This window comes from Nocardioides phosphati (assembly GCF_014646375.1).
Lineage (GTDB): Bacteria > Actinomycetota > Actinomycetes > Propionibacteriales > Nocardioidaceae > Nocardioides > Nocardioides phosphati.
The window spans coordinates 504,930-558,383 of record NZ_BMNI01000001.1; the positions used below are offsets into that span (position 1 = coordinate 504,930).

64 protein-coding genes and 1 pseudogene (2 of these 65 running past the window's edge) are annotated in these 53,454 nt (G+C 69.6%); 22 read left to right on the forward strand and 43 right to left on the reverse strand.

Annotation, left to right across the window (positions count from 1 at the left end; all coding sequences use genetic code 11):
• Positions 1-4,445 carry the 5' portion of a MobF family relaxase gene (mobF, locus tag IEX47_RS02515; protein WP_188782394.1) on the reverse strand. The gene continues 1,447 nt to the left of window position 1, outside the view, so 4,445 of the gene's 5,892 nt are visible here — the first part of the coding sequence; the start codon lies at positions 4,443-4,445; its stop codon lies off the left edge, out of view.
• Positions 4,446-4,757: 312 nt separating this feature from the next.
• On the opposite strand from mobF, the gene IEX47_RS02520 reads away from it, so the two are divergent.
• On the forward strand, positions 4,758-5,141 hold the full coding sequence (locus IEX47_RS02520) for a hypothetical protein (RefSeq protein ID WP_056886530.1): 384 nt from the start codon (positions 4,758-4,760) through the stop codon (positions 5,139-5,141).
• Positions 5,119-5,646 (forward strand): hypothetical protein, encoded by a 528-nt coding sequence (locus IEX47_RS02525; protein WP_056890623.1) that lies wholly within the window; start codon positions 5,119-5,121, stop codon positions 5,644-5,646. The genes IEX47_RS02520 and IEX47_RS02525 overlap by 23 nt, the downstream gene beginning before the upstream one ends.
• Before the next feature lie 61 nt (positions 5,647-5,707).
• Here IEX47_RS02525 and IEX47_RS02530 read toward each other — a convergent pair whose 3' ends face one another.
• From IEX47_RS02530 to IEX47_RS17880, 8 genes are all read right to left on the reverse strand, one after another.
• Complete coding sequence (locus IEX47_RS02530) at positions 5,708-6,061, reverse strand: hypothetical protein (protein WP_188782395.1); 354 nt, start codon at positions 6,059-6,061, stop codon at positions 5,708-5,710.
• The gene (locus IEX47_RS02535; protein WP_188782396.1) at positions 6,058-6,309 is read right to left on the reverse strand and encodes a hypothetical protein; all 252 of its coding nucleotides are present in this window, start codon (positions 6,307-6,309) and stop codon (positions 6,058-6,060) included. Before IEX47_RS02535 ends, IEX47_RS02530 begins: the two co-directional genes overlap by 4 nt.
• Positions 6,306-6,608 carry a hypothetical protein gene (locus IEX47_RS02540; protein WP_188782397.1) on the reverse strand — a complete coding sequence of 101 codons (303 nt, stop codon included), beginning with the start codon at positions 6,606-6,608 and terminating at the stop codon, positions 6,306-6,308. The genes IEX47_RS02535 and IEX47_RS02540 overlap by 4 nt, the downstream gene beginning before the upstream one ends.
• Positions 6,605-6,847 (reverse strand): hypothetical protein, encoded by a 243-nt coding sequence (locus IEX47_RS02545; RefSeq protein WP_188782398.1) that lies wholly within the window; start codon positions 6,845-6,847, stop codon positions 6,605-6,607. The genes IEX47_RS02540 and IEX47_RS02545 overlap by 4 nt, the downstream gene beginning before the upstream one ends.
• The gene (locus IEX47_RS02550; RefSeq protein ID WP_188782399.1) at positions 6,844-7,140 is read right to left on the reverse strand and encodes a hypothetical protein; all 297 of its coding nucleotides are present in this window, start codon (positions 7,138-7,140) and stop codon (positions 6,844-6,846) included. The genes IEX47_RS02545 and IEX47_RS02550 overlap by 4 nt, the downstream gene beginning before the upstream one ends.
• 74 nt (positions 7,141-7,214) lie before the next feature.
• Complete coding sequence (locus IEX47_RS02555; protein ID WP_188782400.1) at positions 7,215-8,219, reverse strand: DUF932 domain-containing protein; 1,005 nt, start codon at positions 8,217-8,219, stop codon at positions 7,215-7,217.
• A gap of 115 nt (positions 8,220-8,334) precedes the next feature.
• A complete protein-coding gene (locus tag IEX47_RS17875) occupies positions 8,335-9,117 on the reverse strand; it encodes a hypothetical protein (RefSeq protein ID WP_229662556.1) in 783 nt (260 codons plus the stop codon).
• Between the two features lie 24 nt (positions 9,118-9,141).
• Positions 9,142-9,954, reverse strand: coding sequence for a ParB/RepB/Spo0J family partition protein (locus IEX47_RS17880; protein ID WP_229662557.1), 813 nt, complete (start codon positions 9,952-9,954; stop codon positions 9,142-9,144).
• A gap of 311 nt (positions 9,955-10,265) precedes the next feature.
• Here IEX47_RS17880 and IEX47_RS02565 point away from each other — a divergent pair, with 311 nt between their 5' ends.
• From IEX47_RS02565 to IEX47_RS02590, 6 genes are all read left to right on the forward strand, one after another.
• Positions 10,266-10,721 (forward strand): hypothetical protein, encoded by a 456-nt coding sequence (locus tag IEX47_RS02565; protein WP_188782401.1) that lies wholly within the window; start codon positions 10,266-10,268, stop codon positions 10,719-10,721.
• Positions 10,722-11,108: 387 nt separating this feature from the next.
• Complete coding sequence (locus IEX47_RS02570; RefSeq protein WP_188782402.1) at positions 11,109-11,375, forward strand: hypothetical protein; 267 nt, start codon at positions 11,109-11,111, stop codon at positions 11,373-11,375.
• 76 nt (positions 11,376-11,451) lie between these two features.
• A complete protein-coding gene (locus IEX47_RS02575) occupies positions 11,452-11,841 on the forward strand; it encodes a single-stranded DNA-binding protein (protein WP_188782403.1) in 390 nt (129 codons plus the stop codon).
• 16 nt (positions 11,842-11,857) lie between these two features.
• Positions 11,858-12,886 (forward strand): DUF4192 domain-containing protein, encoded by a 1,029-nt coding sequence (locus IEX47_RS02580; RefSeq protein ID WP_188782404.1) that lies wholly within the window; start codon positions 11,858-11,860, stop codon positions 12,884-12,886.
• An 11-nt stretch (positions 12,887-12,897) separates the two neighbouring features.
• Positions 12,898-13,056, forward strand: a complete 159-nt coding sequence (locus IEX47_RS02585; RefSeq protein ID WP_188782405.1) for a hypothetical protein — start codon at positions 12,898-12,900, stop codon at positions 13,054-13,056.
• Positions 13,057-13,218: 162 nt separating this feature from the next.
• Complete coding sequence (locus IEX47_RS02590) at positions 13,219-13,920, forward strand: hypothetical protein (RefSeq protein ID WP_188782406.1); 702 nt, start codon at positions 13,219-13,221, stop codon at positions 13,918-13,920.
• Here IEX47_RS02590 and IEX47_RS17885 read toward each other — a convergent pair.
• Complete coding sequence (locus tag IEX47_RS17885) at positions 13,902-14,081, reverse strand: hypothetical protein (protein ID WP_229662558.1); 180 nt, start codon at positions 14,079-14,081, stop codon at positions 13,902-13,904. The two genes, IEX47_RS02590 and IEX47_RS17885, sit on opposite strands and share 19 nt — an antisense overlap.
• Positions 14,082-14,226: 145 nt before the next feature.
• Here IEX47_RS17885 and dprA point away from each other — a divergent pair, with 145 nt between their 5' ends.
• Both dprA and IEX47_RS18060 read left to right on the forward strand, forming a co-directional pair.
• Positions 14,227-14,955: a DNA-processing protein DprA gene (gene dprA / locus IEX47_RS02595; protein ID WP_229662559.1), complete on the forward strand. Its 729-nt coding sequence runs from the start codon at positions 14,227-14,229 to the stop codon at positions 14,953-14,955.
• Between the two features lie 98 nt (positions 14,956-15,053).
• Positions 15,054-15,179 carry a hypothetical protein gene (locus IEX47_RS18060; RefSeq protein ID WP_268238931.1) on the forward strand — a complete coding sequence of 42 codons (126 nt, stop codon included), beginning with the start codon at positions 15,054-15,056 and terminating at the stop codon, positions 15,177-15,179.
• 166 nt (positions 15,180-15,345) lie between these two features.
• Here the strand turns inward: IEX47_RS18060 and IEX47_RS02600 are convergent, their stop codons facing one another.
• On the reverse strand, positions 15,346-15,603 hold the full coding sequence (locus IEX47_RS02600) for a hypothetical protein (RefSeq protein ID WP_188782407.1): 258 nt from the start codon (positions 15,601-15,603) through the stop codon (positions 15,346-15,348).
• Between the two features lie 8 nt (positions 15,604-15,611).
• Complete coding sequence (locus IEX47_RS02605; protein ID WP_229662560.1) at positions 15,612-15,860, reverse strand: hypothetical protein; 249 nt, start codon at positions 15,858-15,860, stop codon at positions 15,612-15,614.
• Positions 15,861-16,012: 152 nt separating this feature from the next.
• Here IEX47_RS02605 and IEX47_RS02610 point away from each other — a divergent pair, with 152 nt between their 5' ends.
• Both IEX47_RS02610 and IEX47_RS02615 read left to right on the forward strand, forming a co-directional pair.
• Positions 16,013-16,795 (forward strand): hypothetical protein, encoded by a 783-nt coding sequence (locus IEX47_RS02610; RefSeq protein WP_188782409.1) that lies wholly within the window; start codon positions 16,013-16,015, stop codon positions 16,793-16,795.
• The gene (locus IEX47_RS02615) at positions 16,792-17,601 is read left to right on the forward strand and encodes a GIY-YIG nuclease family protein (protein WP_188782410.1); all 810 of its coding nucleotides are present in this window, start codon (positions 16,792-16,794) and stop codon (positions 17,599-17,601) included. Before IEX47_RS02610 ends, IEX47_RS02615 begins: the two co-directional genes overlap by 4 nt.
• A 1,251-nt stretch (positions 17,602-18,852) precedes the next feature.
• Here IEX47_RS02615 and IEX47_RS02620 read toward each other — a convergent pair.
• From IEX47_RS02620 to IEX47_RS02665, 10 genes are all read right to left on the reverse strand, one after another.
• Positions 18,853-19,536, reverse strand: coding sequence for a hypothetical protein (locus IEX47_RS02620; RefSeq protein WP_188782411.1), 684 nt, complete (start codon positions 19,534-19,536; stop codon positions 18,853-18,855).
• Positions 19,537-19,586: 50 nt separating this feature from the next.
• The gene (locus IEX47_RS02625) at positions 19,587-20,378 is read right to left on the reverse strand and encodes a protein NO VEIN domain-containing protein (protein ID WP_188782412.1); all 792 of its coding nucleotides are present in this window, start codon (positions 20,376-20,378) and stop codon (positions 19,587-19,589) included.
• Positions 20,375-20,692, reverse strand: coding sequence for a hypothetical protein (locus tag IEX47_RS02630; protein ID WP_188782413.1), 318 nt, complete (start codon positions 20,690-20,692; stop codon positions 20,375-20,377). Before IEX47_RS02630 ends, IEX47_RS02625 begins: the two co-directional genes overlap by 4 nt.
• Positions 20,692-20,946 carry a hypothetical protein gene (locus IEX47_RS02635; protein WP_188782414.1) on the reverse strand — a complete coding sequence of 85 codons (255 nt, stop codon included), beginning with the start codon at positions 20,944-20,946 and terminating at the stop codon, positions 20,692-20,694. Before IEX47_RS02635 ends, IEX47_RS02630 begins: the two co-directional genes overlap by 1 nt.
• An 87-nt stretch (positions 20,947-21,033) precedes the next feature.
• The gene (locus IEX47_RS02640; protein WP_188782415.1) at positions 21,034-21,978 is read right to left on the reverse strand and encodes a DUF6615 family protein; all 945 of its coding nucleotides are present in this window, start codon (positions 21,976-21,978) and stop codon (positions 21,034-21,036) included.
• A gap of 67 nt (positions 21,979-22,045) precedes the next feature.
• Positions 22,046-22,756: an RES domain-containing protein gene (locus tag IEX47_RS02645; RefSeq protein ID WP_188782416.1), complete on the reverse strand. Its 711-nt coding sequence runs from the start codon at positions 22,754-22,756 to the stop codon at positions 22,046-22,048.
• 8 nt (positions 22,757-22,764) lie between these two features.
• Positions 22,765-23,166 carry a hypothetical protein gene (locus tag IEX47_RS02650; protein ID WP_056890645.1) on the reverse strand — a complete coding sequence of 134 codons (402 nt, stop codon included), beginning with the start codon at positions 23,164-23,166 and terminating at the stop codon, positions 22,765-22,767.
• Between the two features lie 177 nt (positions 23,167-23,343).
• Positions 23,344-23,523 (reverse strand): helix-turn-helix domain-containing protein, encoded by a 180-nt coding sequence (locus tag IEX47_RS18170; protein WP_036491718.1) that lies wholly within the window; start codon positions 23,521-23,523, stop codon positions 23,344-23,346.
• A 361-nt stretch (positions 23,524-23,884) separates the two neighbouring features.
• A complete protein-coding gene (locus tag IEX47_RS02660) occupies positions 23,885-24,358 on the reverse strand; it encodes a DinB family protein (RefSeq protein ID WP_188782417.1) in 474 nt (157 codons plus the stop codon).
• Between the two features lie 173 nt (positions 24,359-24,531).
• Entirely contained in the window at positions 24,532-25,131 is a 600-nt protein-coding gene (locus IEX47_RS02665; protein WP_188782418.1) for a hypothetical protein, read from the reverse strand.
• 60 nt (positions 25,132-25,191) lie between these two features.
• Between IEX47_RS02665 and IEX47_RS02670 the strand changes: the two genes are divergently transcribed.
• The 3 genes and pseudogenes from IEX47_RS02670 to IEX47_RS18175 all read left to right on the forward strand — a co-directional run.
• Entirely contained in the window at positions 25,192-25,794 is a 603-nt protein-coding gene (locus tag IEX47_RS02670; protein WP_188782419.1) for a TetR/AcrR family transcriptional regulator, read from the forward strand.
• 361 nt (positions 25,795-26,155) lie between these two features.
• Positions 26,156-26,626 carry a GNAT family N-acetyltransferase gene (locus IEX47_RS02675; RefSeq protein WP_188782420.1) on the forward strand — a complete coding sequence of 157 codons (471 nt, stop codon included), beginning with the start codon at positions 26,156-26,158 and terminating at the stop codon, positions 26,624-26,626.
• A 286-nt stretch (positions 26,627-26,912) separates the two neighbouring features.
• A pseudogene (locus IEX47_RS18175) lies at positions 26,913-27,116 on the forward strand (TetR-type transcription factor C-terminal domain-containing protein); the annotation flags it as partial.
• 133 nt (positions 27,117-27,249) lie between these two features.
• Here the strand turns inward: IEX47_RS18175 and IEX47_RS02685 are convergent.
• Positions 27,250-27,939, reverse strand: a complete 690-nt coding sequence (locus IEX47_RS02685; protein WP_188782421.1) for a DUF4396 domain-containing protein — start codon at positions 27,937-27,939, stop codon at positions 27,250-27,252.
• A 119-nt stretch (positions 27,940-28,058) separates the two neighbouring features.
• Positions 28,059-28,304, reverse strand: coding sequence for an SHOCT domain-containing protein (locus IEX47_RS02690; RefSeq protein ID WP_229662561.1), 246 nt, complete (start codon positions 28,302-28,304; stop codon positions 28,059-28,061).
• A gap of 399 nt (positions 28,305-28,703) precedes the next feature.
• Between IEX47_RS02690 and IEX47_RS02695 the strand changes: the two genes are divergently transcribed.
• The 4 genes from IEX47_RS02695 (at position 28,704) to IEX47_RS02710 (ending at position 32,008) form a co-directional block, all read left to right on the forward strand.
• Positions 28,704-29,441 carry a F510_1955 family glycosylhydrolase gene (locus IEX47_RS02695; RefSeq protein WP_373289200.1) on the forward strand — a complete coding sequence of 246 codons (738 nt, stop codon included), beginning with the start codon at positions 28,704-28,706 and terminating at the stop codon, positions 29,439-29,441.
• A gap of 35 nt (positions 29,442-29,476) precedes the next feature.
• Entirely contained in the window at positions 29,477-31,456 is a 1,980-nt protein-coding gene (locus IEX47_RS02700) for a copper resistance CopC/CopD family protein (protein ID WP_188782423.1), read from the forward strand.
• Positions 31,457-31,547: 91 nt separating this feature from the next.
• Positions 31,548-31,748, forward strand: a complete 201-nt coding sequence (locus IEX47_RS02705) for a hypothetical protein (RefSeq protein ID WP_188782424.1) — start codon at positions 31,548-31,550, stop codon at positions 31,746-31,748.
• The gene (locus tag IEX47_RS02710; RefSeq protein ID WP_188782425.1) at positions 31,745-32,008 is read left to right on the forward strand and encodes a hypothetical protein; all 264 of its coding nucleotides are present in this window, start codon (positions 31,745-31,747) and stop codon (positions 32,006-32,008) included. The genes IEX47_RS02705 and IEX47_RS02710 overlap by 4 nt, the downstream gene beginning before the upstream one ends.
• Here the strand turns inward: IEX47_RS02710 and IEX47_RS02715 are convergent.
• From IEX47_RS02715 to IEX47_RS02755, 9 genes are all read right to left on the reverse strand, one after another.
• Entirely contained in the window at positions 31,992-32,948 is a 957-nt protein-coding gene (locus tag IEX47_RS02715; protein ID WP_188782426.1) for a M56 family metallopeptidase, read from the reverse strand. The two genes, IEX47_RS02710 and IEX47_RS02715, sit on opposite strands and share 17 nt — an antisense overlap.
• Positions 32,945-33,316 carry a BlaI/MecI/CopY family transcriptional regulator gene (locus IEX47_RS02720; protein WP_188782427.1) on the reverse strand — a complete coding sequence of 124 codons (372 nt, stop codon included), beginning with the start codon at positions 33,314-33,316 and terminating at the stop codon, positions 32,945-32,947. Before IEX47_RS02720 ends, IEX47_RS02715 begins: the two co-directional genes overlap by 4 nt.
• A 192-nt stretch (positions 33,317-33,508) precedes the next feature.
• Positions 33,509-34,684, reverse strand: a complete 1,176-nt coding sequence (locus IEX47_RS02725) for an MFS transporter (RefSeq protein WP_373289201.1) — start codon at positions 34,682-34,684, stop codon at positions 33,509-33,511.
• 357 nt (positions 34,685-35,041) lie between these two features.
• Positions 35,042-35,941, reverse strand: coding sequence for a cytochrome c biogenesis CcdA family protein (locus tag IEX47_RS02730; RefSeq protein ID WP_188782429.1), 900 nt, complete (start codon positions 35,939-35,941; stop codon positions 35,042-35,044).
• The gene (locus IEX47_RS02735) at positions 35,938-36,534 is read right to left on the reverse strand and encodes a TlpA family protein disulfide reductase (RefSeq protein WP_188782430.1); all 597 of its coding nucleotides are present in this window, start codon (positions 36,532-36,534) and stop codon (positions 35,938-35,940) included. The genes IEX47_RS02730 and IEX47_RS02735 overlap by 4 nt, the downstream gene beginning before the upstream one ends.
• Positions 36,535-36,586: 52 nt before the next feature.
• Entirely contained in the window at positions 36,587-36,922 is a 336-nt protein-coding gene (merT, locus tag IEX47_RS02740) for a mercuric ion transporter MerT (protein ID WP_188782431.1), read from the reverse strand.
• A 196-nt stretch (positions 36,923-37,118) separates the two neighbouring features.
• Positions 37,119-37,793 (reverse strand): alkylmercury lyase family protein, encoded by a 675-nt coding sequence (merB, locus tag IEX47_RS02745; protein WP_188782432.1) that lies wholly within the window; start codon positions 37,791-37,793, stop codon positions 37,119-37,121.
• An 83-nt stretch (positions 37,794-37,876) separates the two neighbouring features.
• Positions 37,877-39,229 carry a dihydrolipoyl dehydrogenase family protein gene (locus IEX47_RS02750; RefSeq protein ID WP_188782433.1) on the reverse strand — a complete coding sequence of 451 codons (1,353 nt, stop codon included), beginning with the start codon at positions 39,227-39,229 and terminating at the stop codon, positions 37,877-37,879.
• The gene (locus IEX47_RS02755; protein WP_188782434.1) at positions 39,226-39,540 is read right to left on the reverse strand and encodes a DF family (seleno)protein; all 315 of its coding nucleotides are present in this window, start codon (positions 39,538-39,540) and stop codon (positions 39,226-39,228) included. Before IEX47_RS02755 ends, IEX47_RS02750 begins: the two co-directional genes overlap by 4 nt.
• 55 nt (positions 39,541-39,595) lie before the next feature.
• Here IEX47_RS02755 and IEX47_RS02760 point away from each other — a divergent pair, with 55 nt between their 5' ends.
• Positions 39,596-40,006: a heavy metal-responsive transcriptional regulator gene (locus IEX47_RS02760; protein WP_188782435.1), complete on the forward strand. Its 411-nt coding sequence runs from the start codon at positions 39,596-39,598 to the stop codon at positions 40,004-40,006.
• 823 nt (positions 40,007-40,829) lie between these two features.
• Here IEX47_RS02760 and IEX47_RS02765 read toward each other — a convergent pair.
• Together IEX47_RS02765 and IEX47_RS02770 are read right to left on the reverse strand one after the other, a co-directional pair.
• Positions 40,830-41,807 carry an aldo/keto reductase gene (locus IEX47_RS02765; RefSeq protein ID WP_188782436.1) on the reverse strand — a complete coding sequence of 326 codons (978 nt, stop codon included), beginning with the start codon at positions 41,805-41,807 and terminating at the stop codon, positions 40,830-40,832.
• A gap of 21 nt (positions 41,808-41,828) precedes the next feature.
• Positions 41,829-42,611 carry an alpha/beta fold hydrolase gene (locus IEX47_RS02770; RefSeq protein WP_188782437.1) on the reverse strand — a complete coding sequence of 261 codons (783 nt, stop codon included), beginning with the start codon at positions 42,609-42,611 and terminating at the stop codon, positions 41,829-41,831.
• A gap of 466 nt (positions 42,612-43,077) precedes the next feature.
• On the opposite strand from IEX47_RS02770, the gene IEX47_RS02775 reads away from it, so the two are divergent.
• Positions 43,078-43,515 (forward strand): hypothetical protein, encoded by a 438-nt coding sequence (locus IEX47_RS02775; RefSeq protein ID WP_188782438.1) that lies wholly within the window; start codon positions 43,078-43,080, stop codon positions 43,513-43,515.
• 174 nt (positions 43,516-43,689) lie between these two features.
• On the opposite strand, the gene IEX47_RS02780 is transcribed toward IEX47_RS02775, so the two are convergent.
• The 3 genes from IEX47_RS02780 to IEX47_RS02790 form a co-directional block, all read right to left on the reverse strand.
• Positions 43,690-44,925, reverse strand: a complete 1,236-nt coding sequence (locus IEX47_RS02780) for an IS256 family transposase (RefSeq protein WP_188782439.1) — start codon at positions 44,923-44,925, stop codon at positions 43,690-43,692.
• Between the two features lie 345 nt (positions 44,926-45,270).
• Positions 45,271-46,368 carry a tyrosine-type recombinase/integrase gene (locus tag IEX47_RS02785; RefSeq protein ID WP_229662563.1) on the reverse strand — a complete coding sequence of 366 codons (1,098 nt, stop codon included), beginning with the start codon at positions 46,366-46,368 and terminating at the stop codon, positions 45,271-45,273.
• A gap of 284 nt (positions 46,369-46,652) precedes the next feature.
• A complete protein-coding gene (locus IEX47_RS02790) occupies positions 46,653-47,765 on the reverse strand; it encodes a HoxN/HupN/NixA family nickel/cobalt transporter (RefSeq protein ID WP_188782441.1) in 1,113 nt (370 codons plus the stop codon).
• A gap of 178 nt (positions 47,766-47,943) precedes the next feature.
• Between IEX47_RS02790 and IEX47_RS02795 the strand changes: the two genes are divergently transcribed.
• Positions 47,944-48,543 carry a GPR1/FUN34/YaaH family transporter gene (locus IEX47_RS02795; protein WP_188782442.1) on the forward strand — a complete coding sequence of 200 codons (600 nt, stop codon included), beginning with the start codon at positions 47,944-47,946 and terminating at the stop codon, positions 48,541-48,543.
• On the opposite strand, the gene mftF is transcribed toward IEX47_RS02795, so the two are convergent.
• The 5 genes in view from mftF to mftC are tightly spaced (at most 13 nt apart) and all read right to left on the reverse strand, a layout consistent with a single transcriptional unit that may run on beyond the window.
• Positions 48,455-49,954, reverse strand: coding sequence for a mycofactocin biosynthesis glycosyltransferase MftF (mftF, locus tag IEX47_RS02800; RefSeq protein WP_188782443.1), 1,500 nt, complete (start codon positions 49,952-49,954; stop codon positions 48,455-48,457). The genes IEX47_RS02795 and mftF overlap by 89 nt on opposite strands.
• On the reverse strand, positions 49,951-50,688 hold the full coding sequence (locus IEX47_RS02805; RefSeq protein WP_188782444.1) for a mycofactocin-coupled SDR family oxidoreductase: 738 nt from the start codon (positions 50,686-50,688) through the stop codon (positions 49,951-49,953). Before IEX47_RS02805 ends, mftF begins: the two co-directional genes overlap by 4 nt.
• Complete coding sequence (mftE, locus tag IEX47_RS02810) at positions 50,685-51,404, reverse strand: mycofactocin biosynthesis peptidyl-dipeptidase MftE (protein WP_188782445.1); 720 nt, start codon at positions 51,402-51,404, stop codon at positions 50,685-50,687. The genes IEX47_RS02805 and mftE overlap by 4 nt, the downstream gene beginning before the upstream one ends.
• A gap of 1 nt (position 51,405) precedes the next feature.
• Positions 51,406-52,581: a pre-mycofactocin synthase MftD gene (mftD, locus tag IEX47_RS02815; RefSeq protein ID WP_188782446.1), complete on the reverse strand. Its 1,176-nt coding sequence runs from the start codon at positions 52,579-52,581 to the stop codon at positions 51,406-51,408.
• A gap of 13 nt (positions 52,582-52,594) precedes the next feature.
• Positions 52,595-53,454 carry the 3' portion of a mycofactocin radical SAM maturase gene (mftC, locus tag IEX47_RS02820; protein WP_188782447.1) on the reverse strand. Its footprint extends 322 nt past the window's final position, so the window shows 860 of its 1,182 coding nt (coding positions 323-1,182); its start codon lies beyond the right edge, outside the window — the gene reads right to left on this strand; it ends in the stop codon at positions 52,595-52,597.

Sequence of the window (53,454 nt, forward strand, 5' to 3'; positions counted from 1 at the left end):
CGGCTGCCGCCGAGGTCGCGGATGTAGGCGGCCAGCGTCAGGTCGGGCTCGACGAACTGGTCCTCGTCGACGACGACCGGGTCGCCGGCAACGGCGTCGACCAGGTGCTCGTCGTACGGGCCGGGGTCCTCGGCGAGCGGCCAGTCGGCCCAGTCGGGGTCGGTGGCGTGGTCGACGAGTGTCGCCGGGTCCGGCTCGATCCCGTCCCAGAGGTCTGCGGGCGGCTCGTCGAAGTCGTAGGAGTGCGCGTGCTCGTCGGGAGCGGTCTCCAGCGCGATCGAGGTCCGCCAGACCAGCGCCTGGCACTCGTCGACGCCCTCCCAGCCGTCGCTCGGCATCGCCCGCCCGGCACCCAGCAGAGCCTCGACCTGCCAGCCGCGCTGCACGCCGTGGTCCACATTCGCGACGAGCGCGGGCCACCAGGTGCTGGCCCGGATGCTCGCGGCGCGCTCGGGACCGAACAGGTCCGCGAGCCGCGGAGTCCACTCGGTGGTGACGCTCTCACCGTGGGAACCATCGCCGATCTGGGCGGCAACGGCCGGTGTGAGCTGACGGGCCATGCGCCACCACACGGCCGCCGCGGCGTGCTCGTCGGGCAGCGGCCCGGCCGGGTGGTCGGCCGCGGTAGCGGTGCGCAGCAGCTCGTGGGCGGTGACGCCGGCGCGGGACATCGCGGCCAGCCGCTCGGCGAGCAGCGGGGTGAACTCGTCGTCGCGGACCTGCGGAGCGAGCGAGTAGAGCAGCTGGCGCCATTCCTTGAGCGCCGGCGTGTGGTCGCCGGTGACGGCGCGGTTGAGCCGTCGCTGCCAGGTCGCGGAGGCCTTCTGCAGCTGCGGTGCACCGGTCGGGCGCCGGTCATCGACTGGGACCTGCATGGCGGCCCGCCAGACCTCGACGTCGGCGACCGTGGCGGCCTCGGGCCGCAGGCCGTTCTGTGCCCACACCGGCAGTGCGGCCTGGTCGCTCGCCCGCGTGCGGACCTGATCGGCGAGCTGCTCAACCAGGTGTGCACGCTGGGAGAGGTAGGCGCCCCAGTGCGGGTCGTCGGCCAGCCGGGCGGGGACCGCGGGCATCCACGGCAGCGGCCCGGCGCCGGCGTTGCGCAGGCCGGAGGCGTCCAGCCGCCAGTCGAGGACCGCGGCGCGGTCGTGCGCGCTCTCCAGCTCCCGGTCGCCGGCAGCGGCCCGGAGCGCGACGACGGGGTTCTCGCCGGCCGCGCCGAGAAGCAGCAGATGGGCGCGCAAGGTCGGCCACGCGGCCTCGTCGGCGAGCCCGGGGAGGATCGTCTCGACCGCGTTGTCCAGGGCGTCGACCACGTTGACCGGGTCGCCGTTGGCGTCCTGGCCTACGTGGTCATGGCGCAGCAGGTCCTCCGCGGCGACGTAGAGGCTGTCGAGGTAGCGCTGGGAGGCCTCGCCGAGCCGGGTGGCCGGATCGGCCTGCTCGCGCAGCAGGCTGGTTGCGGACCGCTGCGTGTCGTCGCGCGCCAGCATCGACTCGAGGATGTCGGTCGGCGTGAGCGGCCGGACCAGCGTCGGATGGATCACCGAGTGCGGGTCGCCGTCGCCGACGACCTCGAGGTAGACGTGGTTCGCGTGCGCGCCGCGGGTCATCATCGTGTAGAGCTGCTGGCGCGACTCGCTGCCGGTGGCCAGGCCGTGCATCGTGTCGGCGGTGACGCCCTGGGCGGTGTGCACGGTGCACGCGTAGCCGAGCTCTGTGGACCGGGCGACGTAGTCAGCGGGCAGCCGCACGGTGCGGCCGTGCTGGGTGTGCTGGACCGTGAGCTCGCCGCCGTCGTGGATCTCCAGCACGTTCCAGCGGTCACCGTTCTTCACCCAGTCGGTGGCCGAGGTACGCAGGCGACGGTCGTTCTCGCGGGTGATGATCAGTTCGCCGATCGAGGCCTCGTTGCCGTCGGCGAGCCGGCGGACCGGGCCGCTGGCGGCAACGTCGGCCGGGTCGATTCCCTCGAGACGGTGGGCGCGGGCCTGCTGGTTCAGCTCGCTGACCAGGTCGCGGGTGGGGGCGAGCATGATCGAGTCCAGCCCGGCGCCGCGGTCCGTCTGCCAGGCCGCGAACACGTCCTCGGTCATGGTGGCCAGGTCGCCGACGTGGACGCGGTCGCGGTCGAGGTAGAAGCCGAGCGACTCGGGCTTGCCCTCGCGCAGCGCGAGCGATGCGGCGCCCTCGGCGGGGTCCTTGAACCGGACGAGCTCGGTCAGCTGCAGTGCCCCGTGGGTGGCGCGGATGTCGCGCAGCACGCCGCCGGCGCCGATCGCGGAGAGCTGCTGGTCGTCGCCGATCAGCCGGACGCTGCCCCCGCGCTCGAGGATGTAGGAGACCGCCGTATCCAGGGACAGGGTGTCGGCCATCCCGGCCTCGTCGATGACCACGAGGGTGGAGGAGTCGATGCCGGCGACCCAGGCGGGCATCGCAGCGCCGGACTCGCGGGCCTGCTCGAGCGAGTGGGTCAGCTTGGCCAGGGTGTCGGTCTGGGTGTCGATCTGCGAGCGCAGGGCGTCCGCGGCCGCCGCTGAGGGAGCCAGGCCGATGATGGTGCCGCCGCCATCAGCCCAGGCGCTGGCCAGGGCGCGCATCGCGGAGGTCTTGCCAGATCCGGCGGGCGCGATCGCCAGCTGCAGCCGAGCGCCGGAGGTGGCCATCTCGCGGACCAGCGTGGCCTGTCCGGCGTTGAGGGTGATGCCGTTGGCGGTCGACTCCAGCAGCGCCAGGTCGACCGAGGACGCTTCGACCGCGTACCCGTCGTGGCGGCCGACGGCCTCGACCAGGCGCTCCTCGGCGGCCAGCACCTTGCCCGAGGTGAACAGCTCGGCGCCGCTCTGGGTGTAGACCGAGGCCCCGTCCGCGCGCCGCAGCTCGACCGGTTCGCTGATGGTGTCCCAGGGACGGGCCATGCTCACCGAGCGGCCGTCGAGGACCTCGCTGACGAGCAGGTCGACAGCCTGGGAGACCTGGTTGGCGGGCACGTTGGCACCCCGGACCTGCCGCTGGGCCTCGGCGTAGACGTGCCAGTACTGCCAGGTGCTGCGACCGCTCTCCATCGTCGCCACGATTCGGTCGGTGGTCTTGGCGAACCAAGCCGAGTCGGCCAGCGACCGTGCTGCACCCTTCGGGTTCAGCGCCCCGTGGACCATCTGCTTGACCCGCTGAGGGGTGCCCAGTACCTCGATGGCCTCACGGCTCCAGGTCTCGCGCTGCTCAGCCAGCGAACGCGGCTCGTGCTTGGCCTCGCGCGTCTCCAGCGTCGCCTGCTGGGACAGCTGGATGGTCTCCACCGGCGTGGGCGGGCGGCCGTGGGTGGCCTGGAACGCGGCCGCGAGAACCTTGCGGCGGTCCTCGACGTTGGCGCGGCGCTTGGAGAAGCGTCGGTTCAGCTCGGGATCGACGCCGACGATCTCGCGCACCGGCCGCTTGCGTGCGTCCTCGTTCGGCCGCTCCTCAAACCGCACGCCCAGGGCGTCGACCAGGCGCCGCTCGAGCGCGGTGTTGTAGGTCTCCGAGGCCGAGACGACCGCCTTGTGCAGCGGCCGGCCGTCGATGGCCAGCCACTTGCCGTCGAGCGTCTGGACCTTGTTCGCCACGGCGACGTGGGTGTGCAGGTCGGGGTCTCCCGCGCGGGAGTCGCGGTGGGTGAACGCCGTGGCCACCAGGCCGCGGACGTCGACCTGGCGGACTCCGTTGGTGCCCCGGCGGGTGAACAGTGCCTTGGACTCGATGAAGCCCAGCGCGTCCTTGATCGCCGCCTGGTGGGCCCGCTCGATCACCGCGGCGGTCTTCGGGTCGGAGATCGCCCACAGCACCGAGACGCTCTTGACCGGGGAGAAGGTCAGGTCGTAGCCGGCGACCGCGTTGGTCTTCGGCCGGGAGTGCTTGGCGATCGCGGCGGCCAGCTCACGTGCGTCGGCGGGGTCGCGGCCGTGCTCGGCACGGAAGAACTCGGTGCCGACCTCGGTGCGGACCTTGGCCCGGTCGGCCGCGGGGACCGGCCAGTCACCCGGCAGGCCGGCGGCCTCGTTGATGGCCGCGATGCGCTTGGCGACCTCGATCCGGAACGGGCTGATGTCGTTCTCGTAGACCTTGTACGGCGTGCCGAGCTGGCGGGCCGTCTTGTAGTCCACCTCGGTCGGCCGGTCCACGCCGTCGCGGCCGATGCGCAGGTCCAGGTCCTTGGTCCGCTGGGTGGCCAGCGGGTGGTGACCGGAGCCGAACAGGCTCTGCATGTGGTCGGCGGTGACGATGTCGCCGGCGTCGAGCCCGTCGAGTCCCTCCATGCCGGAGCCGACCCACACGCCGGGGGTCTCACCCTTCTCGGTGTAGTAGCTCGCCAGCCCGGTGTGGCCCTTGTCGGTGGCGTCCATCGCTGCGACCTGGCGGGTCAGGTAGTCGTACCCCGATCCCGCGGTCAGCTTGTGGAGGCTCATCGTCACAGTCACCTACGTGCGCGCGGGTGCGCTGTGCGATCACTTCCGGCCGGATTCTTGATGTGTTCTTTCTATTCGGCAGACCGAGAATGCAAGAGGTGTGTGGCACTTGGGAGTTCGCGGAAATCTGGGGGGACGCTGAGGGGCGTCGGTGACGGCTGGGGCGTCGGGTTCGGATCGGCTGGGTTGGACGGGTTGGGCTGGGTCGCTGGGGGAGCGGTTTTGAAGGTTTCTGGGGTTCGGTGATCGCTCGGGGACCGGGAAATGTCGTAGGTGACTGTCAGAGTCCATGTCGACACGAGTGAGGACCGGATGAGTCAGCAGACGATCAAGCAGCAGGCGCGGCGTACGGCGCGGGAGATGGCCGAGAAGCGGCGCAAGGAGCGCGAGGAGCGCGAGCGCCGGGTGATCGACCTGGCCGAACAGGTCATGGTCGCGATCGGTGAGCGCGACGCGGCGGTGGCCGAGACCGAGAAGCGCGCCGGTGAGGCGCTGCGGGAGTTGACCGAGGCTGAGGGCCTGTCGCTGGGCGAGGCCGTCGAGTGGTGCGGCGAGACCGTGACCGTGCGCGAGGCGACGCGGCTACGGCGGCTCGCCAGTGAGCCCCAGGCCGACGACGGCGACCAGGGCGGCGACGGCGCGGCGCTGGCGACCGCTGGGAGTGGGGGAGCGGGTGCCGGTTCGTCGGCTGGATGACGCCGGCCTCGCGGCGGTCGCGGCCGCGATCAGCGATCCGGCGGTGCTCGCGCGGTATCGGGCGAAGGTCGCCACGGTGCCGGACAGTGAGTGCCTGTGGTGGACCGGAGCGGTCTCGGGCCGGTCCGAGCGTGAGCGCACCGACGGCGGTGGCCATGGCCGGTTCTGGTACGCGCCGGGGCGGGTGATCATCGCGCACCGGTTCGCGTTCGCGGTCATGCACGGCGTGGACGCGCTCGCAGAGGCGCGGCTGCTCGGGCACCGCTGTCACAACCCGCTGTGCCAGCGGATCGCACCGGAACACGTCGTGGTCTCGACGGCACGCAAGAACCGGCAGGAGTGGGCCGTCCAACGGCGACTGCCCTACAGCCCGCTGGCCGACCCGCGCGGGCCGCGTCGCCGGGCGCGGGAACTGCGCGACCTGGCGCGTGAGGACCCGCAGCTGGTGGCCGACGACCTCGCGCGGCTCCAGGAACTGCTGGGCGAGCAACTGACCCTGTGGTGACCAGCCCGACGCAGAAGGCCGCCCGCACCGTCGATGGTGCGGGCGGCCTTGCGGTTGTTGGTCAGGCTGGCTCGCCGTCGAGGAGCCGACCGAGCGTCTCCCACAGGTCGAGGTAGCCGTCCGCGTCCTCGGGAGACTGCTCGCCCCACTTGGCGTGAAGAACGCGGATGCGGTCGAGCCGGTCGAGCCGGTCGGGCAGCGCGGTGCGCGAGGCGGCCATGAACTCCACGTCGGCGGCGTGGCCGGTGGTCTTGAGGCCCAGCCGGTGATCGTGGCCGGTGTAGTAGGCCACGAGGATGTTGTCGGGAATCAGGGCGTCGGCGGCGGTGGCGTGGATCTTGTCACCTGCCGGAGTCCACGGGCCGGGGGTGGCGCGCTCCTCCAGGGCGCGGAGCGTGGCGTCGTCGTCGCTCATGCTGGCTGGTCCTCCCGCGCGGTCGCGGCGGCGAGGTCGAGCCGCCCGGATGCGGCGGTCGCCACGGCGGTGATCCGGGCGGCCAGCGCCCGCAACTCGGCGGGCGTGCCCTGGATCGCGACCACGTCGTCACCGGCCAGCGTCAGGACCGGCTGGCGGTGCTCATCGGCACCCACCCAGTCCTCGCCGGGGGTGAACACCTGGACGCTGGTCTCTCGGGCTGCCAGCCACTCGATGTGCGCGCTCACGGGGTCACCTCGGCGGGTGCGGTGCCGATGACGCGGCGGAACGCCTCCACGTCGGCCTCGCGGGAGAACAGGCGGCGCCGGTGCTTGTCGCTCTCGGTGGCGACCTCGCCCAGGACTTCCGCGAGGCCCTCCAGGAAGGCCACGACGGCGTCGGCGTCGACGGCGGCACCCATGGCGACCCACGGCTTGGGCACCCGCTCGGTGGCGGCGTAGGGCATCGCGGACATGGCGGCTCGGATGCGGCGCTGGTCGCGCTCGCTGATCACCGTCGTGGTCGAAGCTGCGTCGTGGTTGGTCATGACTGCTCCTGTTCGGTGGTGGTGCGGTGGGTGTGCTCGGCGTGCAGGGCGTCCAGCGCCGTGGCGACGCTGGACAGGGCCGCGTCCAGGTGGGCGCGGGCGGCATCGGGGGTCCAGCGGCGTACGTCGCGCAGCCGGTGCTCGATGACGATCAGGTCGCAGGCCGTCTCGCTGAGGGTGTGCCGGTCCTTGGCGGCGCTGGCCTCGACGTCGGCGGCGGTGGCGGGCGGCTGGCTCATCGCAGGATGTCCTCGACGGCGCGGCGCTTGGCCTCGTCGAGCGTGGCGGTGCGCATTCCCCAGCGCTGCCCGTAGCCGCCGTCGATGTCGGCGTAGAACCCCGGCGCGAGGTAGGTCGCACAGTCGCCGGGGGTGATCCGGATCAGGTAGATGCGCCCGTGCGCGTGGACGCTGGCGGTGTGCGCGGTCCAGCGACCGGGCCAGCGGTCGTCGGCGTCCACGGCGTGCCACTCCACGGGCGTGGGGTCGGGCGTCGTCGGTGCTGCGCTGGCGTGGGTGGTGGTGTCGGTCATGGCTCCTCCTTCGGTTGGGCCGGTGGCGGGCCGGACTCTGGGTCTCAGCCCGCCACCGGAGGAACTGGCGACGGTCAGGCCGGGGCGAGCGCGGTCCAGGCGCGGCGCTTGATCCGGTCGGGGTCGTCGCTGGTGAGCACCCGCGTGGCGCGGGCGGCGTGCTCGTCGCCCTTGGTGCGGACCGGGGCGTAGTGGTCGACGTACTCGGCCACGGACTGGTAGCCGGCCCACGCGGTGTCGCGGATGCCGGCCTGCGTCTCGGCGTCGGCGAACAGCCAGTGCAGCCGGGAGCGACGGCGGCGCTCGGTCTCGCGCACTCGCTTGGTCGCGTTGGCCTCGGTCTTGCCGAACGTAGCGTCGATCAGGGCGTCGAACGCGGCGTCGGTCATGGTCTGCTGGATCAGCCGCTCGGCCTCGACCTGGAACGCGTCGACGTAGGTGAAGGTCAGCCCGAGCGCGTCGCGGGCGGCCTGCACGGCGGCCTTGGCGTTGCGGGTGTGCCGGATCGAGAACGACGACTCGTGGTTGCGCAGCGCCGCGCTCTGGGTGTTCGCGCACACGACGCGGACCGGGGTGACGAGGATGCGGAGCGCGCTGGAGCCGTCGTGGCTGTTGAGCGCGGCGATGTTGAGGTCGACGCGGTCGGTGCCGCCGACCGTGAGCGAGTCCGGCAGCTGCATGGTGATGAAAACCTGCCGCCCGCCGCGCAGCGACCCGGCGGTGTCGAAGATCGCGCCCGACTCGTCGGCCAGCAGGTTCAGGAACTCGGCGTGGTCCTCGTTCTGCAGCGGGGTGTAGCCGCCGCCGACGACGCCGAGCGCTTCGGGTGCTCCGGTGAACGGGTTGGTGCGCACCGTGGCGAAGCCGGGGACCTCGATCGCGGTGACGCCGCCCTCGCTGACCTCGGCGGTGGTGAGCGGCAACTTGCGAACGTCCCAGCCGCCCAGGTGGCCGAGCCTCATGGCCTCCTCGGCGGTGAACGCGCGGTCGCGAACGGTGGTGCCCAGGCGGTGCCAGGCGTCCTTGCGGGCGAAGACGGCTGCTGCCTGCGTGCCGTGGGTCTCGATCTCGTGTGACATGTCGGGGTCCTCCCGGGTAGCGGATCAAACGAACTGAGTTCATTCTATGGTTTCTATTCCACTGAGGGCGGTTCTCCACAGGAAGAACCGCCCTCGGGTGGGGGAGGGGAGCCGATCAGGCGGCGCTGTCGCTGGCCTCGTCGCTGGCCTCGGCGGCGTCGGCGTCGCTGTCGTCCTCGGTGCTCGGCTGCGGCTCCTCGCCGAGCAGGATCCGCTCGACCTCGCTGGGCTGGTAGCCCCACCCCACGAGCGCGCCGAGCACGCGGGCGTCCCACGCGGTCGGGTTGCGCCACGAGTGCTTGCCGGTCGTGGCCTCCCACGCGACGACGACGGCGGCGAGCGTGGTCATGGTCGCGGCCTTCGGCGTGCTCGCCTTGGTCGCGATCTTGTGGCACTCCTCGGGCCCCGCGCCGTAGTAGCCGGTCGGCACGTCGATCCCGAGCAGCGTGAAGAGCATCGGGTGCCGGTGGTCCATGGCCTTGCTCAGCGAGTGGTGGCCGGTGACGACGGCCTCGCAGATCAGGGCCTCGGCTACCTTCGGGGCGGTCTTGCGGGCCACGAACCCGGCCAGCCACTCCCGGCGCACCGTCTCCGCGCTCGCCCAGGCCTTGTTGTAGGCGATCACGCGGCGGCGCTCCTCGCGGCGCTCCTCGGCCTCGGCTTCGGCGGCGGCGTCGGCCTCCGGGTCGTGAGTCTCGGGGTCGTCGCTCAGGTCGTCGTCGGTGCGTCCGACCCGGCTTCGGTGGATGAGTCCGCTGGCCTCGATGTCGGTGACGACCCACATCTGCCGGTAGACCTTCACGGCCTCGGCCTCGTCGTCGTAGGTGGCGTCCTCGTCGTCCTCGCTCTCGGGGTCGGTCTCGGTCTCGGGGTACTCCCACTCCTCGGTGACGATCACCGCGACGCCATCGAGGGCAGCCCACTAGTCGACCGGCACCGGCTCGCCCTCGACGGTCCGCATGTCCTCCAGCAGCAGCGACCCGTCCGCGTCGTCAGCCTCATCGAAGGACAGCACCGGCAGGCCCTCGGCCCGCAGGCGCTCGACTTCGGTGTCGTACGCGGCGCGCTCGGCGGCCTCGTCCCGCAGCTTCTGGGCCACGTGCTTGACAGAGTCGCCCCATCGGGAGGTCCGCGCGCGGTCCAGGCGCTCGATCGCGGCCTCGTCGTCCTCGAACTCGGCGTAGATCGCGGCGTGCTCCAGCGTGAGGTCGCCCGCCTCGTACTTGGCGCGGGTCTCCCCGGCCTTGCTCACCGCCAGGGCGGCGTTGACGGTGGGGCGGTCGATGCTGGTGCGCTTGGCGATCTGCGCGGCGCTCACGCCGAGCAGGGCCAACTGCTCCATGCCGGAGACGATCTCGGTCTCGCGCATCCCGGCCCGGTGGATGTTCTCGACCATCTGGTCACCGATCCGGTCGGCGTCGTCGGGCTGGGGCACGACACGGGCCGGGATCAGGCCGGTGGGGGTGCCGACCTCGGCGGCGGTGACGGTCCGACGCTGGCCGCGCAGCAGGACGTACTGGCCGTCCTCGTTGCGGTAGACCGTGACGGCCTCCAGCACGCCGCGCTCCTTGATCGACTTGCGGAACTCCTTGTGGTCGGGGCGCAGGTCGTTCCGGACGTTGGTGCCGATGATGATGTCGGCGGGGTCGAGGTGCAGGAACTCCTCGGCCTGGACGGCGCCGGTGGTGGCCTCGTCGGCGGCGGTGTCGGCGGGGGTCTGGATGGTGTCGGTCATGCTGCTGTCCTCCGTGAGTAGAATAGAAAGAACTGACAGGACTTAGTCTCCCAGCGGGGGCCGACGCCTACCGGGGCACAGGGCGGACCTGTGGAAAGGTGGGCACCCGGTGAGGGTGGGGATAAATCCCGGCCTCACGGGCGCGGACTCCGCTGCGGCGGCGCGGCGCAGCTGCACCTCGTAGCTGGCCCGAACGGAAGGAACCGAGCGAGAGTGGGAACGGCTGCGCAGGGCCCCGACCGGGAATGCAGCGGCGTTGGTGTTAGCCGCTGCAGCTCGTCGCCGGCGGCCGAGACCAGGGGAGTGATCCGGTGACCAGCCAGACCACGATCCCGGTCGGGATCTACTGGAAGCCCGGCGTGTGGGACTTCGCGCGATCGGCCTACATCGCCGACCTGGACACCGATGCCGACTCGCCCGGCTCGTTCGTTGGCTGGCTCGCCCAGGCGCTCGAGCTGCACGCCCGGCGCTCACCACAGCAGCGGGCCGAGCTCGCGGCCGCGGGCGAGAAGCATCCCGCCCTGGTCAGCGTGACCCGCAAGAGCTTCAACAAGAAGCACGACCTGCCGGCCTCGACGATCGAGGCGGTCGAAGACGCGCTGGTGGCCGACCGCCAGGAGCTCGGCCGGATGCTTGCCCGCTCCGCGTTTGCCCAGGAGGCCGTGATCGCCGCGGCCGAGGATGCCCGCCGGCGACTGGGCCGCGAGTTGCCGCCGCCTCCGCAGAAGCTCAGCAACCGGCCGCCGCGGCGCCGGCCGGCACGGTAGGTCAGCTGGCTGCCGGCACGGGTTGTGTCGGTGCCTACGCCTAGCGTGCTTCTCAGCGCCCCGATCCGGTACCCGAGAGCCGGTCGGGGCGCTTCTTTGCGCCCTCGTTGATCGCCCCGGACCTCTTCGCGCACCTCGGTGACCGCGGGGCCGGCCTGCGTCCCGCCCGAACCGAGGAGGAACGCATGTCCAGATCACCCCACCGCGCTCGACGCGGCTCAACCCACCGAGCAGCCCTCGCCGCCCTTGCCGCGGTCCTGGCCTCCGCACTGTGCCTGACCACCACCTCGCCGGCGGCCGCGGCCGAGCCCGTCGAGGACATGGGCTGCCGGAGGGTCATCTGGGCCTCCCGACAGCGTCTTCGACACCTCCTACGCCCGCGACGGCATGCGGCACACCTTCCGCGGCTGCCTGGTCAAGCGCGGATGGTCGACGAAGTCCTACCGCGCCCTCAAGAGCCGGCAGTGGCGGCTGAACAACCACCTGGCCAGCTCGGAGTGCCGGGTCGGCGACTACCACCTCTCCGGCGTCAGGCGGACCACCTACAAGGGCATCCGCGTCGTCGTCTTCAAGTACCCGCTTCGACTACCTCGTGCCCTGCTGAGCCGCCTCCGGGCGAGCACGAGCGGATCCGAACAAGTTCGGCCGATGTGATCGCTGCCGGACCCCGATGGGACCTAGGTGACTGCGGGACCAATCCGAACGTCTCGCAGTCACCTAGGAGGAAGTCATGTCCACCACCGTCACCTTCGCCGGCAACCTGGCCGAGGCTCCCGAGCTGCTCTACACCCGCGAGAGCAAGCCGTTCGTCAGCTGCCGGGTCCTGGTCAACCGGCGCGTACAGAACGACGAGGGGGAGTGGGTCAACGACGAGCCCACTGCCCACAACGTCAAGATCTTCGGCACCGCCGCCACGCACGTGCACGACAGTTGCGGATCCGGCAACCCGATCTTCGTCCACGGCCTCGAGCGGACCGAGAGCTGGCCGGACAAGGAGACCGGCGAGAAGCGCACCAAGGACGTCGTGGTCGTCGACAACCGCTTCGGCGAGGTCGGCATCTCGCTCAAGTACGCCTCCGCGCGCATCGAGCGCGCCGCCCGCCCGGCCCAGGCCAGCTGACCGCGCGGAGGTTCCGATGGATCTCGTCGTACAGTCCCCGGACGAGTTGCTGGCTGCAGTGCCGCACGTCCTCGGCTTCAAGCCCGAAGAGTCGATCGTCCTGGTCCCCTTCGGACCGGGGCTGCCGATCACCCGCGTCGACCTCCCCAGGAGCGCCGCCGACCGCGAGGAGGCCTGGGACGCCATTAGCGGCCCCTACGGCCGCCACGCCCGTCCCGGCGCTCGACTGGGCATCCTCTGCTTCACCGAGGACCGCCGCAGCGCCGAGCTGGCCAGCCAGCACCTGTCCAACCGACTCGACACCATGGGCATCACCACCCAGATCCGGCTCTGGGCCGACGGCGAGCGGTGGCGCGAGTTCAACACCGGCGCCACCGGGCTGCAGACCCAGGCGACCGCCGAGCGGATCGCAGCCGCGACCGTGCTGTCCGGCACCCCCCAGCCGGCCTCCAGCCGGGCCTCCCTGGCCGCCTCCATGGTCGGTGACCGTGAGCCGATCACCCAGCTGATCCCCGCAGCCCGAGCCGCGGCCGCAGCGAGCACCCCCGCCGTGGAGCGGGACTGGGCCTTGGACCGTCTCGAGCAGTTCCACGCCGATGGCAACCGGCTCTCCGACGTCGACGGCGCACGGATGCTGGTGGCCCTGGAGACGATCAGAACCCGCGACGCGCTGTGGGAGGACATGAGCCGGGATAACCACACCTCCCACATGGCCCTCTGGAACGACCTGACCCGACGCGCCCCCGACGAGGTCCGCGCAGCGCCGGCCTCCATGTCTGGCTTCGCCAGCTGGCTGCACGGCGACGGTGCCAAGGCCTGGTGCGCGCTCGACCAGGTGCCCGCCGACCGGCCCTACGCCATGGCCGCCATCGTCGCCTCGGCCCTGCAGAACGGCATCCACCCCCGCGAGTGGGAGCGATACCAGACCCAGATGCGCGACATCGCCGCCGACCTGGACGAGTCCTTCGTCCCCAAGCCACCCGGCCAGCAGCGCGACATCCCGGGCACGCAGCCCGTCACCGACCGCCCGGCCCCGGGCCGCTGAGGAGGACCGCGATGAACCACCACCACCACGACACCCCGGTGCAGCCCAGCGTCACCGAGCGACAGCTGCGCCGCCTGGTTGTGCCCGAGCCCGCGGCCTACGCCGCCGACAAGCGCCTTGACGTCATCCATGAACCCGACCTCGATCTGCTGTGGGGAGACGAGGAATGAGCACCCCTCGCACCGACGTCGACGACGCCGACCGGCTGGCCCGCGTCAAAGCTGCAGCGCCAGCGAGCCCGGCGACCTGCGGATTACTGGATAGGCCCGGTGACCACTGCGAAATCTCGGCCCCGGCACGACGCCAACACAGCTCAGCGATCGCCTGAGCCCATGAAAGGAGAACCAGTCACGCCCAACCCCACACCGGATCCGGGTGTCGACGAATGGGTGCTCGCGAGCGCGGCGGAGGTCGCCCGGAATGTTGCACGCCACGGCGTGTCCATCACGTGGTCGGAGGCAGCGGAACGGCTGCGACGCACCGTCGAACTGTTGTCCGGGCAGGTTTTCGTCATCGACGACGGTGGCACGTTCACTCCGTTGCCCCAGCAGGAAACTCCCCGGTGGCAGGAGACCGGGTTCGCAGAGTCTGTCGCCTGCGCTGCCGTTCACTACGCAGGCCAGCCCTACTACCCCGAGAACCCCCAGAGTTCGCGAGTCGAGCTCGCGGTTCCCTGGGACACCGCAACTGCGCTGGTGCATCTGCTCAGCGCACTCTTGGTTGCTCGGCTCACCGGCCCCACTCCCAGCTGCGACCAGGAGCAAGTTGAAGCGGCGCAGCTGCTGAACGGGCTAAGCGCCGACGTGGCCTTCGAGTTCTCGCGTGACGACGACGAACTCCTGGGCGACGAGGAGAAGGTGGGGGAGCGCGTCTACCTCCTGATGCAATCCTGCGATGTCTGGCAGGCACTGGACCTCCTGGGCAACGGGAGGGAAGCGCTCCGGCTCGCCGGCGTAACGGACATGGAGATCTTGGACCTCACCCTTTGGGAGGCCCGCTGCTGGCTGTTCGGACCCTACGAGCAGGCGTCATGAGCACCCCGCACGCCGACGTCGACGACGCCGACAGGCTGGCCCGCGTCAAGCTGAGCAGTGCCATCGAGCCCGGCGACCTCCGCGTCACCGGGCTGGTCGACGAGCTCGGCGCCGTCAAGGTCCTCGACTACCTCGAGGCCGCCGGCGAGGTGGAGAACCACTGGGGCTTCGGGATCGGCCAGGCGCTCGCCCGCGCCGACTCCGCCAGGCTGCTCGAGCAGGCCGCCGTAGTCGGCATCCGGTTCACCATCCCCGGCGACCCCGGAGTGGCCGTACCGCCTCGCGGGTCTCCGCGACGCCGGCGCGTTGCACGAGCTAGGCGGCGAGCCGGTCGGCCTGTGGGTCAGGGGAGCCGGCGACCTAACCCAGCTTGGAGCCAATGCTGTGGCCGTGGTCGGGTCGCGCGCCGCGACGGATTACGGGATGCAGCAGGCCACCGAGCTGAGTCGCGAGCTCGCGGCCACGGGCCACACCGTCGTCAGCGGCCTCGCCTACGGGGTGGACCAGGCCGCGCACCGCGGCGCCCTCATCGCTGATGGCCCGACCATCGCCGTCCTGCCCGGCGGCGTCGACCGGCCCTACCCGGCCGCACACGCCCAGCTGCTCGAGGCCATCGCCGAACGTGGCCTCGTCGTCTCGGAGGCACCCCCGGGAGCCGGACCCACCAGGACCCGCTTCCTGGCGCGGAACAGGATCGTCGCCGGCCTCTCTGAAGGGACTGTGGTCGTCGAGGGCGCGCTGCGCAGCGGCGCCCTCAACACCGCCCACTGGACCACGAACCTGCACCGACCCCTCATGGGCGTCCCCGGCCCCGTGAGCAGCGCGGCCTCCACCGGCGTGAACCAGCTGATCCGCCTCGGCCAGGCCAGCATGGTCACCACCGCCCAGGACGTCATCACCGACGTCGCGATCCGCGCTGCCAGAGGAGCCGGAGGCGCCAAGCAGCTCGACGAGTCCTTCGTGCCGGGCCCCGTGCGTTCCACGCAGCACGCGATTCCCACCCCAGCAGCCGGGGCCTCCGCACCCCGCCGATGACGGCCCTACCGATGCCTGTGGATAACCCGATCTGAGCCGGACCGTCACTTACTCTGCTGAGAGTGCCTGGTCTCCCACAATCAAAGGAGGAACCTCCGATGTTCACCTTGACCACCCAGCCGCCGGTCGTCCGCGTCGACTGGACGTGGACCGTGAGCGTCGAGCGCGTACTGGGCGCAGTGCCCGACCTGCTCACGTGGGCCGACGCTCCGAGCACCGAGTGAGCCGACGATGCGCAGCGCCCACACCCAACGGTCGGTGCTGGACCGGCTGAGCATTCGCTACTCGAGCTGCGTCACGGAACAGCGGACGGAGCGCTTGAGGACCCTCGACGATGCCGGCGAGCTCGGCGTCGCGTAACCAGCGACCGCCACTTGGACGGGTTGGACCTCAGTGACTTGGGCCGGTCCAGTTTGGGTCGACCGGCACGGGAATCAGATCCTCAGTGCTCAGCCAGTCCATCTTGACCACCGGCTTGAGGGACGCGTCGTCATGCCAGACCACCAGGGCCTCCCAGTGTCGACCCTCGCGCTTCCAGTCGAGGATCAGCCCCCGGGACGGCTTGAGCCGGCCCGAGTTTCGGATCAGCACGAACCGCACATCGCCGTACGGCCGCCATGCGTCGTTCTTCGGCGGGTTGGCAGACAAGACCGCCCTCACTCGGTGGTGAGCAGCTCGGCCGGGATCCACTCCTCGACCGTTGCCCACCGCCCGGGCCTAAGCCGGGCGACGTAGACGACTCGGCCCTCCCACAGGTGGCCGGCGCGGCGCCACTCCAGCAGCAGGCCCGGGCGCGGCGACGACGCGTCGACGGGCACGCTGACCCAGCAGTGCCGCCCCGGATGCTCCGCCCCGGCCGCGCTCACCGGCTCCTGCGCCAGCTCCGACGGTTGGTCGACGCGCACCCGGTCCTTCAAGGGGATGCCAGCCCCGCGCCCGTAACCGCCCGCCATACCCTTAGGGTAGAACAAGTGTTCGAACGCGTGGCCGACGGCTCGGACCGCCGATGCGGGCGAACCGGCCTCCTCGTGTCGGCAGGGTGCCGTAGTTTCGGCCCATGAGCAGTCAGGGCCGCGCGTCGATCCAGTTCACCCTGAACGGTCAGCGCTACGAGCTGAGCCGGGAGGGCGTCGAGAGCTGCCTTGTCGACGTCGCGCCCGACGCGATCCGCAAGCACGCCGTGCAGGTGAACGACACGTGGTTCCCGGTGATTCAGGCGTTCGAGCTGGCCACCGGGATCCCGCGATCGGAGTTCATGTCCAACACAGCGCGCCGGCACCTGGCGGCCCTGGGCTACCAGGTTGCAGGGAACGTCGAGACGCGCATGACACCGCCGGCAGCCCGTCCAGCGCTCGCGACCCCATCGGTGCCGACACCGCCGCGCCGGGATCTCGCCGCGGCGATCAACCTCGGAGGGGAGTGGCACACCGAGGCCAACGTCCAGGCGGCCCTGGTGACGGCGTTGGCAGGAGAGGGATGGCGGATTTGCTCCGTGGCCAACACGGCGACCAGGGAGCACGGCATCGACGTCATCGCCTCCCGAGATGGCCAGACCGCCGGAGTCGAAGTGAAGGGGTACCCGAGCCGCGGGTACGCCGACCCCGCGCGGGCAGGAGAGGTCAAGCGCACGAGCCCGAGCACGCAGGCCGGCCACTGGTACTCCCAGGCGGTGCTGGCCGCGATGCGTCTGCGCGGCAAGGAGCCGCAGTGGCGCAGCGTCATCGCTCTGCCCGACTTCGCGCGCTACCGCGACCTGCACGCCGAGACGGCCGGCTCGCTCGCCGCCGCGCAGATCGAGGTCTGGTGGGTAGACCAGGCGGGCGCGGTGCAGCGTCCGTGACACTCACCTTCGCGTCGATCATCGCGAGCTCGGGTATCGACCCAGCCGAGGCCCTGGTGATCAGGCACGCCTACGTGCGTGAGCACGAGGACGGGACCGTGGGGATCCACGGAGACTCCTCCGACGACGAGATCATGGCCTACACGCGCGTCCAGTCGGCCAACACCCGCACCTTCCCGGCCGCGCCGCCCCGGCTCTGGATCGTGTTCCGCCCCGAGGGTGGCGATCGCGCACGGCTGTGGTCGGTCCTGGTCAACAACGGCGAGACGGGGCACGACGGCGCGCTGCGGACCTTCGACCTCGAGCAGACCGAGCTGATGAGCGATCTGCGCAACAGACTGGTGATCCATTGGCGGTCTCCGCGCACCTGGAGGATCAACGCGACAACCGCGGCCGCGTACCCGGTGGTGGAGATCGCCGACTCAGAGCCTGTGCGGTTCCCTGGATACGACGCGCTCACGCTGGACTACCCCCAGCTGCAGGCCGTCATCCGCGAGCATCGGTACGCCGCGTGGCGAACCGCACTGTCGTCCGTCATCGGGATCTACCTGATCACCGACACCCGCGACGGCCGCCATTACGTCGGGAAGGCCGGCGGTGCCGAGACCATCTGGCAACGCTGGGCCGCCTACGCGACCAACGGCCACGGCGGCAACGTCGAGCTCCGCAACCTGGACTCGTCCAGCTTCCGTCTGTCAGTGCTGCGGGTGTTCGATCCCGCTACCCCCACCAGGGAGATCGACGCGGCCGAGAGCCACTACAAGCACGCCCTCGACTCCCGCCGCCACGGCCTCAACCGCAACTGATCCGCCCACAATTGTCGGTCCCCTGGGGCAGAGTTCGCTCGTGCCCCTGACGGCGCAGCACGCCGACGCCGGCGTGCTCGACGCAACCGTTGATCCGCTCGGCGAAGACATGCCCTGGGAGGCGATCCACCGAGCGCGACCCCGCGCGCCCCTGACCTGCCGCGAGTGCGGGCACGGGCTGCACGCCAAGGTCTCGTCGAAGGGGCTGCGGTTCTTCGCCCACGACCGCGCCGCGCCGACCTGCTCGCTGGTCGGGGAGACCATGGCCCACCGGCTGCTCAAGCTGCAGCTGGCCTCAGCCATCCGTGATGCCGGCTGGTACGCCGAGCTCGAGGTCGCCGGCGAGGGCTGGCGGGCCGATGTGCTGGCTAGCAGCCCCGACGGCACGAGGCGGATGGCCTGGGAGCCCAGATGGCTCCGATCACCGTCGACGAGCTGCGCGTGCGCACCACGCGAATGGCGGCTTCCGGGGTGCCGGTGTGCTGGGTCACCGACCACGACCGGCCGTGGATCGGAATGGTCCCCGCCGTTCGGATCTCGCTGTCCACTGAGCCACCCCTGTCCTCAGCCACCGATGCCGAGGTCGTCGCCGGGACCAGCGTGTTCGGTGAGCGGTGGTGCCCGCGGCGGCGCTGCGAGAACGACGGCGGCGCTCCTGGCCCGTGCCCTGGTCACGGCTGGTGGGGGCCGGTGATTCCCGCCGTGGGCCTTGGAGTCTTCGTCGCCGGAGTCCTGGCTGGCACGGTCAGAGCGCACCAGGTCGTCCTGGGAAGGTCCGTGACCTCCCTTCCCCTCCCCGCGCCGATCGTGTGGACCACCCGGCCTCACGTCATCGCCGAACGCGCCCAACTGGATGCAGGGGAGCGCCGGCGCGAGCTCGACGAGCTCGCGGACGCGGAGCGTGAGCGGCACCTGGCCGCGATCGCGGCCAAGCTCGCCCGCCAGCAGGCACTGACGGCGCCGGCGGTCGAGCTCGTCGGCCGAGAGGCGCGGGGCTACGTCGGCGTGCGAGACGCGACACCAGAGTGGGCGATGGGCGTGCCGCTGTTCGTCCACGACATGCCCCAGGGCGTGATCAGCCCGGTGGTCAGCAGGATCTTCGGCCGAGGTCCTCGCGCGGCTCCGCGGCCTGACGCTGGTCGTCGCCACCGAGGCGGAGCGGCGGGCCCTGACCCGGGCGTGCGGGCCAGCACAGCGGATCGTGCTGTTCGAGGTGGAGATCCCGGACCAGCCGCAGCTGCCGGCGGTGACCTACAGGAGAGCAGGGTGGGTGCGATAGACCTGCACCTGGTCGCGCAGCTCGTTGCTCGCGATCGCCAACCCGGCGTACGCCGCGGCCGCCGCGGCCAGGTTGAACGACGACGCCGGCGTGCACACGACGTCGGAGGCGCTCGGTGAGCCCTGCTCGAGGCGGTCGGCGAAGGTGTCGGCGGCCGCGGCTGCGTCTGCCGCGTGCTGGGTGATCCCCGTCGGCACCGGCTTCCCGGTTCCAGACACGAAGGCCTCCCACACGAAGAGATCCGCATCCCCGGCCAGCCACAGCTCGGGACGGGTCGTGCACCGCAGCGCGGGGATACCGGAGCCGATGCGCTCGAGCACCCACGCCATCTGCACCAGGCCCGTAGCCAGGGCGCCGCTGCCGGCACCAGCTGACCACGGCCTCGAGTGACCGTCGACGGTCTCACCCTGGCGCGCGCGCCCTAAGGTCATCCACCCGTCGACCGGCCCGACGGGGCTGACGGGAACCATCAGGGGAGCCTCGAAACCGAGGGCCACTGGCACGCCGGAGCCGAGCGCATCCAGCGCGGCCACCGCCGCGCCCTCGGGGTGCCGCCCACCTTCTCCGACCGGACGACGATCCGGCAGATCCAGACCCGCCCAGGCGAAGTTGGAGCGGACTGAGCCGACGTCGACTGCGACCACGCGTGTCTCCATCAGCGCATCATCCACGACCGAAGTGGTCGGCGCTCACGGCCAGGCTGAGGTCACAGGGCGAGGTTGACGCGGTAGACGGTGGGATTGGCGGCCGCGGTGACCGACTCTCGCTCGAACTCGAGGAGCGTCGGATCGGTGAGCGCGTTGGTCACCACGGCCAACAGCCAGTCGGGGTCGGTCCCGGCGCTGCGGAGCTCGTTGCGGGTGAGCAAGATCGAGGGCAGCGAGCTCGACACGCCCTTGACCTCGAGGTGGCGCTCCTCGCCGTCTCGAGCCGCGGTCAGGTCCCAGCCGCACTTGAGGTGTGCGACGCGGGTGACTGTCCAACCGGCCGCTTCGTAGTGGTGCTGGACGACCGCCTCGGCGGCCAGTTCGACCTTGCGGTTCGTGGCTGCATCTCCGAAACCGGCTCCCCAGGCTCCGACGGCGATCGTGCTCGAGGTTTCGCGCGGGTCGCCGGGATGGACTGGGGTCTCTATCGGACCGCTGTACTCGCGAACGACCACCGGCACCGACCGTGGGTGCGTCCGGTAGCCCAGGCCTCGCTCCGTGAGGACCTTGACCAGGTCGGTGCGGAGAGGGATCAGCCGTTCGCGGGTCTCCTTGCCGATCTCGAGCAGCTCGGCCCACAGAGTCATGATGTTGCCGGGGGAGCGATGCCATTCGTCGTCGTAGGGCGCTGCGGTGTCCCACAGGTAGGCATGGAGGAGCGTGAGGAGTTCTTCCTTCTCCTTGGGGCGGTAGAGCTTGAGCGGCACCCGTGCTCGGCCGAGCTCGTCGGCTCGGCTCAGGCCGGCCCGGATGAGGTCAACAAGCCGGCCGTTGGAGTCGTGCGAGCTCACGGGCGATCGCTCGATGAGCCTTGCGGGTACGCGACGCCGAAGTGGTCCGCGATGAGGCTGGTCGTCTCACAGCCCCAGGTCGAGCGACGATCCATCGGGTCCGGTTCGTCATCGAGCGAGTCGCAGACGCCCGTGCCGGCTCCGCAGTCGCGGTGCAGTGCAAGGAGCTTGCGGGCGAGCGGGTCGTTGATCGTGTTGAGGCGACGCATCGCGTCCACCCACCGAGAGACTGGCACGGGCGAGTCGTCGACCTCGTGCACGACGTCCATGTGCCAGGCCTTGCTGGCCTCCTCGTCGTACTCGTAGCGGGTCATCAGCGCATCCCGAAGTACGAGGTGATCCGGTCGACTTGCTTCTGGTCCAGCAGCGCCGGCCGACACGCCCCGTAAGCGTTGGTCAGGTCGATGACGAGCTGGCGGGTCTGGTCGAGGCTGAGGTCGATGGTGACTGTCTCGCCGTCGGTGCTGGTGACTTTGAGGTCGACGCGCTGGACGTCCTCATCGACGTAGCGGGCATGAGCCCCGATCTTCTTGGCCCTGACGGCCTCGCTGCGCTTGAAGAGTCCCACGGGTGAATCGTGGCACGTTGGCCGCCTGCGCAAGCGCGGAACGGCTGGGTCGGCAGGGCGGCTGCCGGGGTTTGGTTCCTCCCGGCGCTACATGGTCACGAGGACTACGCCGGCGATGTTGAGGCCATCGAGCTCGCGAGGTCGCCTGGGTTGGGGTGGAGGCTGCGCGGCGACCATGTAGCCGCTCGTGCCCGGGTCGATGTCGGGCACGTCCGGCCGCCGTCGGAGTTCCTGGACGTACTTCGGTGGCCGCCGCCGCACGCCTTGGAGCACGTGGCGAAAATAGGAGTCCGGGAAGTGGCCTGGGTCCTCCGGCACCTCCAGAAACAACGGCTCTCCTGGGACGAACGTGGGTTCGGCGCTGGCCGCCCGGAACGCGCCACGGCGGTGTTCGCTGACGGCCCGGAAGATGCGCTTGGCCACCTCGAGGGGGCCGGCCTGGTCGTTCAGCAGGAACTCACGCAGCTGGCCTTCTGGGATCTCGGGGAGGTTGAGGTCCCGCACTGGTCCAGCAGGCCGGTCGGGGTCGACCAGGTCCTCCAGCGGAAGCGCATCGCTGAACACGAGCGCTGCGGTGTCGGTGGGCGAGGTGCGGGACCAGGCGCCCCCGAGCTGGTAGGCGGTGATCATCGAGATGGCCATCCGGCGGCAGCCCAAGCAGTCCGGCTGGTCGGCGTGGAAGCAGGGCAGGTCGGCGCGGAACACGCGGCCGCCGGTGTAGATGCCGTACAGCGCCGGCACCTGGAGCTGATGCGAGGACCTCAGGAGGTCGGAGTACTGCTTGCCGTCGTTGTGGTTGATATCGACCCTCCAGCTCGAGGGAGAGCGGGTGAGTCGCTTGGCCTGGACCAGCATCCCGAAGCACAGGCTGCTCGAGCGGTCCAGCCACCACCACAGGTAGTCGCCGCCGACGGTGGCCTCCTGGCGGCGGTTGAACTTGATGACCTTCACGTGTGGGTGCCCACGGTGAACTGCCACGTCCGTGACCGATTCCTCCGCCCATCCGTGGCCGAGCTCGTCGAGCTCGTCCATGTGCGCTTCCGCCGCTTCACGGATGCGGGTGAATGAGGCCAGCACTTGTTGGTGCGTCATGGGCAGCTCAGTGGGTCGACCAGGTGAGGCCGAGGATCCTGAGAGACTCTTGGACGTCGGGGTGCTCGGGGGAGAGCGCGTGGTGCTGGATCGCGTCGAGGGTCCGGCTGATCGCGGGGTCCTTGGCTCGCTCGAAGATGGCCCAGAGGGCGAGGTCGTCGCCGTGCCTGGAGGCGAAGGTGACGCCGTCGAGTTCGGTGCTGGCGTGCAGGTAGGTGGCCACGGACTGGGTGAGTGCCCTGGGGCGCCCGTCCTTGAGCGCGGCCGCGTCGAAGTCGTGCAGGTTCAGCAGGTGAGCGAGGGCGACGAACTGCGGCCGCAGCGCAGCGATGGACTCGGCCGCCGTGACGGCACAGAAGTGGCCGGTCAGCGTGGCGCTGGCGGCTGAGCGGGGCTCCAGCCAGGAGTAGGAGATCTCGCCGGCCCGGGCGGTCGGATGCACCGCGGCGTCTTCCTCGTCCTCCACGATGTCGTCGAGCTCGAGCGCGAGCGTCGGGTCCGGCCGGAAGCCGGCGAGTACCTCGAGCAGGCAGGCCAGGAGCGTGGAGCCGGCATAGACGGTACGGAAGTTGCCCTGCCGGTCGTCCCATCGGCCGTGGAACCGTCCATCGGTGCCGGCCCACTCCCAACCCGACCACGCCCAGGGCTCCGGCTTGAAGCCGACCCGCCAGACCTCCTCGGCCGCGTCAACGACGACCAGCTGGGGTGCCTCAGCCACCGGCGACGTCATCCGGCAGCGGCGAACGCGCGCGCGGCCGCCAGGATGCTGGGGCCGACCTGCTCGAGGTCGCCTTCACGCAGCAGCCGCGCGGGCGCGACGTCGTCGAGTCGCGGGTTCATGCCCTGGAACCACGCCTGGATGACCGCGGCCGAGTCCTTGCCGCGCAGCAGCGCCGCGATCCGGTAGGCCATCCGCAGCCGGTTGACCACGTCGGTCGACGGAGTGCGCGCGTCGCCGGCGTCGGCCCACTGCCGCACCGCTCGGGTCTCCTGCACCGAACCCAGGTAGGCGACCAGCTTGGCGCCGAGCAGGTCGCGCAACCGCTCGACGAGTTCCGGCGTGGCCAGCCGCACCGACTCTTCGTAGGCGCGCAGGTCGCCGCGGGCGATGGTCGACTGAGTGCTCATACCTGCAGTGTGCCACGTGCCGCACCCCGATCCAATACCTAATCCCGTGTTTCATCACACCCTAAATCACACCGCCGATAACATAGACTATGTCACCTTCTGGCTGCATATGCACAGGCGAGGTCAACAGGACGCTCCGCTCCATTGCCCTGCTGGCGACGACGAAGCGCCGCATCTTCAGGATGCGGACGCTAGGGAGTCGATGTAGCGCTCTAGATCCGCCTTTCGGACAAGACGGGTGCGATCGATGTGAACCGATCGCAACTCGCCGGACTTGAAGAGTTCATAGACCTTGGATCGGCTGATGCTGAGGTACTCGGCAACCTCTGGGACTCGGTAGAGCAGTTTGTCCGGCATGGTCTTCCTCCGTGGACAGAGTGGTTCTGACAGTCACCTAAGGAAGATCGAGCAGCGGGGCCGATCATGCGAGGCCAACCAATCTCTGGACGATGCCCGTTACGCTCCATGCCACGTACCTTCCATCCCGCCCGAGTCGGTCGTTGCTCGTCCGCAGTTTGTCCGCCAACCTCGCCGAGACACCCGGGCAACTCCCGATATCGAGGGCGTTTCCGGGGGCGTTCTCGCGCGACCTCTGGGTCATTGCGAAAGGGACCATCACCGCAGTTCTCGTGGTGGCGCCCGACAATTGGCCCGTGCTCACACGAGCCTCGGTCTCGGCGACCCTGAGGCTCCAGCGCGAAACAGGGGTCGTGTGGTCTCAGCGAGCGTGCAGGATCTGCTCGCGCAGGATGTCGGCGTGCCCGCAGTGCTGGATCAGGTCGTGGAGGGTGCGTAGGTAGATCGTGAGTACGGGCTGCGCGGTGCGGCCGGTGACGATGTGGTCGAGCTTGAGCTTTGCTGCGACTTGTCGGGATTCCTCGCACGCCTTGTGGTGGGCCGCCTGTGTCGACTCGATGGTGTCTGTCTTGGTCAGCACGAACGAGCGGTCCGGTGTGCTCGCTACCCCGATCTCCTTGAGGGGGCGGCCGGTGACGGAGTGCTCGAAGTAGAACTTCTCGACGTAGGTCACGTGTTTGATCAGGCCCATCAGGGTGGTTTTGGACGGGACGAGAGAGCGGCGGGCCTCTTCCTCGGTCAGGCCGTCGAGGCAGTCGTGTAGGACGGTGCTGTAGTGGTCGAGTGAGGAGTCGAGCCGCACGCGGAAGTCTTTGACCTGCTCTGACGGTGTCATGTGGGTTCCCGTTCTGTGGCGCGTCGTCGGTGCGTGAGCCTTGTCATCTTGGTTTGATCGGCTGCGTGTCGTCCAGCAGGGACTGCTGACTGCTTCACGATCAGGTGGCGGACGGCCGCCGCGGCTGGATCGAGGAACTTCGCGAGACCATCCGCGGCCCAACTCGATTGGACTCAGCTCACGGGGTTCGCCTGGTCGTTGTCCTGGGTTTTGCGCATCGCGTCGTTCGGTTGCCGCCGCAGTTGGTCGAGTTCCCGGACTTGGGTGAGCAGGGGTCCCAGGAACAGCCAGAGAAGCAGGGCAACCGAGAGCCACAGGACCCAGGTGGTGAGCTGTGCGGTGCGATCGGGGTCGTCGACCAAAATGATGGCGCCGAGTAGCAGTCCACAGGCGATAGCCCACGCCGCCGCTCCTCGCCGCCACTGGTGCCAGGAGTGCCGGACCCGACCCGGACCTACTTGGGGCGGGGCCACCGGTGCGGGGCCGCCGGCGAAGCGGTGGGATGCGCGAGCGTCGAGGTTGGCGATGACCTGATGCCCGAACGCCACCGAGAAGCCCAGGTAGGCCGCGGCCAGGCCATGGGCTGCGGTCGCGGTCGCCCCGCCGCGTAGATCGATGAGGGTGGCAGCCAGCAGGATTAGGTCCACCAACGGGACGCACACCAACAGCGCCGCGCCCACGCGCGGCCACTTCAACCCGTAGCGGGCGAGCAACCCGGCGGCGAGCACGACCCAGAATCCGATCTCGCATGCTGCGATGAGGACGACGAGCACAAAAGCATCTCCTTATCAATACGAGCGTATGGTGAGCCTCGGTCACGATACACTCGTATGGTGAACACGCGCACCGCTGCCCCTACGTCACGCACCGATGTGGCGTCGAAGACCGCGCGCCGGGTCGCGGACGCGGCGGTGAGCGTCGTGGCTCGTGAAGGGTTCGACCTGCTGAGCGTGCGGTCGGTGGCCCGCGAGGCAGGCGTCTCGGGTGGTGCCGTACAGCATCACTTCGCTACCCGGGCGGACCTGCTGCTCGCGGCGTTCGCTCAGACCGTCGAGAGCATCTCGGCCCGCCTGGCTGCTACGGAACTCGACGGAAAGGTTCACGAGGTGCTGCACCGGCTGTGTGAGCAGGCGCTTCCACTCGATGAGGAGCGCCGGCGAGAAGCGATCGTGTGGGTCACGCTGAGCGCGGCCGCCGCCTCGCATCCCGACCTTGCCGCTGCTCACCGACGTGGTCTGGTCGCGTTCACCGACCTCGTGGCCGACATCATCGACTCAAGTCACCGCGGCGGAGAGGTCCCAGAGTCGGTGGACCCGCGGGCCGCTGCCGCGGTGCTGGTCGCCGTGGTCGACGGACTGACTCTTCAGGGGATCGTCGAGGAGTCGACCGACCTGGACGCGGTCTTGCGCGCTGCCTTGACTGCCGTCCTGCGGTGAAAGCGCGGCACCCCCAGCTTCGAGGCGGAGCTGGCGCGGCCGAGGTGTGCATGGCTTGGCCGGTTTCCCGACGAGCCCTGGATCGCCACGCGTGCAGCAATCGACTGGCCGCCGAACGACAGCGGGCTCTAGCGTCGCCCTACAGCTCGTTTTTCAGGAGCGTTGTGTATACCTCGTGAGTTTCGGCCCTAATGGGCTGTAAGCCCGTCCGACGCCTGTGCGTCGACGGGTCATGTCGGCACTGGCCGCTACCGCGGCTTCATTAGCGGGCCCTCAAGTGGGCTTGCGTCTAACGATTTGGAGTAGACCGTTGCACGGGCACAATCTGATCCGACGTGCCATCGAGAACGACGAGGCATCGGTGAAGGACCTCGCCCTCACCAACCACATGTTCGGCGTCGACGAGCTGGACGACTTCGTGACCGCGTTCCGCGGCGCCTTGAACGAGGAGCTTCAGGGACACCACTGGTACGTGATGGTCGACCCTGATGGTCAGGGCGTTGACCGCACCGAGGACCTCGTGGTTGGTGTGGCCTACCTCGCGCCCGAACCCTTCGCCGACCGGGTGTGGAACCTGTACTTCCTCGCGGTCGAGCCCCACCTGCACGGCAGGGGAGCGGGGAGCCAACTCATCAGGCATGTCGAGGGCGTGCTGCGCGATGCCGGGCAAGATGTAGCTCGGGTGTTGATCGTGGAGACGTCCAGCACGGACGAGTACGCGAATGCCCGCGCGTTCTACCGGGCGCGAGGGTTCGATGAAGAAGCCCGGATCCGGGACTTCTACGGTCCCGGGGATAACAAGGTCGTCTTCTGGAAGGCCATCACCGTCTGATCGCCGCGGCTCGTGAGCACGGCGGTTGTCCTCCGAGTGGGGCGGGGCTGGGGTTACGGAGTTGGGGATCCGGTGATCGTCAGGGGCCCGCAAAGTTGTCTGGCGGGACTGGCCCCGACGTGCCGCTGCTTGGACGAACCAGCTCCGAGACGGACTCTCCTTAAGCGCATGGAAGGTCTACAGAAAAGGTGCGCGTGAACCTACGTGCGCAGCTTTTTCAGCCCATGGCGAGGTCTTCCACCAGCCCGGACCGGAAGCATTCGTCGTTGATGGGTTCGCCGAACCCTTCGAACGCCTGCTGCGTGACGGCGCCGCCGACGGAACCCTGCGCACCCTCTCGCCGACCATCACAGCCACGGTGTTGTTCAACCTCGTGGGGTGGGCCTATATCCACATGCGCGCCGCACACGAGTGGGACGCTGAGACCGCAGCGCGCACGATCTTCGACATCGTCCTCAACGGAGTCGTGAACCAGGGACCCAGTCGATGAGTAACAAGCCAACCTTCGCAGCGACCGACCTCGCCGGCTTCACCGCGATCAACTCCGCGCCGATCCCAGGCGGCCGCTTGTGCCTGCGATGGGCCACGTATGTCCCATGGTTCCGGCATCGGCCAGACAGGCGTCAGACGGGGACGACGGTCTGGTTGCGGCGAAGGAGCCACGCAACTGCCGGGTAGCCGGTCACGAGACCGGCGATGACGCCGAGCTGCATGAGGAACCAGAACGTGCTCTCGGTCACCGCCGGCATGGCGTTGTTGAAGTGCAGCAGCAGCATCCAGCCGACCATGCCGACGTCGAAGGCCACTACGGTGATGACGGCGGTGACGAGCGCGGCGCCGATGGACAGGCCGCGAATGTGTCCGCTGTGGGCTCGGCGGCTGTCGATGCGCTCGTAGACGGCCAGCATGACGACGACGAGTAAGGCGATGACGAGGATCATGGGCCACATCGCCAGACCTGCGATCGTCCAGCCGACCGCCACGACGAACGGGACGGCGATGAGGTGCGCGACGGCGGATGCCCCTCCGCCGGGCAGCACCGCGACCGCTGACTCGTTCGTCGTTCTCCCGACACCGTCCGCCGAGTTTGAGGAGGCGTTGCCGGCGCGTCCCCGGTTTAGGTAAATCGGGATGGCGAACGGGCCGAGGTAGAGAGCCGAGCTGATCCACACCAGCTCGGTGGCGACGCTGGGGTGACGGCGGCGCGCCAGGTAGATGTCAGCGGCGATGACGGCGACGCTGAGCAGAGAGAGCGCGATGTAGGTCCAGGCGACCGGGGTGAGCCAGTCGGGGACGGCGGAACGCATGTCCATGGTGTTGAGTCCTTCGTGATCAGGGAGGCGTGCCTGCAGTTGCAGGGTTGGGGCGTGCGCCGGCCTTGATGTGCTGGGGGAGAGCGGCTGGCTGCTTGGCGGTAGTTGGCGTGTGTCAGCTAGTCGTTCAAAAGGGCGCGCCTACTGAGGTAGTCATCCTCGTCGATCTCGCCCGCTGCGAAGCGGCGTTTGAGCTGCTCCTGCGCGGGTTCAGCACTTTGATGGCCCGGGGTGGACCAGCGGCGCATCGCCCAGACGGTCCCTACGACGACCGCGGCCAATGCGGCCAATCCCAGCAGACCTGCCACGAGCATCCACACCATCATTCCGGTCATGCCCATGTCGCCGATCTCGGTGCCATTCATTCCGGTCTCCGTTCGGTAGCCGTACAACTACCATACATAGTAGTTCAACCAGGCGCGGTTCCAGGACGGGAGCCGCCCCCGATCGGCTGCCCCTCAGGGGGAAGAGATCTTGCCCGGCGAACGAGAGTACGGCGCGACGAGTGGCAACGGGCCACTCGCTCATGAGCCGCCGGATTATCTACTATCCAATATCGTAGACTGCCTGCTGAAACTGCAGACCCTCCCAACGATTGAGAGTTCGCCGTGCCCGCTTCCCCTCGTGCCCGCCATCTTCCGGGCCGACTTGCCGGTGCCGTCGCGGCAGTCGCAGTGCTTGTCTCTGGCTGCGCTTCCGCCACGGACGCAGGAGCATCCGCCAAGGCGGGCGACGACGCCGGGTCGAGCGGTCAGAGCGCAGACATGGAACATATCCATGGCCTTGGCGTGGATCCAGCCGACGGCATGTTGTATGCCGGCTCGCACTACGGGTTGTTCCGGGTGCCGGCTGAGGGCGCAGTGACCCTGGTGTCACCGGTCCAGGACTTCATGGGCTTCACGGTCGCGGGGCCGGGCCGCTTCCTGGCCAGCGGTCATCCCGGGGAGCACCAGGACGGGCCGTCCTCGGTGGGGTTGATCGAGTCCACCGATGGCGGGGCGTCCTGGCAGCCGTTGTCGCTGTCCGGCGAGGCCGATTTTCACTCCCTGGAGGTGGTGGACGAGACCGTCTTCGGCCTCAACTCGATGACGGGCGCGTTGATGGTCAGCGTCGACGGCCGTGACTGGGAGGCCCGGTCTGCCGAGCCGATGGCGGACTTCGCGGTCGACCCGGAGAACATTGACGTCGTCCTCTCCACGACCGAGCAGGGCCCCGCCCGCAGCCAGGACGGCGGGAGGACGTTCCAGTTGTTGTCCGGCGCGCCGCTGCTCGTGCTCGTCGACTGGGCCACTGACGGCACTCTGCTCGGCCTGGCACCCGATGGAGCCGTGCACGTCAGCACCGACGCCGGCGCCTCATGGGAGGCGCGCGGCCAACTGCCTGGTGCACCCGAGGCGGTGCACGTCGAGGACGCCGACGCGGTGTACGCCGCCGCGGCCGGGACGGTGTGGGAGTCCGCGGACGGAGGCGACAGCTTCGCGGAGCGACCCGGCACGTCATGAATCCACGAGCTAGGTTCCGCCGCTTCGGTGCCCTGGTGCTCCTCGCGACTGCGATGCTTCTCGGTCCCGCACCGGCAGCTCAGGCGCACGCGACGCTTCTCTTTGCGACGCCTACGGTGGAGGGCGCAGTCCCGACGTCTCCCGAGCAGATCCAGCTGGTGTTCGACCAAGCGGTGCGTCCGGCCGAGTCAGCACTGGAACTGCGGGGCCCGGGCGGGGAACAGGTCGGTCTGGGTGAGGCCGCCTCGGGCGAGGACGGGCGGACGATAACCGCACCGGTGCTTGAGGAGCTGGCGGTAGGTCAGTACGTCGTGGACTGGACGGCCACAGCGGCGGACGGCGACACGATGACCGGTGAGTTCCGGTTTGCGGTGGGGTCCAGCGCCGGGCTGGCCCTGGGCGGGGGCGCTCAGCCGCAGGTCGAGGGCTGGGAGTTGTTGACGCTCTTGAGATGGGGCATGTTCGCGGGTCTGACGCTCTCGCTCGGGGGGTTGGTCGGCGCCCGGCTGACACGACGGACAGCTCTTGCAGGGACGGAGCAGGACGACCCTCGGGCGTTGCTGCGCACGGGTGTCCTACTCGGTCTGGTGTCCGCACTGGGTCTAGCAGTCACGCTGCTGGGCGACGGCTCCCTCGTGGCTGGGGCGTCGACTCGGAGCCCGTGGACCTTGGTGGAGTCGACGGCCGGCAGGGTCGCAGCGGTCGAGGTGCTCAGCTTTGCCGTGGCCGGCGCCGCGATGCTGCTGCGCCGCCACGCGTGGGCGGGTCTCGTCCTGGTCGCGGTTGCCGGGGCGGAGGGCTTCAGGGCGCATCCTCAGGCCGCCAGTCCGGGCTGGGGGGCGGTACTGATCTTCGTCCACCTGGGTGCCGCCTCGATCTGGGTCGGCGCGCTGGTGCACGTGGTACGCGTCGGACACTCGCGTCGCAACCGAGAACTTTCGGCCGCGACGGCCGTGGTGGCGTACGCCCGGCTGGCACTGGGGCTCTTCGCGCTCGTGCTGGCCACCGGAACGATCAGCGGCCTGCTACTGGCTGGGCCGGCCGGGCTACGAGACACCCTATTCGGAACCACCTACGGGCGATGGCTGCTGGCGAAGATCACGCTTGTCGTAGTCATCGCCGCCCTGGCCCTGTTGGCGCGCCACCACCTCAAGAGCCGCCCCGCGCTCGCCCAGCCCGGCAGTACCGCCCGCCTGGAGGTGGTCGGACTGGCCGGAGTGTTGGCCGTGTCAGCGCTGCTGACGTCCTTGTCGCCACCGGTGCTACGGGATGCAGAGCTACCGTTCCCGCCGCCACCCCTCGGGCCGATCTCTGCTGCTGGCGGGCGTGCTGGGTGGATCGGCGTCGGCGCCACGGCCTCGGAAGGCCAACTACTGGTTCGCCTGTCCACCCCGGACACAGAAATGTCAGAAGACGCGGTGGACACCAACACCTACGACCTTGACGCCAACCTGACCGCTGCCGGCGACCCGGCATCCCGTCACCTCCCATTGCGCCGCTGCGGCCCGGGATGCTTCGTCGCAGCCATTGACTGGCAGCGCGGACAGAACACGGTCACATTCAAGGCAGACTCCTCCGACTTCCCGGGCGGAACCACCGCGGTCACCGTGGCCTGGCCGCCCCGCCAAGCCCCAGCCCTGTTGCGCCGCACGGTGCGCATCATGGGAGCCATCCCAGAGCTCACCCTCTACGAGCAAGTCACCAGCAACACCAACACGGGTCTCGGTGATGAGGTCAGGTTGCAGCTGACCGGGCAACAGCTCCTCGACTCCGACCCCTACGGCTCTGGGGTGGCGCCGACAGTGGTGGTCATTGACCGAGACGACAACGCGGGCGAGACCGTCATGGCTCTGGGCTATCCCGGGGAGGGCACCTACGTGCGGCTCACCCTGGACCACCATGGCCGGATCACGCGCGAGACGCTGACCGCGCCCAACCACCTGACCACCCGGAGCATCGTCTACCCGGAGGAAAAGCACGATCTGCACACGCACGACCCAGGCCCTCGAACGTGATGACGGTGGAACCTTGCCGGCAAGCTCTACACTACTAAGTGATCTAGTAGATGGTGGCGCGAGTCCGTGCCGACGATGAAAGGAACCCACGATGGAGCAGCTCTTCTACGCCGTGGCCGTACTGGCGTGCCCAGTGGGCATGGGCCTGATGATGTTCTTCATGATGCGTCCGCGCCACACCGCTCCGGCCGCCTCCGGAGGTCAGGACGAGCTCAGCCGACTGCGGGCGGAGGTCGACCAGCTCAAGTCCGTTCAGCGGGACCGTTCAGCCGCCGACTCGGAGCCCCTGTGAGCGAGCTGATCATCCCGGGCCTCCTAGCCGTGGCGGCAGTGACCCTCACCTATGTGCTCTGCATCCGCCCGATGCGCAACGGGAGGCACTGCGGCATGCCTGGCATGTGCCATCCCGAGAGCACTTCTGACGCTTTCGAGCTGGAGGTCCAGCGCCTCCGCGCCGAGGTGGCGAGCCTCCACGGCGACCCGAGCGCGAGCCAGCATGCGATCGACGGCTCGACCACTGGAGTGGACCCGACGATCAGGCAGTCCAACTGACGGGGCAATAGGCCTCGCTCACGGCCGCGAGGGCCGGGACGGCGGCGAGCGCCAGGGGGAGCGCCAGCACGACAGCGATCCCGGCCGCAGCCGCCATCCCTCGGACGATGCCGAAGGGCTGGCTCGGCGCGACCAGGCGCCGCACTCGCGCAGCAGCGGTCGACCCGCCGGCCCCTAGCAAGCCGGCCGGAGCCGGTGCGCCGCCCAAGTTCAGCAGTGCGTGAGCCAGACAACGGCGGTCCGCGGAGCGCGTGGCAACGTCGTCGGCAGCCATCTCCACCAGGCGCGGTACCTGGTCGGCCGCTGCAGCGAAGAGCGGCACGAAGCTGAACGCGTCCCGTAGGGCGGTCGCAGTGGCAACCACCAGGTCGTGTCGACCACGCAGGTGGGCCCGTTCATGGGCCAGGACCGCCTCAAGCTCCTCGGCCGCGAGCTGGCCGAGAGCGCCACTGGTGACCACGACCTGACCACCGCGGCCGGGCACGCAGTACGCCGCCGCCTCAGCGTGCTCCAGTACCAGGATGCCGGTCGCCGGATCAACATGTGTCAGGACGGCAAGACTCAAGCGCTGTACACGTCGAGCCCGGGTCACCCCGATCGCCGTGCGGGCGACACACCAAGCGATCCGGCTCGACACCACGACCACGACGCCCAATCCGACCGTCGTGACCAGTGCGTCGGTGGGGGTGGCGTACTGGGCGCGTAGCAGCATGGCGCAGGTGTACAGGAACTCGGCGAGGGTGGTGGTCACCAGCATCATGGGCATGGCGGCGCTCAAACCTGCCAGCAGCACAGCCGCAACTGTAGAGGCGCTCAGCGCCTGCCAGGCGGCGATGCCGGCGCGGGGATAGCGTTCCTGCCAGTGGGCTCGACGAAGGAACCTGGGGCCGATGGTGGCGACAGCCGTGGCGTACGCAAGGAGCAGCAGCGTGGCGATCATGACCCACTCCGATGATCCGCCGTCTGGTCGATGGCGGCCTTGAGCTCGGCCATCTCATCGGCGGAGATGGTCTCGACGAAGTGCAGCAACGTCGCGGTCCGGTTCCTGGCTGTGCCGAGCACCGCTTCCATCATTTCTGCGGTGTGCTCCTCGCGGCTTTGTATGGTCCGATAAGCGTAGGCGCGCCCCTGCCGCTCCCGGCTCAGGAGACCCTTCTTGTGAAGGTTATCCATAACCGTCATCACGGTGGTGTAGGCCAACTTCCGCTCCTGCTGCAGGTTCACGAGCACCTCGCGCACCAACAGTGGGCGGTCGGCGGCCCATAACCGCTCCATCACCGACGCCTCGAGCTGACCCAACTGCCGCATCCTGCGCCTTCTTTCGATGATCACTTTCGCCGGAGACCCAGCCTCCCGACTCCTATGAATCATAGTAGGGAAGGCGGGCTGAGTGCACCGTGACGTCGGTAGATCTGCCGCACCGAGGCCGGGGTGAAGAAGCTTCTCCGCATGCTGCGGGGTCCAAGGCGAGCGCCGTTCCGTTCCCGATGCCTGGCGACGTCAGACGGTTGCAGCCCCCCTGTTTGAGGCCAGACCTGCAGCAGCTGCGGCGAGCAGGAGTGCTCCGCCGAGGTAGTAGACGGCCTCGATGCCGTACACGTCCGCGAGGATTCCTCCGACCGCGAGGGATAGAAGTCGGCCGCCTTGCCAGAGCACATCCATCAGTGCGAACACGCGACCGCACACATGTTCGGGTGTCTCGCCTTGCAGCATGGAGTTGAACGTGACGGCACCGGTGGAGGTGCCGATCCCGTACAGGGCCAGCGCGCCCGCGGCGAACGGCACGGATGCGACCGAGGCAATGGCGAGGTCGACGACGCCGCGGAGTCCGTAGGGGCCAAACACGAACAAGGGGCGAGCCGGGTTGCGGATGAGCCGGAGCAGCACGAGTGGTCCGAGCGCGGCCCCGACCCCGATCGCTCCGATCAGGAGCCCGTACCCACGGCCGCTGACACCGAGATGTTCTTTGGCGAGGACCACCAGCAGGGCACTCGTGGCGCCCGCCGAGAGCGCGGCGAGACACTGCCCGATCGCCAACGCCCGCAACAGCCGATGGCGCATGAGAACGGCGACCCCTTCGCGGGCCTCGGCAAGTAGATTGCGACGCTGGACCTTCTCCGGGTTCCCGGGCACCTGCAGGCCGCGCAGGAGCAGGGCGCTGATCGCATACGAGACAGCGTTGAGGGCGAACGCCGGACCGTATCCCAGCGAGACGACCAGAAGCCCCGCGAGTGGCGCCAACGCGATCTGAGAGAGGACTGCGGCAGTCCAGATCCCGCTGTTCGCGGCGACCAACGCATCCTTCTCTACCAGTGCCGGGATGATAGAGGAGGCTGCAGGGTTGAAGAAGACCGCGCCGACAGACATGCCGAACGCGACCGCATATACCCCGACCGGGGCGTCGTGCCACACCGCCAGGACGACCGCGAGGACAAGACGGAACAGGTCCGAGCCGACCATCACCCGCACCCGGGGCCACCGGTCCACCAACGGCCCCGCGAACGGCGCGAGCAGGAGCACCGGCAAGATCTCGGCAACCACGACACCGCTGACCCCGAGCCCGGACCCGGTCAGGTCGTAGATCAGCAGCGCGAGCGCCACGAAGTTGAACGTGTCGCCCCACTGCGACACCGTCCGAGCCGACCACAACCGCCGGTACCCAGGATCCGCGAACACGTCGCGGAGTCCTGGTCGCGGCGTGGCATCTTTGGCGCTCAAATCAGCGTCTCCGTTCTTGATGGGGCGCCCTCCTTGATTACGACCAGGGCACTGCGTGCGATGCCCACCAACGCGCATCGGCCAGTGCCGCAGCGCGGTGGTTTTCGTATGGCGGGCTCAGGTGGAGCCGAGCGACTCCGGCTCCACCAGGTGACGACGGCGCGGCACGCTGGCGCGAAGATGACGGGGGCGCCGGCCGAGCGCAGGGCGGTCGGTCCTGGACAATGAGGCGGCGCTGACGAAGCCCAGTGGTGCAGACTCCGACCAAAGCAGACCCGAGGCATCGGGAAACGGGTTCAATACCCAGACGGCAGCTCATTGCGGCCCGTTGCCGTGGGACATGGCGCGAGGTCGCGGCGTACGGGGAGTCCGGGGGCGCGAGGCAAGCAGCGTGGTGGCGGCGGTCCCAACGAGGATGACGCCGGCTGCGATAACGACGGCGAGTTGGTTGTCGCTCATCCACGAGGAGACCAGCGCGGACAGCGCGGAAACGCCTCCGTCGGAGGGCCGTGCGGCGCCGAGCAACTGCGGGAGCCAGTAGTAGAGGAGGTAGAGGCCGCTCGATGCGAGCAGCGCACCTGCGATGCGGGAGGCGTAGGGGGCGATGGCGCGCAGGCTGCGCGCGAGCGCGGTGGCGGTGCCGGCAGCGAGCAGGGCGAGGCTGACCAGCAGCAAAGCGGAGCCGGCGGCGTAAGCAGTGAACACGGCGATAACGCCGATCCAGGTGGTCGCCGCTGCCTGGGTGACCACGGCGAGCAAGACCGCCAGGGTGCAGGAGGCCGAGGCGATGGCGTAGCCGGACCCAAAGGCCACCAGTCGCCGGGTGCCGGTGACTTTGGTGGGGTCGGGGTGGCGGCCGGGGAGCCGGAGTGCTGGGTGCCAGCCGGCGAGCAGCGCGAGGCCGATGAGGGCTAGAGCGGCGCCGAGGGCTGCGGCGATCCAGGGGACGAGGGTGATCACCGAGCGGACACCGACGGTGAGGAGCAACCCGATGACGGTGAACGTCGCGGTGAACCCCACGGCCAGGGCAAGCCCGGCGCGCAGTCCGGCCGCGAGACGAGCCACGAGGCCTGCGGTCTCAACGCTGTCGCCGCGGGTGCCTGTTCCGGTGGCCCCGGAGGTCGCGGTCAGGACAGCCGGGAGCAGTCCGAAGCCACAGGGGTTGACGGGGGCGAGCAATCCGGCGCCAAACGCAAGCGCGAGAAGGCCGCTCACTCGACGCCGGCCTTGCTCAGCGCGGAGCGGATCTGGGTGGGGGTGGGGTCCACGCCGCGGTAGACCTCGGTGCCGGAGGCGTCGAGCACGACCGCGGTGGAGAGCTGGGTGAGCTCGTAGGCACGGGTCAGTGCCGCGTCGGTGTCACGGGCGTAGGCCAGGGTGCCGGCGTCGTTGGCGGTAAGGAACTCCCGCACGTCCTCGACGGACTCGTTGGGGTCGATGTCCACCGCGACATAGTTCGCGTCGGGGGTGCCTGCCTGGGCTTCAGCAAGAGCCCGAGCACCCGGCCCGCAAGTCCCGCAGGTCGCAGAGAAGAAGAAGACCACACTGGGCTTGCCGCCAGGTACGGGAACCTCCTCATCGGACAATGTCGAGGCGGTGAATGCGGTCGCAACCTTGCTGGAGCCAGCGGTCGAGGACGCCGCACCAGGTGCGGGATCCGGCTGGGAGCTGAGCGCGGTGTAGGTGACCGCGAGCACCAGCAGGGTGACGAGTGCGGCACCCGCGATGGTCAGCCAGCGCCGCCGCAACCCGCCGGCGGGCCCCGGACCGGAGGCCGATGAGGGCGTGGACGTTGAAGTGGTGGTCATGGTTGCTTCTCCTGCATCAAGGTCGAGTGAGGTTTCCAAGTGGTTGGTGCGCTCAACAGCACCGGTCGCGCGACGGTGGGGTGGTCGTCGAGCTATGGGCGTCGCGGGTGCGGGAGCGGCGCCGCATCGCCCAGATGCCGACGATGGCGGCACCGGCCAGCAACAGGAGCCCCCCAGTCACGCCACCGAGTAAGGCGCCGCTGCCGGCGGTCACGCCGCCGACGACGAGCAGGGGCAGAGCGCAGCAGGCGATGGGCAGCAGGGCCAGGAGCCCGAGCCACCGGCCGGAGAAGCCCCGTGGCGTTTCCTCCACCGGGGTGTTGGTGACATCGCTCGGGTGCGTGCTGGGGTGCTGTTGGTCGGTGGGCGACGAGATGTGCTGTGTCATGGGAGTTCCTCCTAGTGGGACGTTCACTGGGTTGGGTGGAGCGGGTGGCGTCATGGCAGCGCCAAGGCGGTCTCCCTGGAGGCCGTGACCGCGAGGCCGAACACGAGGTGCGCGAGGAAGCCCGCGGGGGTGTGGTGAGCGGGTGTGCCGATGACGAGGGCCTCTGCGGCACCGGTCACGGACGCCTTTGGGGTGTTCACTGTCGGGCGTCGGGTCGGGCCGACTGGTTCCTCAGGAGATCGCCGAAGACGAGTGCTCCGGCTTCGACCGCGTCAGACAGTGCGAGCACGAAGCCGTCCAGGGCGTGCGCGCTCTGGTAGGCGAGGGCATGGTCGCTGCTGGTGAAGAAGTTGATCACCGGACAGCACGTTTCAGTGAGCCGTCCCTGGCCCGACGAACCGACGAACACGACTGCCTCAATCGGCTGCCAGGTCCAGCACCCGGCGCGGCTGCTCGCGGCGACCGGCTCATCGGTCAAGGGGTCCAGCGACTCGACGTCGACATCTCGGTCGAGCATGGCCGCGATGCCCAGGGCATCGATCGCACAGTTTGCGGACACTGTCGGGCCGTGGACGATGCGGACCTGGTGCGCTGTTGGTCCGGGTGCGAACGGGACGCCTCCGGTGATCTCTCGCCCGGCGGGGTCCAGGAACACCAGTTCCGACTCGGCCATGTGACGCAGAGCTGCGTCGAGGTCGAGGTGAAGTTCGATGGCCCAGGTCTCGAGCTGAGCGCGGGTCGGTGGCTTCCCGCTCTGTCCCAGGGCGAGCAGCGTGCGTCGGTGCAGAAGTTGCAGCGGCTCGGGAAGCGAGTTGCGCTGGGTCAGCAGCTTGTCCGCCGGTAGCCCGGTGGCTTCCAGGAGGGCACTCACTGGTGAACTCATGCTCTCGCTCCAATCGTGGTGTCGAGGCCGGCCTGTCGAGCACCGAGCCCAGTTGCGCGGGTAGGTAGGGGTCAGAGCATGGAGCCGAGGTCTGAGCCGACCGTGGGATAGGCGGCGGTCATGGACCTCAGCTGACGGGTGGTCAGGTCGAGCTTCATCGCAAGGGCGAGGAAGTTGATCAGCTCCCCGTACTCGGGGCCCAGCAGGTGCGCGCCGACAATCCGGTCGCTAGATCGGTCGATGAGGATCTTGGCGGCCGCGGTCGTCTCACCGATCCGGTAGTTGGAGTACCAGCCACTGGTGTCGCTGTAGCGGACAGCGATATCGATGCCCTGGTCCTTGGCTTCTTGTTCGAGCATCCCTACTCGGGCGAGTTCGGGGATCGTGAAGACCGCCGTCGGGACGCCGGCGTAGTCCGGGACGGTGGTGGTGGCTTTGAGCATGTTGGACGCGGCGACCTTGCCCTCGAAGACCGCGACCGGTGTCAGCGGCATCCCGGGGGTGTTGGCTGAGTCCCCTGCGGCGTACACGGCCGGGTTCGTGGGGCTCTGCAGGTGAGCGGCGACGTGCACGCCGTGCTCGTCCCACTCGACCCCGGCAGCGTCGAGGTCCAGGCCGGCGAGCTCGGGAGTCCGGCCGGCGCCGTGGACGACGAGGTCGAACTCCAGGGTCTCGGGCTGGCCCGATCGCTCGACGCTGACCTGGTAGCCGCTCTCGGACTTCTCGATCGCGGTGATCGTCGTGGAGCGCCGAAGTTCGATCCCCGCATCGGCGCCTCGGGTGATGAGGAGCTCGACGAGGTCGGGGTCGAACCCCTTGAGGGGACGCGCCCCACGGTCGAGGATGGTCGGGGCACTGCCGGCACGGGCCGAGATGTGGGCGAACTCGAAGGAGATGAACCCACCGCCGACGAACAGGATCCGCGGCGGGAGCACCTCCAGGTCCAGGAAGTCGGTGCTGTCGACCAGATACTCGTGACCGGGGACGTCCAGCGGGCGTGGGCGCGCCCCGGTGGCGATCAGGAAGTGCGTCGCCTCGTAGGTGTTGCCGCTGATCTCGATGCTGTTCTCATCGGTAAATCGGGCTACGCCGTGGAGGGTGTCGATGCCGTTGCCGGTGAGACTGTCCTCCATGTTCTGCGGGACCGGATCGGTGAAGCCGTGCTTGTGCTTCATCAGGTCGGCCCAGTTGATCGACAGACCGCCCTCGTCGATGCCCTTGCCGCGCATCAGCCTGGCGCTGTCGATGATCTCGGCACCGCGGCGCAGGATCTTCTTGGGGTCGCACCCGCGCAGAGCGCAGGTGCCGCCGTAGGGGAGCGCGTCGACGATCGCGACGTTCCATCCCTTTGAAGCGCACTTGTTGGCCGCGGAGACACCCGCCATGCCGGCGCCGATGACGATCAAGTCGTAGCGCAAGGTCATCCCACGGTCCCGTCTTGCCGGGCGAGCGCTTCGCGGAGTTGCTCGATCGTGGGAGCGCCTGCCTGGCCGTCGGGTGTGCGGTAGACCCGGCACGACAGGCCGACGCCGGCGTCCGGCTCGGCGAAGACGTCGACTCCATCCACCAAGATGCTCGGCGAGCCGTGGAAGCCCAGTCGCTCGGCTTCCTCCAGCGTGTCGACGAGGTGCCGCGACACCGTGAGGTCCAGCCGTTCTGCGGCGATGGCGGCAAGACGCTCGTCGGCGATCTTCCAGTTCGGGCAGTCGTCGAAGTACAACAAGGCGATGTCCATGCCAGCGACCGTAAACCTTCATCCATGGTGCAAGGTCAAGCGCTAGGATTGATCCATGCTGATCGGAGAGCTCGCCAACGCCGTCGGGCTACCCAGCCAGACCATCAGGTTCTACGAACGCAAAGGTCTACTACCCGCACCCGAACGCGGTGCCAACGGCTACCGGACCTACGACAAATCCACGCTCGCCCGGCTGCGGTTCGTCCAGACCGCCCAGGCAGCAGGCCTCACGCTCGCCGAGATCGGCACCATCATCGACCTCCGCGACGACGGCAACGTGCCCTGCGCGCATGTCGTGAGCCTCATCGATACCAAGCTCGCGAACGTGCGTGCACGCATCAGGGACCTCGCTGCGCTGGAAACTGAGCTCGAAGGGCTCATCGCACGCAGCCGCCGCCTTGATCCCGCCGACTGCTCCGACGCCGATATCTGCCACATCCTCTCGGCCTCTCCTCCCAACGGGTAGCGGAGCCGACCAAGAAGGTTCCGCTCGTCGTGTCCCGTTCTGTGTGAACCTCCAGGACTCCGGGGCGATGCCGGCCCGGCTGCGTCAACGGCGGCCGAACAGATTGGTAAGGAAGCCACCCTTTGGTGCGTTCGGCCTTGGGGTGGCTGAAGCGGCCCAGGTTTGATGCCGCTCCCGTTTGAGCCTACGAGGATGAGGTGCCGGTCGAACTGCATCGATACCTGAGGGTGAGCTTTCTTGATCAGGAACGGACATGTTGCCCCGCGCGGCCGGTCGTCGTCGGAACTTTGCCCGGTCACGCCAACGCACTGCATTTTCCCTATTGAACTTTGGCGGGCGATTCGTACCGTCCACGCTTCAGGCGTGGGTCTGCACCTCGCGTCTGTTGGTCTGTCGCGACCCGGGACACACCAGAGTCGCCACTGAACCCGGCACGCGACACTCGCTGCACCCGCCAGGTTTGCAGGAGGCGCCGCACGAACCTGTCCTTCCGACGTCACCAACTACGACCAGTCGCACGACGGTGCGACTCTGACGGACGCGCCATGGCTGACCACGGATGTTGCCCAGGCGCCGTGCGCCCCCGGAGGAAAGAGCACGATTATCGCGACCAATGCAGTGGTCGGGACCGGCAGCGCCAGCGCGGCAGCACCGATGGGGCGGGTCACTTGGTGGGTGATCATGGCCAACTTGTCCCGTGATTTCGCGACCGTCACCGCGAGTGTCTTCGGCCTATACCCGAAGTGCCAACGCGGCTACGCCTCGTCGTCGGCTGGGAAAGATGTCGATCCAGAAGCGGCACCCCGATACCTGACCGGGGTGCTCAGTCCCCGAGGTACCAGTTCCGCTCCCACTGGTGGTTCGTCAGCTTGACCTTCTGCGCGGTCGACAGCCGGCGGCCGTCCATGGTCGCCGCGTTGCGCTCGACGTTGCGCACGGTGCGCATGCCGGCGATCACCGTAGACACCGCCGGCGATTCGAGCACGTAGCGCAGGGCCAGATCTGCCGTCTCGTCAGCAGAGATCCCGACGTCCGCCGCCAGCGCGTTGATGTGCTGCTCGACCTGCGCCGGACGGTCACCGCGGAAGTAGCCGCTGCGGAAGTCGCCCTCAGGGAACCGGGTGTCCGCCGAGATACGGCCGGTCAGACCACCCTCGTCCAGCGCCACCCGCACGATCACCCCGACGTCGTGCTCCTCACAGGCCGGGAGGAGCTGCTCCCCCGGCTGCTGGTGGAAGACGTTGTAGATGACTTGGACGCTGTCGACGACGCCGGACCTGATCAGTTCCAGTGCACTGTCCGGCTGGAAGTCGTTGATGGAGACGCCGAAGGCGCGAATCTTCCCCTCCTGCTTTAGGTCGCTGACCGTCTCCAGCCAGTCCCCGCGTCCGATCCACTCGTCGCTCCACACGTGGAACTGGAAGACGTCGAAGGCCTCCAGACCAGAGACCGCCAGGCTCTCTTCGAGGTTGGAGCGGATGTGGTCCCCGGGGAACACCTGCGCCGGGTCGAGTCCACGCGGAGCGGGGAAGGTGCCGTTCTTCGGTGGGACCTTGGTCGCTACGTACAGGTCCTGGTCCGGGTGGCGGCGTACCACCTGTCCGACCAGCCGCTCGCTCTCGCCGTAGCCGCGCGCGGTGTCGATGAAGTTCACTCCGAGCTCGATGGCTCGTTCCAGGGCCAGGAGCGACTCGTCGTCTTGGGCGCCGACCCACCCGGCTCCGCTGCCACCGATGCCCCAGGCGCCGTAGCCGAGCGCCGACACGTTCAGGCCGGTCTTGCCCAGCTCTCGGTACTCCACAGTGATCTCCTCTAGACGTGCTCAGTCGGTGCTGTTCAGGATCAGCCGAATCGCTTCCTGAGGTGCGTCCCACTGCGGAAAGTGACCGCACCGCTCGAACCAGTGCAGGACTGCGTCCGGGAACAGCTCCGTGGCGCGGGCAGCTTGGCTCGGCACGGTCACCAGATCGCGTCGCCCCCAGCCGATCGTGACCCGCCCCGGCACCGTGCCATTCGGGGCGCCCTGTTGCTTGGGCCCCTTGGTCAGTGCGTCCAACGCAGCGCCAGTCGCCGGGGCATCGGCAAGCCCGCACACGTCAGGGAGCACCGTCTCAGCCGAGAGGGCCCACGGCCGAGCCGACAGCTGTGCCAGCAGCAAGGTCCTGCCGACGGGGCTGCCGAGCAGGGACGGCAATAGTCTCCGCAGCGCTCGGACCAGAGTGATCGACGGGCGCAGCGTGGCGCCGAAGACGAAGAGCTCACGGTCGCTCCAAAAGCCCCCAGGGTCCAAGGCCACAGCATCGCCGCCGATCCCTAGACGCGCGAGCTCGAGGACTATGCGGCCGCCCATCGATTGGCCGACGGTGGCGACACCTTCCAGGCCCTGCTCAGCGATGAAGTCCGCGACGGAGTCGGTGAGGGTGGCGATCGAGACCTGGCCCGTCAGGGACGGCGTCTCGCCGAATCCCGGCAGGTCGACCGCGATCACCTCGCGGTGCTCGGCCAGCTCGTCGATGATCGGTGCCCACGATCGCCACCCCGCGCCAAGGCCATGCACGAGCAATAGCGGGCTGCCGCTTCCGCGCCGTACGAAGTTCAACGTCATCGTGCAACGCTAGCGCGCAGTCCTCGAGAATGCCCTTTGCCCCATGCGGTGGACGAGGCGTCGGTCGGCACATTGAGGGCCGACCTCCGGACCAGTGATGGAGTGGCTCAGCCGTTGGCGCCGGCTACGGCCTGGACCAGAGCGAGGCCGACCCCTGTGCCGGGAGGACAGGTAGTGCCCGTCGCTCGTATCGTCTCCTCGAGGGCTCTGCGACTCGTGGGCCGAGGGCGGTCGCACGACGTCTGGCCGAGGTCATCCACGTGGGGCTTCGTATGCTGCCAGCTCAAGCAGCGGGTGGTTGTGGTGCAATGGGGTCCGGCCTACCCCGGACCCCGGTAGCGCGAAGCAGCTATCCAGATTCGGGGTCGAGATGTCCACTCCTTTCAACGAGTCACAGGCTTGGGTGCGGTCGGCGCGCGGCCGACCAGATGTGGACGACAGTTCAGGTACCGGCACGGATGCCCGTATGAGTCCTGAAGCGTTCTGGGATCTTCACGGCTCCTCGCTCTATGCGCTTGCCTGTGCGGTGATCGGTGACGAGAAAGCGGCCTCGCGTGTAGTCGCCACGGCCATGGTCGACCTCTACTCATCGGCGGGTTGGGAGGCGCGCGTGTCGCGTGGGATCACGCTCAGGTCGGCCGCCGCATGCGTCTACGACGGCTGCCGCGCCAGCCTTGCCGGGTCCTCGACGAAGCGCACCATGGCCACCCCACCGCTGATGGTCTTGCTCGGCGAGCTGGAGGGTTGCCAACGTGCGGCGCTGGCCCTGTGTGTCTTCGGTGGACATACCTACCAACAGGCTGCGGCGCGGCTCGACTTACCCTCGGATGTAGCAGCCGATCTGTTGACATCTGGTCTACGGGACCTGTGGGCCGCGACGTTGAGAACCGGTACAACTGGGTGAGACGGACTGAGACAGCGGGGGCGCGGTCCCGCCGGGCATGGGGCGCTGATCCGGCGGGACCGCTACTCCGGCCGCCGCACGAGGGGTCCAACCAGAGCCGGGACCCACCCTAGTTGGGTGACGTCCCGCGTCGTGGTGGAGTTTCTCGACACCGTGCGGGTCAGTGGGTTCTGATCATGCCGTCATGAGTTCGGGCTTGGCTACCTCCTCGTGGGTCTTCTTGGTGCCGGTGACGAGTTCCATGGAGTGCTCGGACAGGTAGCGGCGTTCGGCGGTGACTTGCCACTCGTCGTGGGCCTCGACCAACACCGCGCCGGCCAGGCGGAGCAGCGCCTCGGGGTTGGGGAACACGCCGACGACGTCGGTGCGGCGCTTCACTTCCTTGTTGAGCCGCTCCAGTGGGTTGGTCGACCAGACCTTCTTCCAGTGCGAGACCGGGAAGCCGGTGAACGCGAGGAGGTCGTCGTGGGCGCTACGGAGCATCTGCTCGACCTTGGGCAGCTGCTTGCCGAGCATCACCGCGATGACGTCGAACTGCTCATGGACGTGCTCGGCATCGGGCTGGGCGAAGATCGTGCGGATCGCCGCGGCGACCATCTCGGAGTTCCCCTTTGGCACGACCGCGAGGACGTTGCGCATGAAGTGGACTCGGCATCGTTGCCAGGCCGCGCCGAGGAACACCGACGCGATTGCGGCCTTCAACCCGGTGTGCGCATCGCTGATGACCAGCTGCACGCCGCCCAGGCCGCGGGCCTTCAGACCGCGCAGGAACGCGGTCCAGAACGCGCCGTCCTCGGAGTCGCCGACGTCGAACCCGAGGACCTCACGGCGCCCGTCGGCGGTGACGCCGGTGGCGATCACGACCGCCTGGGACACCACCCGCCGGTTCACCCGAGCCTTGCAGTAGGTCGCGTCGAGGAACACGTACGGGTAGGCGATCTCGGCCAGTGACCGGTCGCGGAACGCGCCGACCTCCTCGTCGAGGTCGGCGCAGATCCGGGACACCTCGGACTTGCTGATCCCGGTGTCCGCGCCGAGGGCCTTCACCAGGTCGTCGACCTTCCTGGTCGAGACGCCGTGGAGGTAGGCCTCCATCACGACCGCGAACAGGGCCTGGTCGACCCGGCGCCGGCGTTCGAGCAGCGAGGGGAAGAACGACCCCGCTCGTAGCTTCGGGATCCGCAGCTCCAGATCACCGGCGGTCGTGGACAGGGTCCGCGGCCGGGTCCCGTTGCGCTGCGCGGTCCGATCCTGACTGCGTTCCCAGGGTCCAGCGCCGATCACGCTGGTGAGCTCCGCGTCGATCAACGCCTGGTAGATCGTCTGAGCAGCGGTGCGGACGCGGTCCTCGACCCCACCCGCCTGCATGGCTTCGAGCACCTCGAGTAGTGCAGCATTGTCCAAGGCCATCGTGCTTCGTGTCCTATCCGTGAGTTCTGTCGCAAGTACTCACTGACCGTCGCACGATGGCCGCCTACCTCACCGGCAACACGACCGCCCTCAACGCCGAGGAACTACACCACTCGGCGGGACGTCACCCCCTAGTTGCCTCCTACGGCCTCGCCTGTCTCGGGATAGCCACACCCACTCGGCCAGGAGGTATCGGAAACGGCCGCAATCCCAGCGTCATGTGAAGCGGTCGCCACAGTGCTGGGCCGTCGAGTGATGCTGGGCGTCCGCTCGCCCAACGACCGGTCGTCGCGGGCGAACGGATCGTTGGTGTCGTGGCAAACGACTTCTTTCGCAGTGCGCGAGTTAAGGCTGGCGAGTCTGGATGCGGGTGAGGGCGTCGAGGTTGCGTTGGTCGGTGTCGGGGAGGGTGTGGAGGTATTTCTGGGTGGTCTGGATCTGGGAGTGGCCCATGCGTTCCATCACTGACATCAGGTCAGCGCCGCCAGCTAGTAGCCAGGAGGCGTGGGCGTGCCGCAGGTCGTGGACCCTGACCGGGAAGTCGACACCACTGGCCTTCACGGCGGGGAGCCAGATCCTGGTCCGGAAGGTGTTGCGAGAGATCGGGGATCCCGCCCTGGTGGGGAACAGCAGATCGTCGTGCCCGATGCCATTGGCTTGGATGTGCTCGGCGACAGCGTCGAGCCATGCTTGGCGGACGCCGAAGGTGCGGGGTTCGTTGTCTTTGGGGTAGGGCTTGGCGAAGTAGCGCTGGCCGGTGGGGGAGTGCTTCTTGGAGACCTCCACGATGGTCTCCTCCACGACCAGGGTGCGGCGCAGGAAGTCAATGTGGCGGGGCTTGAGGGCGACCAGCTCGCCCCACCGCAGCCCGGCCTCAATGAGGGTCTCGATCATCAGCCGATGCTGGTCGGGGAGCGCCGCAAGGAGCCGCTCGTACTCGCCCGGGGTAAGGGTGCGCGCCTTGGCAGCGATCACCTTGGGTAGCTCCGTGTGGTCGCACGGGTTGTAGACCAGGACCCGGTCCTTGACGGCGCGGACGAAGACCGAGGACAAGAAGACGTGGTACTTGCGGATCGAGCGGGGTGCGAGTCCGTCGGCCTTGGCCTGGGTGACCCAGTCCTGGACCAGCGAGGGTGAGATCTTGTTCAGGTGACGGTGTCCGAAGAACGGGTAGAAGTGCTTGTCCAGGTAGGAGATGTAGGCGGCTCGCGTACTCGCCTCGACGTGCTTGTTGGGCAGCCACTCCTTCTCGACGTAGTCACGGAACGTGATGTCGCCGTGGGCGTTGTCGTGCCAGGCCCCGGCGAGCACCTTCTGCTCCTCGCGGTTGGCCGCGCGCAGCGCCTCGCGCCGGGTGTTGAACGAGCCGGCCGAGCGGGTGCGCCCGTCGGGGTCGCGGTAGGCACCGGTATAACGGGTGCCGCGTGCCCCGTGCCGTGTCATGACCCATGCCATGTGAAACCTCCGAGACGAATCTGGAAACCTGCTCGTACGCCAGTTGTACGCAAACCTGCCCGGATAATGCTGGACGATTGCGGACGGGCGTGGGAGTGAAACTGGCCTCTGACCTGGGAGTTTACCAAAGCCGCACGCCTGACGATACCCCAGAAGTTCGGCGGTAGGTAGATCTCATAACCCAGAGGTCGCAGGTTCAAATCCTGTCCCCGCTACAAAGAACAAGGCCCGACCTGCATGCAGGTCGGGCCTTGTTGCTTCTCCGGAGCCGCTCAGTCGTCGGGCGCGGCCGGGTCCGCCGCCGGCTCGGACCAGCGCTGCTCGATGTCGGCGAGGTGCCAGACCGCGGCAGCCAGGCACCAGACCGTGAGGAACGTGCCCACCACGACGTAGCCGGCTGTCTGCAGGTCGATCCGCGCGGCCAGCGACCAGAAGCCGCCGGCCAGCCCGAGGGTCTCGCTGGCCAGCTGGAGCAGGATCTGCAGCCCGACGAAGAGGGCCACGAAGACCGAGAGCGCGGTCATCGTCAGGTTGTAGTAGACCTTCCGGACCGGCCGGACGAATGCCCAGTCGTAGGCACGGCACATGAGGATGCCGTCCGCGGTGTCGAGGAGGCTCATGCCGGCCGCGAAGAGCAGCGGGAGCGAGAGCACGACCCAGAACGGCACCTGCGAGCCGCCGGCGGAGGCGGCGAGGACCAGGAGCCCGATCTCGGTGGCAGTGTCGAAGCCCAGGCCGAAGAGGAGGCCCAGCGGGTAGAGCTTCCAGCTCGTGTCGACCCTGCGCAGGGCACGGCTGAGGACGCGGGCCAGCATGCCTCGCTCGTTGAGCAGGTGCTCGAGGCGCTCGTCGTCGTACCGGCCGTGGCGCAGGTCCCGGAAGACCCGGAGGACGTTGAGGAGGACGCCCAGGTTCACCACCCCGATCACGAGCAGGAAGCCGCCGGCCACGGCAGCCCCGGCCACGCCGGTCCACTGGTGCAGCTGCGAGCCGTCGTCCTGGAGGGGGCCGGCGAAGACCCGCACGCTGATGCAGAGCAGGACGGTCATGACGAGGACGACGCTGGAGTGGCCGAGCGAGAAGAAGAAGCCGGTGCCGTAGGGCCGCTGGCCCGCCTGCACCAGCGTCCGGGTGGCGTTGTCGATCGCGGCGATGTGGTCGACGTCGAAGGCGTGGCGCAGCCCGAGCGAGTAGGCGAGTGCGCCGGTGCCGAGGCTGATCGTCGAGCCGGCGACCGTGCCGTGACGCGCGGTCCACAGTGCGAGGAGGCCGAAGCCGGCGACGTGGAGCGCCACCACCACCAGCCACATCGCCGTGACGCGCCGCTCCACGACGAACCGGGTGGTTCGCCGGCGGCGGGACGATGTGGTGACGAACGTCGTCATGGCAGCACCTCCTGGGGAGAGCTCCGACGCTATTGCGAGGAGTTCGCAACTGGACCGTCCGGAACGGCTGGCTTCCCCGCCCGATCGGAGAGGGTGAAGTGCGGTCCGGTCGCAGGGTGTGGGCGGTGGCCCACCGTCGGCAGAGTGACGGGACCCACACCCTTCAGGAGGTTCTCCCATGTCCCACGAAGAAGCAGTCGCAGCACCGCCCGGCAACCCCGCGCTCGTCGGCGTACCGACGTTCCTGGTCGGCTCCACCGCTCTCGGGCTCGTGCTGACCGGCTTCGTCCCCGCCACGGCGGGGGCCGCCTCGATCCCGATCATCGCCACCGCGACCGCCTTCGGCCAGGCGCTCGCCGCCGTCTGGGCGGCCCGCCTCGACCAGAACGCGGTCGCCGCCATCTTCGGCATCTTCACCGGCTTCTGGAGCAGCTACGCCGCCCTGGTGCTGGGGCTGACGCACGGCTGGTTCGGGATCGCGCCCGCGGACGCCGTCCGCACCCAGGAGCTCTTCCTCGCGTCGTGGCTCGCACTGATCGTGCTGCTGACGGTGGCGAGCACGCGGCTCCCGCGGGCGTTCACGCTCCTGTTCGCCCTCATCGACGTCGCGCTGCTGCTGGTCCTGATGGGCACCGCGCAGGGCAGCACGACCCTGACGACGGCCGGCGGCTACGCCGTCTTCTCCTTCGTCATCGTCGGGGCGTACCTCTTCCTCGACGCGATGTCGCAGGCGACGGGTGGCCGGGGCCTTCCCCTCGGTCCTCCGCTCCGCGCCTGAGTCCGGTCCACGCCGGGCGGAGCGGGGCTGTGGTGCGGTGCGTCCAGGCGCCCCACCACAGCCCCGCGCCGTACGCCGCGTCGTCGAGGCGGCGCAGCGCCACGAAGGTCAGCGGGTCGAGACCCGGGCGCGTGCGCACCCAGTCGACGAGTCCCTGTCCGACCGCAGCCAGGAGGGCGGCCCGCCGCACGCGGCGTGACACGACGGCAGCAGGCAGCGCCGCCGGCCACGCGTGGCGGGTGAGGACCGCGCTGCACTGGCCCAGGCCGGCGGCCGCACCGTACGGCGCCAGCAGGCCGGCGACCCGCCACGGGCGGGCCGCGGCGCGGAGCTCCCGCGCCGACCGCCGGGTCGCCCAGAGGCCGATCCCCACGCCCCCGACGTACGCCGCGCGGTGCTGGCCGAGGAGCGCCAGGCCGGCCGCGACGGTCCAGGGGCCGAGCACGACCGGCGCGACGGCCGGGCCGTGCCGCTGGGCCAGGGGTGCGGCGCTGGTGCCGTAGAAGGCCTTGCGCGCGAGCCACGCCCACGGAGCGACCCGGTGGTCGTGCTCGACGACGGAGGCCGGCACGTAGCGCACGAGCCATCCGGCGGCGACGGTGCGCCAGACCAGGTCGACGTCCTCGCCGACCTGCATCGCATGGTCGAAGCCGCTGCCGAAGGCCACCGTGCGCCCGACGAGGCACGCCGAGGGCACGTAGGAGACCCGGCTGCCGGGCACGACCAGGCCTGCCCGCGGTCCGAGGTCGAGGGAAGAGCGGACCGCCTCGTAGCGGCTCACGGCACCGGCGAGCCCCGCGGGCGCGGACGCGCGGAGTGCCGCGATCCGCGGCGCGACGATGCCGACGCCGGGGTCCTCGAGCTGCGCGAGGAGGGGTGCGAGCCAGCCGTGGCGCGGGACGACGTCCGAGTCGAGGAACGCGACGAGCGGCGTGGTGACTGCCCGCAGGCCGGTGTTGCGCGCTGCGGAGGGCCCCTGCGAGGTGCCGTGGCAGAGCAGCCGGGCCCCGTGCTCGCGGGTGACAGCGAGGGACGCGTCGGCGTCGGCCGAGCCGTCGTCGACGACGACCACCCGCACCCCGTCAGGCAGTGCGGTCAGGAGGCGGCGCAGCTGGACCGGGCGGTCCTTGACCGGGACCACGACGGTGACGTCTGCGGGCGTCCAGGTGGGGCGGTCGGCCACGAGCTCCGCGAAGCCCCGGTCGAGCAGGACCCGGCCGAGCTGCGCGGTGCGGGCGTCGGTGACGGTGAAGACGCCGTCGCGCAGCAGCCGCCGCGCCGCAGCGCCGAGGAAGAGCATCCGGGTCGGCGAGCCGCCGAAGAGCGCACGTCCGTCCTCGCCCTGCCAGGTGCCGTCGACGAGCCTCACCTGCACGTCGCGCGGGAGGGACCGGTCGTGGGGGAGTGTCATGTCGTGAACCCTCCGTCCGCGTGCAGGACGGTGCCGGTGAGCGCCGACGCGGCGGGGGAGCAGAGCCAGCGCACGACCTGGGCGATCTCGTCCGGCTCGAGCAGCCGGTCGACCAGGTGGCGCTCCGCGAGGCTCTCCGCGTCCACGTCGTAGAGCCGGGCCGTCGCCTCGAGCATCGGGGTCCGGGTGCTGCCGGGGGAGACGGCGGTGGCCGTGATCCCCGTGCCGCGCAGGTCCGCCGCGAGTCCTTTCACCAGGCCCACGACCGCGTGCTTGCTCGCTCCGTACGCCGCGAGGTGCCACAGGCCGCGGTGCGCGGCGGCGGAGGCGAGGGCGACGAACCGGCCCTCGCGCGGCTCCGGCAGCGCCATCATCGCCGGCACCGCCGCGGTGGCGAGGTTCCAGACGCCGCGGAGGTTCACGTCGAGGAGCTCGGTCAGCTGGTCCTCCGGTGACTCCCAGAGCGGCCGGCCGCCGGCCACGACCCCTGCAGCGGCGACGGCGACGTCGACGCGGCCGTGCCGGCGTACGACGTCGGCGACGAGCGCGCGGAGGGCGGCCCCGTCGCGCACGTCGAGCGCGTGGCGTTCGACGCCCGCCTCGCCGGGGAGCGGCACGGGCGGCTCGAGGTCGACCGCGACGACGTGGCAGCCGTCGTCAGCGAGGGCGCGCACGACGGCGGCGCCGATGCCGCGTGCCCCGCCCGTCACGAGGGCGACCCTGCCGGTGGTCATGCCGGGATCCGGGCCCTCAGCCGGCCGGCGGCGTCGGGGCGGCCGTGGAGGATCGCGTCGACGGCCGCCTCGACGAGACCGCTGAGCAGGCGCTCGCCCTCCTCGGCCGTCGCGCCCGTGGGGTCGCCCAGCACCCCGTTGGGGGAGACCGCGATGACACCCCCGGCGCGCAGGACCGGCATGAGCACCTCGACCGGCTCGGTCGCGCCTGCCTCGGCGAGGTCGTGGCGGACGGTCGCCGGCGCGACGGCCGCCATCAACGAGGTCTCGGTGCGCCCGGCATGGGCGTCTCCCCACACGACGTCGCACGGGACCCAGCCGCAGTCGCGGCCCTCCCCACGCAGGTGGAGGGCCGCGTCCGCGACGGTCGGGGCGTTGCCGCCGTGCCCGTTCACGAAGACCAGGCGGTCCGCCCAGCCGGAGACGGAGCGCCCCAGCTCGACGAGGACGGTGCGCAGTGCCCCATGGCCGATGTCGATCGTGCCCGGGAAGTGCTGGTGCTCGCCGCTGGCGCCGTACGGCAGGGTCGGCGCGAGCACGGCGTGTACGCCGGCGGCCCGGAGCCGGGCGACCGCCCGGCGGCCCACCTCCGTCGCCACCGCGGCATCAGTGACGAACGGCAGGTGGGGGCCGTGCTGCTCACAGGAGCCCGTGGGCAGCAGTACGACGTCCACCCTGCCCTCGAGCTCGGGCCAGCGCGCGTCCACCAGCTCCATCTCAGGACACCCCGAGCGCCCGGGTGAAGTCCGGCGGGACCACGACGTCGTCGCGCGTGAGCTCGTGCACCGAGCTGCGGCCGAGGCCCATCAGCGCGGAGTCCATGCCGCTGCGCAGCAGGTCGAGGACGTTCTCGACGCCGGCCTGGCCGTTGGCGGCGAGGCCCCACAGGTACGCGCGCCCGATCATCACCGCGCGGGCGCCGAGGGCGACGGCCTTGACCACGTCGCTGCCCCGGCGTACGCCGCCGTCGAGGACGATCTCGAGCTGGTCGCCGACGGCGTCCGCGATCGTCGGCAGGACCCTGATCGGGGCCGGCGTCGTGTCGAGGTTGTTGCCGCCGTGGTTGGAGACCGAGATCGCGGTCATGCCCGCGTCGACGGCGCGCCGGGCGTCGTCGACGCGGCAGACGCCCTTGAGCATGACCGGGCCGTCCCACTGCGCGCGGAGCCAGGCGAGGTCCTGCCACGTGGGCAGGGGAGTCTGCATCCACTCGTAGTAGGCACCGAAGAAGGTGGGAGCCTTCTCGCCCGGGTTCACCAGGTTGGGGGCGGTGAGGTCGGGGATGTAGCCGGCGCGCGCGAAGCGCGAGAGCCAGCGGGGACGCTGCAGGACCTCGGGCGCGAACTGCACCATCGCCTTCGGGTTGAGCTTCTCGGGGATCGTGGGGCTGCCCCAGTCGCGGCCCATCGAGAAGGACCAGTCGGTGGTGATGATCAGGCCCTGCGCGCCCGCGGCCCGCGCGCGCTCGATGCGGGCCAGGATCGCGTCGCGGCTGCCGAGCCAGTAGATCTGGAAGAAGGTCTGCGGGTTGGCGGCCACGACCTCCTCGACCGGCTTGCTGGCGAACGAGCTCAGCCCGGTGATCGTGCCCCGCGCGGCGGCGGCCCGGGCGACGGCCACCTCGCCGTCGGGGTGCACGGCCTGCACGCCGGTGGGGGAGCAGACGACCGGGAGCGAGATCTCCTGGCCCATCAGGGTGGTGGCCAGGCTCCGCTCCGCGGGGAGGTCCGCGAGGTGAGGGGCGAAGCCCAGCTGGGCGAACGCCGCGGTGTTGTCGTCGTAGCTCACGCCCTTCTCGGAGCCGGCGAGCAGGGCGCTGTACACCGACTTCGGCAGGCGCTTCTGTGCGCGGCGCTGCGCCTCGGCGACGGTCTCGAACCAGGTCTTGGACATGTCAGGTGACTCCTCAGAGGGGGCTCTCGTTGCAGAACCGGTCGGGGATGCTGGTGGGGCGGCCGGGCATGCCGAGCACGACGGCGGCCGGCCGGGAGTGGTCCTGGCTCGTCGCGGGGACCGTCCGGTCGCCCGCGAGGGCGTGCTCGCTGTTGCCCTTCACGCACTCGGGGTCGGGGCCGTCGAGCGGCAGGCCGGTGAAGAACTTCGCCGCCATGCAGCCGCCCCGGCAGGCGTCGAACGCCGAGCAGGAGGTGCAGGCGCCCCCGGTCTGGGGCGAGCGGAGCTCGGTGAAGAGCGCCGACTCCTGCCACACCTTCTGGAAGCCGCCCTCGTCGAGCAGGTTGCCCGCGAGGAAGGTGTCGTGGATGGCGAACGGGCAGGCGTAGACGTCGCCGACCGGGTCGATCAGGCAGACCACCCGGCCGGCACCGCAGAGGTTGAGCCCGGGCAGCGCGTCGCCGAAGGCGGCCAGGTGGAAGAACGAGTCGCCGGTGAGGACGCGCTCACCCTTCGCCACGAGCCAGTCGTAGAGGAACCGCTGGTCCTCCGCGGTCGGGTGCAGCTCGTCCCACACGTCGGCGCCACGGCCGCTGGGACGCAGGCGGGTGATGCGCAGCGTCGCGCCGTACCGGTCGGCGAGCTCCTGGAACTCGTCGAGCTGGCGGACGTTCTCACGCGTCACGACGACGGAGATCTTGGAGTCCTGGAAGCCCGCGTCGGCGAGGTTCTGCAGCGCCTTGATCGCCATGTCGAACGACCCGCGACCGCGGACCGCGTCGTTGACCTCGGCCGTCGCACCGTCGAGCGAGATCTGGACGTCGACGTAGTCGCTGGCGGCCAGCCACTGGGCGCGCTCGGGCGTGATCCGGA

Excerpts from the sequence above, each read along its gene's own strand:
- IEX47_RS02540 (WP_188782397.1), bottom strand. The coding sequence starts at position 6,608 with ATGACCAACCACGACGCAGCTTCGACCACGACGGTGATCAGCGAGCGC.
- IEX47_RS02780 (WP_188782439.1), bottom strand. The coding sequence starts at position 44,925 with ATGGCCTTGGACAATGCTGCACTACTCGAGGTGCTCGAAGCCATGCAG.
- IEX47_RS02705 (WP_188782424.1), top strand. The coding sequence starts at position 31,548 with ATGGAGCAGCTCTTCTACGCCGTGGCCGTACTGGCGTGCCCAGTGGGC.
- mftE (WP_188782445.1), bottom strand. The coding sequence starts at position 51,404 with ATGGAGCTGGTGGACGCGCGCTGGCCCGAGCTCGAGGGCAGGGTGGAC.
- IEX47_RS02795 (WP_188782442.1), top strand. The coding sequence starts at position 47,944 with ATGTCCCACGAAGAAGCAGTCGCAGCACCGCCCGGCAACCCCGCGCTC.
- IEX47_RS02585 (WP_188782405.1), top strand. The coding sequence starts at position 12,898 with ATGAACCACCACCACCACGACACCCCGGTGCAGCCCAGCGTCACCGAG.
- mftF (WP_188782443.1), bottom strand. The coding sequence starts at position 49,954 with ATGACACTCCCCCACGACCGGTCCCTCCCGCGCGACGTGCAGGTGAGG.
- mftD (WP_188782446.1), bottom strand. The coding sequence starts at position 52,581 with ATGTCCAAGACCTGGTTCGAGACCGTCGCCGAGGCGCAGCGCCGCGCA.
- IEX47_RS02750 (WP_188782433.1), bottom strand. The coding sequence starts at position 39,229 with ATGACCTTGCGCTACGACTTGATCGTCATCGGCGCCGGCATGGCGGGT.
- IEX47_RS02630 (WP_188782413.1), bottom strand. The coding sequence starts at position 20,692 with ATGACCCGCTACGAGTACGACGAGGAGGCCAGCAAGGCCTGGCACATG.
- IEX47_RS02610 (WP_188782409.1), top strand. The coding sequence starts at position 16,013 with ATGAGCAGTCAGGGCCGCGCGTCGATCCAGTTCACCCTGAACGGTCAG.
- IEX47_RS02520 (WP_056886530.1), top strand. The coding sequence starts at position 4,758 with ATGAGTCAGCAGACGATCAAGCAGCAGGCGCGGCGTACGGCGCGGGAG.
- IEX47_RS02530 (WP_188782395.1), bottom strand. The coding sequence starts at position 6,061 with ATGAGCGACGACGACGCCACGCTCCGCGCCCTGGAGGAGCGCGCCACC.
- IEX47_RS02785 (WP_229662563.1), bottom strand. The coding sequence starts at position 46,368 with ATGACACGGCACGGGGCACGCGGCACCCGTTATACCGGTGCCTACCGC.
- IEX47_RS02755 (WP_188782434.1), bottom strand. The coding sequence starts at position 39,540 with ATGGACATCGCCTTGTTGTACTTCGACGACTGCCCGAACTGGAAGATC.
- IEX47_RS02695 (WP_373289200.1), top strand. The coding sequence starts at position 28,704 with ATGGAACATATCCATGGCCTTGGCGTGGATCCAGCCGACGGCATGTTG.
- IEX47_RS02620 (WP_188782411.1), bottom strand. The coding sequence starts at position 19,536 with ATGGAGACACGCGTGGTCGCAGTCGACGTCGGCTCAGTCCGCTCCAAC.
- IEX47_RS02690 (WP_229662561.1), bottom strand. The coding sequence starts at position 28,304 with ATGAATGGCACCGAGATCGGCGACATGGGCATGACCGGAATGATGGTG.
- IEX47_RS02760 (WP_188782435.1), top strand. The coding sequence starts at position 39,596 with ATGCTGATCGGAGAGCTCGCCAACGCCGTCGGGCTACCCAGCCAGACC.
- IEX47_RS02575 (WP_188782403.1), top strand. The coding sequence starts at position 11,452 with ATGTCCACCACCGTCACCTTCGCCGGCAACCTGGCCGAGGCTCCCGAG.
- IEX47_RS02580 (WP_188782404.1), top strand. The coding sequence starts at position 11,858 with ATGGATCTCGTCGTACAGTCCCCGGACGAGTTGCTGGCTGCAGTGCCG.
- IEX47_RS02775 (WP_188782438.1), top strand. The coding sequence starts at position 43,078 with ATGAGTCCTGAAGCGTTCTGGGATCTTCACGGCTCCTCGCTCTATGCG.
- IEX47_RS02735 (WP_188782430.1), bottom strand. The coding sequence starts at position 36,534 with ATGACCACCACTTCAACGTCCACGCCCTCATCGGCCTCCGGTCCGGGG.
- IEX47_RS02650 (WP_056890645.1), bottom strand. The coding sequence starts at position 23,166 with ATGAGCACTCAGTCGACCATCGCCCGCGGCGACCTGCGCGCCTACGAA.
- IEX47_RS02570 (WP_188782402.1), top strand. The coding sequence starts at position 11,109 with ATGCGGCACACCTTCCGCGGCTGCCTGGTCAAGCGCGGATGGTCGACG.
- IEX47_RS02790 (WP_188782441.1), bottom strand. The coding sequence starts at position 47,765 with ATGACGACGTTCGTCACCACATCGTCCCGCCGCCGGCGAACCACCCGG.
- IEX47_RS02640 (WP_188782415.1), bottom strand. The coding sequence starts at position 21,978 with ATGGACGAGCTCGACGAGCTCGGCCACGGATGGGCGGAGGAATCGGTC.
- IEX47_RS18060 (WP_268238931.1), top strand. The coding sequence starts at position 15,054 with ATGTTCACCTTGACCACCCAGCCGCCGGTCGTCCGCGTCGACTGGACG.
- IEX47_RS02685 (WP_188782421.1), bottom strand. The coding sequence starts at position 27,939 with ATGGACATGCGTTCCGCCGTCCCCGACTGGCTCACCCCGGTCGCCTGG.
- IEX47_RS02660 (WP_188782417.1), bottom strand. The coding sequence starts at position 24,358 with ATGACACCGTCAGAGCAGGTCAAAGACTTCCGCGTGCGGCTCGACTCC.
- IEX47_RS02550 (WP_188782399.1), bottom strand. The coding sequence starts at position 7,140 with ATGACCGACACCACCACCCACGCCAGCGCAGCACCGACGACGCCCGAC.
- IEX47_RS02770 (WP_188782437.1), bottom strand. The coding sequence starts at position 42,611 with ATGACGTTGAACTTCGTACGGCGCGGAAGCGGCAGCCCGCTATTGCTC.
- IEX47_RS02590 (WP_188782406.1), top strand. The coding sequence starts at position 13,219 with ATGAAAGGAGAACCAGTCACGCCCAACCCCACACCGGATCCGGGTGTC.
- IEX47_RS02805 (WP_188782444.1), bottom strand. The coding sequence starts at position 50,688 with ATGACCACCGGCAGGGTCGCCCTCGTGACGGGCGGGGCACGCGGCATC.
- IEX47_RS18170 (WP_036491718.1), bottom strand. The coding sequence starts at position 23,523 with ATGCCGGACAAACTGCTCTACCGAGTCCCAGAGGTTGCCGAGTACCTC.
- IEX47_RS02715 (WP_188782426.1), bottom strand. The coding sequence starts at position 32,948 with ATGATCGCCACGCTGCTGCTCCTTGCGTACGCCACGGCTGTCGCCACC.
- IEX47_RS02545 (WP_188782398.1), bottom strand. The coding sequence starts at position 6,847 with ATGAGCCAGCCGCCCGCCACCGCCGCCGACGTCGAGGCCAGCGCCGCC.
- merT (WP_188782431.1), bottom strand. The coding sequence starts at position 36,922 with ATGACACAGCACATCTCGTCGCCCACCGACCAACAGCACCCCAGCACG.
- IEX47_RS17880 (WP_229662557.1), bottom strand. The coding sequence starts at position 9,954 with ATGACCGACACCATCCAGACCCCCGCCGACACCGCCGCCGACGAGGCC.
- IEX47_RS02555 (WP_188782400.1), bottom strand. The coding sequence starts at position 8,219 with ATGTCACACGAGATCGAGACCCACGGCACGCAGGCAGCAGCCGTCTTC.
- IEX47_RS02720 (WP_188782427.1), bottom strand. The coding sequence starts at position 33,316 with ATGCGGCAGTTGGGTCAGCTCGAGGCGTCGGTGATGGAGCGGTTATGG.